We start from the raw sequence: 55,996 nt of genomic DNA, 5'->3' as shown, positions 1-55,996 counted from the left end.
TGACCGACCATCGAGTCGGACACGAAGACCGGGACGTGCTTGCGACCGTCGTGCACCGCGATGGTGTGACCGATCATCTCGGGCACGATCATCGAGCGGCGCGACCAGGTCTTGATCACGTTGTGGGTGCCCTTCTCGTTCTCGGCGTCCACCTTCTTCTGAAGGTGGTCGTCGACGAAGGGGCCCTTCTTCAGGCTGCGAGGCATTGCTTACTTCCTACCCTTCCCGCTCTTACGGCGGCGGATGATCTGCGCGTCAGAGGCCTTGCGCTTGCGCGTACGGCCCTCGGGCTTACCCCAGGGGCTGACCGGGTGACGGCCACCGGAGGTCTTACCCTCACCACCACCGTGCGGGTGGTCGACCGGGTTCATGACGACACCGCGGACGGTCGGGCGAACGCCCTTCCACCGCATACGGCCGGCCTTACCCCAGTTGATGTTGGACTGCTCGGCGTTGCCGACCTCGCCGACGGTGGCGCGGCAGCGCACGTCGACGAAACGCATCTCACCCGAAGGCATACGCAGCGTGGCCTTGGAGCCCTCGCGAGCGACCAGCTGGGCGCTCATGCCCGCGGAGCGGGCGATCTTCGCGCCGCCACCCGGACGCAGCTCAACATTGTGGATGGTGGTACCAACCGGGATGTTGCGCAGCGGCAGGTTGTTGCCGGGCTTGATGTCAGCGGTGGGACCGGACTCCACGACGGTGCCCTGGCTCACGCCGACGGGAGCGAGGATGTAGCGCTTCTCGCCGTCGAAGTAGTGCAGCAGGGCGATACGGGCGGTGCGGTTCGGGTCGTACTCGATGTGAGCGACCTTGGCCGGCACGCCGTCCTTGTCGTAGCGACGGAAGTCGATGATCCGGTACGCACGCTTGTGACCGCCACCCTGGTGACGCGTGGTCACGCGACCCTGGTTGTTGCGGCCGCCCTTCTTGGGGAGGGGCTTGGTCAGCGACTTCTCGGGCGTGGTCCGAGTGATCTCGGCGAAGTCGGCCACCGACGAGCCACGACGGCCCGGGGTGGTCGGCTTGTACTTACGAATAGCCATGTTCAGTCAGTCCTTCTCACGCGCCGAAGATGTCGATGCGGTCGCCCTCAGCCAGGGAGACGATCGCGCGCTTGGTGTCGGGGCGCTTGCCCAGGCCGTAACGCGTACGACGGGCCTTGCCCTTGCGGTTGATCGTGTTGACCGAGGTCACCTTGACGTCGAACACCTTCTCGACCGCGATCTTGATCTCGGTCTTGTTCGCGTCGGGGCGAACGATGAAGGTGTACTTGTTCTGGTCGAGGAGGCCGTAGCTCTTCTCGGAGACCACCGGCGCGATCAGGATGTCGCGGGGGTCGTAGTGCAGCGTGCTCACTTGTCAGCCTCCTCAGCCTTCTTCTTGCCGGCCTCGACGAAGCCTGCGGCGATGGCGTCCTCGGCGGACTTGAAGTAGAACTCCGCCTTGGTGGACTCGTACCAACGGCCGCCCGGAGCGTGGAACTTCTTGTCCTTGCCCTTGACGTTGCCCTTGATGTCGAAGCCCTCAGGAGCGGAGCCGTCCTCGAGCGGCGCGACAGCACCCTCGGGAAGGTCGGCATCCTTGGCCGGCTCGGCGGCGGGCTTCTTGGCCGCGTCCTTCTCGACCTCACCGATGGTGACGGTCTCCTTGGCAGCGACGACCGGCTTGCCCGAGACGAAGATCTCGTAGGCCGGCTTGGAGAAGACCACGTCGTCGGAGACGAGGACGTCGTAGGTGTTGAGCTGGTCGGCCCAGAGCAGGTGCACCTCGGGCGCGTTGCGCAGGCTCAGCGCGGCGACGGACTCGGAACGGTCCAGCACCACGAGGAAGCGCTTCGCGTCGGAGATCGCCTTGAGGGCGGTCAGCGCGGTCTTGGTCGAGGGCGCCTCGAGGGCGAACTCGGCCACGTGGATCTGGCCGGCGCGAGCCCGGTCGGAGAGGGCACCGCGGAGGGCGGCGGCCTTCATCTTCTTGGGGGTGCGCTGGCTGTAGTCACGCGGCTGCGGGCCGTGGACGGTGCCACCACCGGCGAACTGCGGCGCGCGGGTCGAACCCTGGCGGGCGCGACCGGTGCCCTTCTGCTTGTAGGGCTTGCGGCCACCGCCGCGGACCTCGCCGCGGGTCTTGGTGGCGTGCGTGCCCTGGCGCGCAGCGGCCTGCTGCGCGACGACGACCTGGTGGATCAGCGGGATGTTGAGCTCAACATCGAAGATCTCAGCCGGGAAGTCGACCTTGACGGTCTTGATAGCCATGATCAGGCCTCCAGCTTCTTAGCAGCCGAGCGCAGGACCACGAGGCCACCCTTGGGGCCAGGGATCGCGCCCTTGACCAGGATGAGGCCCTTCTCGGTGTCGACGGCGTGCACGGTCAGGTTCTGGGTGGTGACGGTGTCAGTACCCATGTGACCGGCCATGCGGACGCCCTTGAACACGCGACCCGGGGTGGCGCAGGCGCCGATCGATCCCGGCTTGCGGTGGTTGCGGTGCGCACCGTGCGAAGCGCTGACGCCGGCAAAGCCGTGGCGCTTCATGGTGCCCGCGAAACCCTTACCCTTCGAGGTGCCCGTCACGTCGATCTCCTCGCCCACGGCGAAGGTGTCGACGGGGAGCTCCTGGCCGGCGGAGTACGACGCGGCGTCGGCGGTGCGGATCTCGGCCAGGTGGCGGCGCGGCGTGACACCGGCCTTCTCGAACTGGCCGGCGCCCGGCTTGTTCACCTTGCGGCCGTCGATCTCGCCGTAGCCGATCTGCACGGCGTTGTAGCCGTCGGCCTCGGGGGTGCGGACCTGGGTCACGACGTTGGTGTTCGCCGCGATGACGGTCACGGGGACGACGACGTTGTTCTCGTCCCAGAGCTGGGTCATGCCGAGCTTGGTGCCCAGGAGACCCTTCACGTTGCGTTCGATCGTCATGTCGTCAACCTCAGAGCTTGATCTCGATGTCGACACCAGCAGGCAGGTCGAGCCGCATGAGGGAGTCAACAGTCTTCGGGGTCGGGTCGATGATGTCGATGAGGCGCTTGTGGGTGCGCATCTCGAAGTGCTCGCGCGAGTCCTTGTACTTGTGGGGCGAGCGGATGACGCAGTACACGTTCTTCTCGGTCGGCAGCGGCACCGGGCCGGCGACCTTGGCACCCGTACGGGTGACCGTGTCCACGATCTTTCGCGCCGAGGTGTCGATCACCTCGTGGTCATAGGCCTTGAGCCTGATGCGGATCTTCTGTCCCGCCATCTGTCTCTCTCGTCCTTCTTGGTCAGCGTGCCGCGTGCTACAGGCTTCCTCCGGCTGAGTCGGCCCGGTTGCTCACCTCTGGCTCCGACCCCCGCGGTCGGGCGTGTCGCTTATTTTTCACAAGCGAACGCCGACTTCTCGACGGGACTTTCACCATCAGCTTCACTGGAACCACGCCTTCGGGATGGGCACACGACGACCACAGACCACATCCGGACAGGCTGATCAGCCTGCTCAGGTGACGCGATTCAGTAGTCAAGGTGTGCACACCCCAGCGCACATTCACTGGAGCAACCAGAGAATCTTGTCACGCGTACGCAGGTGGCTCCAAATCAACGATGTCGTCTGGATCGCTCTGAGAGGATGCCCCCAACCGAGCGAGTTCGCCGGCCTTCGCGACGAGGAGCATCAGGATGTCAGGAGCGTGGCCACCCCCACCGGGTGAGCAACCTCAACAGGGGACAGCGGCACCGTACAGCCCTCCTCCGGCGCCCCAGCCGGCCCAACCGGCCCCACCGACCTGGACCCAGCCGTTGCCACCGGCCCACAAACCCGGGGCGATCCCGCTGCGGCCGCTGGGTCTCGGCGACATGCTCGACGGCGCCTTCCGGCTCGTACGCTTCAACCCCGGCGCCACCGTCGGCGCCTCGGTCCTGGTCGCGGCCGTCGCGATGGCGATCCCGCTGGGCGTGACCACGGCGATGACCGTCACCGGCGACAGCCTGGAGTGGTTCGGCGCCACCCTTGAGGATCCCGACTACGCGCCGGGCAGCTCCGAGATCATCAGCATGGTGATCGCCTTCGGCTCCTTCGTCATCGGCTCGGTCCTGCAGGGCATCGGCGCGATCCTGGTCGCCGGGATGATGTCCCACGTCGCCCACGCCGCGGCGATCGGCCGCAAGCTCACCCTCGGTCAGGCGTGGGCGGCGACCCACGGCAACCGCTGGCGGCTGATCGGGCTGGCCCTGCTGGTCACCGTGGTCTACATCCTCGTCATGGTGGTCGCGGCGGCGCCCGTCGTGGTGCTCGCGATCGTCGTCGACAGTCCCATCCCGGCGATCCTGGTCGGCCTGCTGATGATCCTGCTGCTGATCGTGGCCTCGGTCTTCCTGGCGGTTCGGCTCTACCTGCTCGCGGTGCCAGCGCTGATGCTGGAGCGCACCGGCGTCTTCGGGGCCTTCCGGCGGGCCTGGCAGCTGTCGGCGAGACAGTTCTGGCGGCTATTCGGGATCTGGCTGCTCGCCGCCCTCATCGCCGGCTTCGCCTCCCAGATCATCTCGTTCCCGATCAGCCTGGTCGCCAGCTTCGTCGGCATCGCGCAGCCCGACCTCTACCTCTTCACCACCCTCGTGGGCAGCGCCGTCTCGACGGTGGTCTCCGCCGCGATCGTGACGCCGTTCAGCGGTGCGGTGACCAACCTGCAGTATCTCGACCAGCGCATCCGCAAGGAGTCCTACGAGGTCGAGCTGATGGAGCAGGCCGGGCTGCTGAGCCGATGATCCTCCTCCAACCGACCCCTCCTCTGGCGCCGACGCCCGAGGAGGGTCGCTCCTGGCTCCGGCGCGAGCTGGCCGACCCGGACTACCACGACCTGGACCTCATCGAGCGGATCCTGCGCTGGATCGAGCGCACCCTCTCCGACGGTCTCCCGTCGGCGGATGAGGTGCCCTGGGCCCAGACGGTCGCCGCGATGGTCGTCTTCGCGCTGATCCTGGTCGGCCTCGGCCTGCTGGTCTCGCGCGCCCGGCGCAGCCCTCGGGCCGCCCGCGACCGCGACGGGGACGTCCTCACCGACGAGGCGCTCTCGGCGGCCGCGCTGCGGGCACGGGCCGAGGCTGCGTACGCGTCGGGGGATCACGGCGCCGCAGTGGTCGACGGGTTCCGGGCGCTGGCCAGGCGCCAGGTCGAGCGCGGCCGGCTGGCCGAGGACCCCGGCCTGACGGCCGCCGAGGTCGCGGCGAGCCTGGAGCGGGAGATGTCGCTGGAGGGGCGGGCAGGTCGGGCCGCGGAGCTGTTCAACGAGGTCCTCTACGGCGACCACCCGGCCACCCGTGAGCAGGCCGAGGGCGTGCTCACGCTCGAGCAGGAGCTGGCGGTGGCGCGATGACGACGCAGGTCGCCGAGGGTCCGGCCACGGAGAGACCTGGCTGGTTCCGGCGCTTCCGGCCCTTGATGATCGTCGCGCTGGCCTTCGTGATCGCGGTGGTGCTGGCGTACCTCGCGACGCCGAAGGGTGGGGAGTCCTATGGCCCCTACGACCCCGAGAGCCCGGATCCCGACGGCAGCCGGGCGCTGGTCCGGGTGCTCGAGGACCACGGGGTCGAGGTCGACGTCGTCCGTTCCTCGAAGGCCCTCGACGACACCGAGATCGGGACGGACACGACGGTCTTCGTGACCGGCACCGATGCGCTCGGGGAGGACACCGCCTCCCGGCTGCGCGCGCGCACCGACGATGCCGCCGACCTGATCCTGGCCGAGCCGGCGCCCTATGTCTCGGCGATGCTCGGGATCCCCTACGCGGTCTCCCAGACGTCCGAGACGGTCGAGGCGGAGTGCGACGACCCACGCTGGGACGGGCTCCGCATCCATGCCGATGCGGTCACTGCGTACGACTCCGGTGACTGCTTCCCGCACGAGGGCGGTGCGGTGCTCGCGCCGGCGGAGGGGCTCACCATCTGGGGTGCGCCGCAGGTGCTGACCAACGACCAGATCCTGCGCGCGGACAACGCGGCGGTGGCGCTGCGGCTGCTGGGCGGGAGCGACCACCTGGTCTGGTACATCCCGTCCTTCGAGGATCTCGCCCCCGACGAGGCCCACTCCCCCGCGTCGTTGCTGCCGCGCTGGATCGAGCCGGCGCTGTGGCTCGCGCTGCTCGCCGTCGTCGCCTTCGCCGTCGCCCGCGGGCGGCGGCTGGGTCCGCTCGCGGTCGAGCCGCTGCCGGTCCATGTGCGCGCCGGTGAGACGACCCGCAGCCTGGGCCGGCTCTACCGCCGCTCCGGCGACCGCACCCATGCCGCGACCACGCTGCGGCAGGCCGCCAGCACCCGCCTCGCGCGGCGGCTGCGGCTGGGGCGCGATGCCCCGATCGAGGCCGTCGTACGCGCCGTCGTCCAGCGCACCGGGAGGCCCGATCTCGAGGTCTCCGCGCTGCTCACCGATGCCCCGATCGAGAACGACCATGACCTGATCACGCTGGCAGGAGCGCTGGCGGCCCTTGAGGAAGAGGTACGACACCCATGACCCAATCCGAGACCATCCCCTCCGTGTCGCCCGACGGCGCCCGGGAGCGGCTCACCGCGGTCCGGGCCGAGGTCGCCAAGGCGGTCGTCGGGCAGGACGCCGCGGTCTCCGGGCTGCTGGTCGCGCTGGTGTGCGGCGGCCACGTACTCATGGAAGGCGTGCCCGGCACCGCCAAGACCCTGCTGGTGCGGTCGCTGTCCGCCGCGCTGTCGGTCGAGACCCGCCGGGTGCAGTTCACCCCCGACCTGATGCCCGGCGACATCACCGGCTCGATGGTCGTCGAGTCGTCCCACGGCTCGCTGACGTTCCGCGAGGGACCGGTCTTCACCAACCTGCTCCTCGCCGACGAGATCAACCGCACCCCGCCGAAGACCCAGTCCGCGCTGCTCGAGGCGATGGAGGAGGGCCGGGTCTCGGTCGACGGGGTCACCCGCGACCTGCCACGCCCGTTCCTGGTGGCCGCGACCCAGAACCCGATCGAGTACGAGGGTGTCTACCCGCTCCCCGAGGCGCAGCTGGACCGGTTCCTGCTGAAAGTGGTCCTGCCGGTGCCCGAGCGCGCCGACGAGGTGCAGATCCTCAGCCGGCATGCCGCCGGTTTCGACCCGCGCGACGTCGCGGGCGCGGGGGTCACGGCGGTCGCCTCCGGTGCCGACATCGAGGCTGCCCGGCAGCACGTCGGCTCCGTCCAGGTGTCCCCGGAGGTCACCGGCTACATCGTCGACATCGCCCGCGCGACCCGCGAGTCCCCGTCGCTCTCGGCCGGTGTCTCCCCGCGTGGTGCCACCGCGCTGCTTCGCTCCGCGCGAGCCTGGGCCTGGCTCGCCGGCCGTGACTTCGTGACGCCCGACGACGTGAAGTCCCTCGCCCACGCGACGTTGGCGCACCGCCTGGCGCTGCGTCCCGAGGCCGAGCTCGAGGGTGTCCAGGTTTCCCAGGTCCTCGCCTCCGCCATCGGCGCCGTCCCCGTCCCCCGATGACCATCACCTGGCGGGTCCCGCTGCTGGTGCTGGCCGGCATCGTGCCGGTGGTGCTGCGGCCGACCCTCGGCACGGCCGCGGCCTGGTTCCTGCTCGTGGTGGTGCTGGTCATCGTCGACGTGCTGTCGGCACCGAAGCCGGCGAAGCTCGAGATCACCCGGCTCCGGCTCGGCGGGATCCGGCTGGGCGAGTCGACGACCTCGGAGCTGATGGTCCGCTCCCCCGCCCGCCGCGTCCGGGCGCTGGTACGGGATGCCTGGCAGCCGACCGCCGGTGCTGGAACAACCGCCTCGGGCTCCGCTTCGGCCACCGGCAACCGGCACCGGATCCGGCTCGATCGCGGCGACAGCACCCGGTTGCGTACGCCGCTGCGGCCGCGCCGCCGCGGAGACCTGCGGGCGCTCGGCGTCACCGTGCGGGCCTTCGGACCCCTCGGTCTCGGCGCCCGGCAGCGCACGATCCCGGTGCCGGGATCCGTACGAGTGCTGCCTGCGTTCGAGTCGCGGAAGCATCTCCCCTCGCGGCTGCAGCGGCTGCGCGAGCTCGACGGCCGGGCCGCGGTCCGGGTCCGCGGACAGGGGACCGAGTTCGACTCGCTGCGGGAGTACGTCCGCGGCGACGACGTACGCTCCATCGACTGGCGCACCACCGCTCGCTCCCGCACCGTCGTGGTCCGCACCTGGCAGCCCGAACGGGACCGCCGCGTCGTGCTGGTGCTCGACACCTCCCGCACCTCGGCGGGCCGCGTCGAGGGCGCCGGCGGCGGGGTGCCGCGGCTCGACTCGGCCATGGACGCCGGCCTCCTGCTCGCCGCGATCGCCTCCCGCGCCGGCGACCGGATCGACTTCATCGCCGGCGACCTCCGCGTACGCTCCCGGGTCCGCCTCGCCGGCCAGCGCGACGTCACCCAGCGGCTGCAGGAGGCGATGGCCGACCTCGAGCCGGTCATCGCCGAGGCCGACTGGTCCGACCTCGCCGGCGCGGTCGCGGGCCTCGGCCGCCACCGCGCGCTCGTCGTCCTGCTGACACCCCTGGACCCGCACGCGATCGAGGAGTCGCTCCTGCCCGTCCTCCCGGTCCTGACCCAGCACCACCGCGTCGTCCTCGCCTCCGTCCGCGACCCCGAGCTCGAGGCCACCGCCGCCTCCCGCGACACCCTCGACGACGTCTACGCCGCGGCTGCCGCCGAGCAGACCCTCCGCCGCCGCGACCACACCGCCGCCATGCTCCGCATCCTCGGTGTCGACGTCGTCGACGCCGACGCCGAGTCCCTCCCGCCCGCTCTCGCCGACCACTACCTGCAGCTCAAGGCCACCAGTCAGCTCTAGAACCTAGGCCTGGGTGGCGACGCGGTCCTCGAGCAGGCGGTCGTCGATGTCGCCGGTCTCGCCGTGGGAGGCGGCGGCGCGGCCGACGATGAAGACGTACGCGAAGAAGGCGAGCTCGGCGAGGATGCCGATGCCGACGCGGGCCCAGGTGGGCAGGGGCGAGGGGGTGACGAAGGCTTCGATGATGCCGGAGATCAGCAGCACGACGATGAGGCCGAGGGCGATGCCTCCGGCGGTGCGGCCCTCCCGGGCCATCGACTGGCCGCGGGTCAGCGATCCGGGGTCGACCCAGGACCAGAAGAGGCGCAGGCCCACGGCGCCGGCCACGAAGACGGCGGTCAGCTCCAGCAGTCCGTGGGGAAGGATCAGGCCCCAGAAGAGGCCGCCGCGGTCGTGGCGGTGCATCAGGGTGCCGATGATCGCCAGGTTCGAGATGTTCTGGAACATCGCGTAGATCACCGGCAGCCCGAGCACCCCGAGGGCGATGCAGGTGAACGAGACCCAGACGTTGTTGACCCAGACCTGGGTGGCGAACGACGAGGCCGCGTGCTCGCTGTAGTAGCCCTCGATGTCGTGCTCGACCAGCTGTTTGATCTGGTCCGGCCCGAGCAGCGACTGCTCGACCTCGGGGTGGCGCAGCAGCCACCAGATCATCACCGCGGTGACGATCACGTTGGCCGCCATCATCCCCAGCCACCACCAGCGCAGCCGGTAGAGCGCGGCCGGGAACCGGTGGGTGAAGAACCGCAGGAAGCCGGACCAGGTGCTCGTCCGGGTGCCGGTGGTGCGGTTGCGGGCCCCGGCGAGCAGCACCGAGAGATGCTGGACGACCGTCGGGTCGGGGGCGTTGCTGCGTACGACCGAGAGCTGGGTGCTCACCCGCTGGTAGAGCTCGACCAGCTCGTCGGCCTGGGCGCCGCTCAGCCGGCGCTCGCCCAGCAGCTGCTCGAGCCTGGTCCGGTCGGCGGCGGTAGCGGCCAGATACGCGTCGAGATCCACGCCCGCAGCGTACGCTGACCGCCATGACCTCCGCGCCGCAAATGCCCGAGCGACGCCCCCTCGAACGTGCCCCTGAACGTGCGCTGCTCACCGACGACGACCTGGTCACCGGGGACGCGGTCGCGCTCGACCTGCCGGCCGCCGGGCTGGGGATGCGGCTGCTGTCGGGGCTCATCGACATGATCGTGGTGACGGCGCTGCTCATCGTGACGCTGTTCGTCTTCCTCACCGCCGCCCCCGCGACCGACGAGGCGCTGGCCTGGGCCGCCTACATCGCGGCCATCGCCTCGGTCATGCTCGTCTTCCCGACGCTCCTCGAGACGCTCACCCGCGGCCGTTCGCTCGGCAAGCTCGCGCTCGGGCTGCGCACGGTGCGCGACGACGGCGGGGCGATCAGCTTCCACCACGCATTCGTACGCGCCCTGGTCGGTGTCATCGAGATCTACGGCACCAGCGGCGCCGCCGCGTTCCTCACCGCGATGATCCACCCGCGCGGTAAGCGGCTCGGCGACATCGCGGCCGGGACGTACGTCATCCGGGTGCGGGTGCCGCTGCGGCCGCCGGCGCCGATCCTGATGCCCCCGGGGCTCGCCGCCTGGGCCTCCCGCGCCGACGTCGCGACCATCCCGGTCGGCCTGTCCCTGGCGGTGCGGCGGTTCCTCTCCGGCGAGGTCGGCACCTACACCGACCCGGTCCGCCGCCATGCGCTCGCCGAGCGCCTGGCGACCCACATGCAGGCGTACGTCGCCCCCGGCCCGCCCCCGGGCACCCCGCCCGAGGCCTACCTGGCCGCCGTGCTCGCCACCCGCCGCGACCGGGACGCGGCCCGGCTGGCCCGCGACAGCGAGCTCCGGGCCCGGCTCACCGCGCGCTGACAGGGCGCCGCCGGGGTAGTCCGGTAGCGAACTGCCTATTACTCGCCAGTAAATGGGCAGTTCGCTCCCGGACTACCCCTTCGCTACCCCTTCAGCCCAACCGACCTCAGCTCCAGCTCCGCGAGCTTCCCCAGGACGGCAGCGTCCCCGTCGCGCCAGGCCTGCGCCGGGTTGTCGCTGATCTTGACGAGCTTGTGCAGGGGCTGGGTCGAGATCGCCCTCAGGGCGAGCAGGTCGGCGCCGGTGCCCGCCTCCAGGAACCGCTGGGTCGAGGTCGCGGTGCGGATGAACCGCCACCGCAGTGGGACGTAGACCATCAGCCACATCAGCACCGGGACGACCACGACCCCGACGGCCAGCCAGATCGCGATGGTGGAGACGGCCTCGACCTGGGCCTCCCCCGCCGCGCGGAGCTGGTCGGCTGCCTTCGCGGCGCCCTCGAACGGGGCCGCGATGCCGTCCTTGACCAGCGGCAGATCGTCGACCTTGCCGGCGGCCTCGAGCAGCTTGGCGGAGAGCGAGGTGCCGGCGTCGTCCATCTTCTCGCCGGGCACGGCGAGTGCCGAGACGATCTCGTGGACGAACTTCCCGACGAAGATCCATCCGGCGACCCAGGCCACCGTCAGCAGGTCGGCGAAGAGCTGGGCAACCCGGCGCGCGGGGATGTCGGCGTACAGCTTCATGCGGATGATCCTCCCGGTCGGTGACGAACAGAACGGTGACGACTCGCGAAGGAGGCCGCAACTGCGAAGCCCGACCGCCGCACCCGGCTGTCATGATGGTCCGGTGAGCCAGATCGCGCGGGCCCCCGGTGACACCCTCGTTCACCTGCGGGCGGCCCGTGACCACATCGACCGCTCCTACGGCGACCCGCTCACCCTGGAGCAGCTCGCGGCGGTGGCGAGCCTGAGCCGGTTCCACTTCCAGCGTCTCTTCAAGGCGACCTATGGGCGTACGCCGGCCGCCTATCTGTGCGAGCGGCGCATCGAGCGGGCCCAAGATCTCCTGCGTGCCACCAATCTGACGGTGACCGAGGTCTGCCACGCGGTCGGTTTCTCCAGCCTGGGCTCGTTCTCCAGCCGCTTCCGCGAGATCGTCGGCGAGACGCCGACCGACTTCCAGGCACGTTATGCCGACGGAGCGCCACGGATCCCCGGCTGCTGGGTCTTCATGCTCGGGCTCACCGAACGTCGCTGACGCTGCGCGCTCCGCAACTCAGGAGAAGCGGCCGGGGTGCACCCCGGCCTAGCGTTGCTCCCATGATCACCAACGTCTCCCTCGTCAGCGTCTGGGTCAAGGACCTCGACGACTCCCTCGCGTTCTACACCGAGGTTCTCGGTTTCTCGGTCGGCGACGACGTACGCCTCGGTGACGACTTCCGCTGGCTGACCGTCTTCCACCCCTCCCAGCCGGAGCTTCACCTGCACCTGACCACGCCCGGCAAGCCGCTCTCGGACGACCTGATCGCCGCGATGAGACGCGCCCAGGACGAGGGTGGCCTGCCCGGCGTCGGCCTCCACGTCGACGACTGCCGCAAGACCTACGAGGACCTCGTCGCGAAGGGCGTCGAGTTCATCCAGGAGCCGGCAGAGCGACCGTACGGCGTCGAGGCGCTCATGCGCGACAACTCCGGCAACTGGCTGGTGCTGGTCGAGCCCCGCGACTTCAAGCCGGAGGACATGGAAGGGTTCGAGTACGAGTGACGCCGGGCGCCGCGGTCAGACCCGGCGGTAGAGCAGGTCGGTGATGACCCGGTCCTTGGCCAGACCCTTGCGCTCGAACTTGGTCACCGGGCGCTCGTCCCAGCGGTCGACCACCCCGCCGCTCAGCAGCGGCTCGGCGTCGAGGACCTCGACCATCTGCTCGGCGTACGCGACCCAGTCGGTCGCCAACCGCCAGGTCCCGCCGGGGGCGAGCCGCTCCGCGATCATCCGTGCGTTGGTCGTGGTGACCAGGCGCCGCTTGTGGTGGCGGGTCTTGTGCCACGGGTCGGGGAAGAACGTCCAGATCTCGCTGACCGACTCCGGCGCGACGATGTTCTCGAGCATCCAGAGGGCGTCCACGCTGCAGAAGCGCACGTTCGTCGCACCCGCGGTGCCCACCCGGCCGAGGCTCTCGGCGACACCGGGCCGCCACACCTCCAGCGCCAGGATGTTCGCGTCGGGACGGTTGGCCGCCAGCACCGCGGTCGCCTCTCCCACGCCGCCGCCGATGTCGACGATCAGCGGACCCTTGCGACCGAACCAGCTCTCCAGCGAGAAGCCCGGCTCGTCGACCGCCTCGTCCGGGATCACCCACTCGGCGGCGTACGCGTCCCAGGCCTTCTGCTGCTTGGTGTCCAGGCGGCTGCCTCGACGGGTGTAGGTGAGGACCTCTCTCACCGTGCGGCCGTCATCGAGCAGCTTCTGGTGGGGTCTTGCGGGGCGGACTGGGTGGTTTGGCTCTGTCATCTCTTCTTGCCTTGATCTGGTGCCCGCGCCGACGCGGCGCAATCCGGTCCTCGCTTCGCTCCGGTCCGTTTGCGCCGAGTCAGCGCTCGTTCGATCGCTTGACCACAGCAAAGGACCCCCTTCGCCTTGCGGCTCCGGGGGCCCTTCACTGTGGATCAGACGATCACTTGATGATCTTGGTGACGCGACCCGCGCCGACGGTGCGACCGCCCTCACGGATAGCGAACTTCAGACCCTCGTCCATCGCGATGGGCTGGATGAGCTCGACCGACATCTCGGTGTTGTCACCCGGCATGACCATCTCGGTGCCCTCCGGGAGGGTCACAACGCCGGTCACGTCCGTGGTCCGGAAGTAGAACTGCGGACGGTAGTTGTTGAAGAACGGGGTGTGACGGCCACCCTCCTCCTTCGAGAGGATGTAGACAGAGCCCTCGAAGTTGGTGTGCGGGGTGGTGGTGCCCGGCTTGATGACAACCATGCCGCGCTCGACGTCCTCGCGCTTGGTGCCACGGAGGAGCAGACCGACGTTCTCACCGGCCTGGCCCTCGTCGAGCAGCTTGCGGAACATCTCGACACCGGTGACGGTGGTCTTCTGAGAGGTCTCGCGGATGCCGACGATCTCGACCTCCTCGCCGACCTTGACGACGCCGCGCTCGATACGACCGGTGATGACGGTGCCACGACCGGTGATCGTGAAGACGTCCTCAACGGGCATCAGGAACGGCTTGTCGGTCTCACGAGCCGGGGTCGGGATGTAGTCGTCGACGGCCTGCATGAGCTCGGCAACCGAGTCCATCCACTTCTGCTCGCCCTGGAGGGCGGGGAAAGCGGCAACGCGCACGACCGGGATGTCGTCACCCGGGAACTCGTACTCGCTGAGGAGCTCGCGCACCTCCATCTCGACGAGCTCGATGAGCTCCTCGTCGTCGACCATGTCGCACTTGTTGAGCGCGACGACGATCGACGGCACGCCGACCTGGCGGGCCAGGAGCACGTGCTCCTTGGTCTGCGGCATCGGGCCGTCGGTGGCGGCGACCACGAGGATCGCGCCGTCCATCTGCGCGGCACCGGTGATCATGTTCTTGATGTAGTCCGCGTGACCCGGGCAGTCGACGTGGGCGTAGTGACGCGACTCGGTCTGGTACTCGATGTGCGCGATCGAGATCGTGATCCCGCGCTGGCGCTCCTCGGGAGCCTTGTCGATGTCCTCGAACGCGAACTCCGGGTTCAGGTCCGGGTACTTCGCGTGCAGCACCTTCGAGATCGCCGCGGTAAGAGTGGTCTTACCGTGGTCGATGTGACCGATGGTACCGATGTTGACGTGCGGCTTGGTCCGCTCGAACTTCGCCTTAGCCACTGTGGGCTCCTCCTGGTGTGATTTTCTTACTGACTCGTACTGAGTGGTGTTGCTGCCGAAGTCCCTGGACGGGTGACCCGAAGGTCACTCGCCACGGGCCTTCTTGATGATCTCGTCGGCGACGTTCGTGGGAACCTCGGCGTACGAGTCGAACTCCATCGAGTACGACGCCTGACCACTGGTCTTGGACCGGAGGTCACCGACGTACCCGAACATCTCGGACAGCGGGACGAGAGCCTGGACGACCATGTCGCCGTGACGCTCCTCCTGCGAAGACACCTGGCCGCGACGGGAGTTGATGTCACCGATAACGGTGCCGAGGAACGACTCGGGGGTCGTGACCTCGACGGCGAACATCGGCTCCAGCAGGACGGCCTTCGCCATGCGGGCGGCCTCCTTGAAGGCCTGGTTGCCGGCGATCTTGAAGGCGAGCTCGGAGGAGTCGACGTCGTGGTAGGCGCCGTCCTCGAGCGAGACCTTCACATCGACCATGGGGAAGCCGGCGAGAATACCGAACTCCATGGCGTCCTGAGCACCCTGGTCGACCGAAGGGATGTATTCCTTCGGGACGCGACCACCGGTGACGTTGTTGACGAACTCGTAGCCAGCGCCCTGGCCGGTCTCCTCGTCGATGTTGGGCTCGACGGAGATGACGACCTTCGCGAACTGACCCGAACCACCGGTCTGCTTCTTGTGGGTGTAGCTGTGGTTCTCGACCTTCTTGCGAAGCGTCTCGCGGTAGGCGACCTGCGGCTTGCCGACGGTGGCCTCGACCTTGAACTCGCGCTTCATCCGGTCGACGAAGACCTCGAGGTGGAGCTCGCCCATACCAGCGATGATGGTCTGGCCGGTCTGCTCGTCGGTCTTGACCGTGAAGGTCGGGTCCTCCTCGGTGAGGCGCTGAATCGCCGTACCGAGCTTCTGCTGGTCACCCTTGGTCTTCGGCTCGATGGCGACCTCGATCACGGGGGCCGGGAAGCTCATCGACTCGAGGACGACCGGGTTGGCCGGGTCGCACAGGGTGTGACCGGTCTTGGTGTCCTTCAGACCCATGACGGCCACGATCTGGCCGGCGCCCACCGAGTTGATCTCCTCACGCTTGTTCGCGTGCATCTGGTAGATCTTGCCAATGCGCTCCTTGCGGCCGTTGATCGGGTTGACCACGGTCGCACCCGCCTCGACCTTGCCGGAGTAGACGCGCAGGTAGAACAGCTTGCCCAGGTGCGGGTCGGAGGCGATCTTGAAGACCAGACCGGAGAACGGCTCGTCCTCGGAAGGCTTGCGGGAGACCTCGACCTCCTCGTCCTTGACGTCGTGGCCGATGATCGACTCGACATCGATGGGCGAGGGCAGGTAGTCGACGATCGCGTCGAGCAGGGGCTGGACGCCCTTGTTCTTGAACGCGGTGCCGGTGAGGATCGGGTTGAGCTTGTCGGCGAGGGTCGCGCGACGGATGGCGGCCTTCAGGGTGGGAACGTCGAAGACGTCGCCCTCCTCGAGGTAGACCTCCATGATGTCGTCGTCGGCCTCGGCGAGGGTCTCGACGAGCTTCTCGCGCCACTCGGCGGCCTTGTCGGCCATGTCAGCGGGGATGGACTCGATGACGTAGTCCTCGCCCTGCTGGGTCTCGCCGCGCCAGACCTTGGCGTTCATCTCGATCAGGTCGACGACGCCGATGAAGTCGGACTCGGCACCGATCGGCAGCTGCAGCACCAGCGGGGTGGCGTGGAGCTTGTCGACGATCGAGTCGACGACCATGTAGAAGTCGGCACCGGTGCGGTCGAGCTTGTTGACGAAGCACATCCGCGGGACGGAGTACTTGTTCGCCTGACGCCACACGGTCTGCGACTGCGGCTCGACACCGGCGACACCGTCGAAGACGGCGACAGCACCGTCCAGGACGCGCAGCGAGCGCTCCACCTCGACGGTGAAGTCGACGTGCCCCGGGGTGTCGATGATGTTGATCTGGTGGTCCTTCCACCAGCAGGTCGTCGCGGCAGACGTGATCGTGATGCCGCGCTCCTGCTCCTGCTCCATCCAGTCCATCGTGGCTGCGCCCTCGTGGACCTCACCGATCTTGTAGGAGATACCGGTGTAGAACAGGATGCGCTCGGTGGTGGTGGTCTTACCGGCATCGATGTGCGCCATGATGCCGATGTTGCGGACCACATTGAGGTCCGTGGTGATGTCGACGGCCACTGTCTTCAGCGTTCCTTAAAGAGATTGTCTTCGGTCTGGACGGGCGGGGTGCCCGCCTTGATGTGCAGGCACCCCGCCGTACGTCACCAGCGGTAGTGCGCGAAGGCCTTGTTGGACTCGGCCATCTTGTGGGTGTCCTCGCGCTTCTTCACAGCGGCGCCGAGGCCGTTGCTCGCGTCGAGGATCTCGTTCATCAGGCGCTCGGCCATCGTCTTCTCACGACGGTCCTGGGCGTAGCCGACGAGCCAGCGCAGCGCGAGCGTGGTGCCACGCGTGCCCTTGACCTCGACCGGAACCTGGTAGGTCGCGCCACCGACGCGGCGGGACTTGACCTCGATGGCCGGCTTCACGTTGTCCATGGCGCGCTTGAGCGTCACCACGGGGTCGGTGCCGGTCTTCTCGCGGCAACCCTCGAGGGCGGTGTAGACGATGCGCTGCGCGACCTGCTTCTTGCCGTCCTGGAGGACCTTGCTGACGAGCTGGGTTACGAGCTGCGAGCCGTAGACGGGGTCGACGACGAGCGGACGCTTGGGAGCGGGACCCTTACGAGGCATCTCACTTCTCCTTCTTGGCGCCGTAGCGGCTCCGGGCCTGCTTGCGGTTCTTCACGCCCTGGGTGTCGAGCGAGCCGCGAATGATCTTGTAACGAACACCGGGGAGGTCCTTCACACGACCGCCGCGGACGAGCACGATGGAGTGCTCCTGAAGGTTGTGGCCCACACCCGGGATGTAAGCGGTGACCTCGACGCCGGAGGAGAGGCGCACACGGGCGACCTTCCGGAGGGCGGAGTTCGGCTTCTTCGGGGTGGTGGTGTAGACGCGCGTGCAGACGCCACGGCGCTGCGGCGATCCCTTGAGGGCAGGCGTCTTCGACTTCGTCGCCTTGTCCTCGCGGCCCTTGCGGACCAGCTGGTTGATGGTGGGCACCTCGGTGGTTCCCCTTCTTTTCTGCTCTCACAACACGGCGCTCTGCCGCGAAGGATCCAATGTTGTGCGTCCAGGTGGTGCGATACCAACTGGTCCCGCCTCGCCCCCGAGGTCGGGCGTGTCGCCCTTACCTCAACGCACACGTTGCGGATCTTTCGAACCGAATCCCCGTACTGAGGGCGCCGAACCCGGGTCCGAGACCCTTTTCTCGAACTTGTTCCGGGCACGCGCGACGGCCTGGTTGTCCCAGACACGCTTCAGAGGCTACCCGGCGGCTTGAGAGGGGGTCAAAACGGCCCGGATACCACCTCGGAGCGCTGCTAGGAGCAGCACCCCCGCAAGCGTACCGAAGAGGACAAGAGCGCCACACGCGTACAGGGTCGTGCGGGCGCCGAAGTGCTCGCCGATGAGGCCGATGAGCGGGGCGCCCAGCGGGGTGCCGCCCATCAGGACGGTCATGTAGATCGCCATCACCCGGCCCCGGAACTCCGGAGCCGCCTCGGTCTGCATGGTGGCGTTGCACGTGTTCAGCGTGGTGATCGTGAAGAAGCCGAGGATCGGGCAGACCAGGGCGAAGAGAGCGTACGTCGGCATCAGCCCGGACACGATGATGGACAGCCCGAACCCGGTCGCCGCCACCACGATCAGCCTGAGCGGGATCCGGGTGCGGCGGGCGCCGAGCAGGGCGCCGGAGAGCGAGCCGATCGCGAGGACGGTGCCGAGCAGGCCGTACTCGCTGGCGCCCTTGCCGAACTCCTCGGTCGCCATCAGCGCCGAGGTGATCGGGAAGTTCGCACCGAACGTGCCGACGAAGAAGACGATGACGAGGACCATCAGCATCTTGGGCTGCGTACGGATGTAGCCGATGCCCTCACGCAGCATCCCGCGCCGCCGGGCGGCCGGCTCCGGCGAGTGCAGCTCGGCGGTGTTCATCCGCTGCAGCTGACCGATCACGGCGAGGTAGGAGACCGCGTTGACGAGGATGACCCACCCGGTCGCCTCGGGGCCGCTGCCCAGCCAGCCGATGAGGACACCGGCCAGCGCCGGGCCGACCAGGCGGGCGAGGTTGAAGGAGGCGGAGTTGAGACCGACGGCGTTGGTCAGGTCGTCGGGGTGGACCATCTCCGAGACGAACGACTGGCGGCCGGGCCCGTCGAAGGCTGCGCCCGTGCCGAAGAGGAAGGCGATCACGTAGACCATCCAGACCTCGGCGTGGCCGCTGACCGCGAGCACGCCGAGGAGCAGCGACATCAGGGCCATCCAGCCCTGGGCCGCCTGCAGCAGGCGGCGCTTCGGGAAGCGGTCGGCGATGACGCCGGCGTAGGGGCTGAGCAGGAGGATGGGCAGGAACTGCAGGCCGGTGGTGACACCGAGTGCCGCTCCCCCGCCGCCCAGGCTCAGGACCAGCCAGTCCTGGGCGATGCGTTGCATCCAGGTGCCGACGTTGGAGACGACACTGCCGGCTAGGTAGAGGCGGTAGTTGTGGCTGCGAAGGGAACGGAACGTGGGACTCAACTGGTGGCTATTCTCTCCATGATCGAAGCGGCTGTGCGGAGGGCGGCGAGCTCGTCCGCATCGAGGTCGACGAGCTGCTGGGCCAGCCAGGCATCCCGGCTGAGCCGGTCCTTGCGTACGGTCCGGCGGCCCTTGTCGGTGATCGAGACCAGCACCTGGCGGCGGTCGGTCTCGCCCTGGCGGCGGACGACGTAGCCACCCTCCTCGAGGAAGTTGACCATCCTGGTCATGCTCGGCGGCTGGACGCGCTCGCGTCCGGCGAGGGCGCCGAGGGTCATCTCGTCGCATGCGTACAACGCCCCGAGCACCGCCATCGACCCCAGGGAGAGGTCGTTGTCGGGGTGGCGCTCGTTGGCCAGGCGGCGGCGCATCCGCATGACAGAGGTGCGCAGCAACGAGGCGACCTCGGGGATGTCGGAGGCCGCGTCGGGCGCGGATACGGGCTGTGCGGTAGGCATGTCGGTAAGCATAACTGCTTACCGGCGCTAACTATTCCGGAAAGAGGCGGCGCCCCGTCGAGGGCGCCGTCACGCAGGTCAGGACATCGCCGCGAGCATCAGGATGTCGTCGCGGCTGTAGGTGCGACCGGGGTGAGCCTCGGCGAGGTGCTCTTGCACCTGCTCGACCAGCTCGTCGTCGGTCTCGGTGCGGAAGTTGGTGCCGCAGGGGCAGCGGAGCGAAGCCATCAGGACCTCCAGGTCGTCGAGTCGTACGCAGGGGCTCAGCGTCTCCAGACTAGCCCCCGATAGATTGGGGGCCATGAGTGACCAGTACCGGGATGACGACTACTCCGGCAGCTACCCGGAGCAGCAGTACGACGGGTACGAGGGTGACTACTACCCCGCGGACGGCGGCTACACGCAGGACTACGGCTATGACGAGCCGCCCGTCGAGGAGCCGCCCGTGGCCCGCCCCGAGCCGAAGATCGAGCTCGTCGACGAGGACGGCATCCGCGCCTTCGAGCTCAGCACCCTCGGCTGGCTGGTCGGGTTCGTGGCCCTGCTCCCCTTCTGGGGCCTGCTCAACGACCGAGGCTGGACGTGGTGGATCTGGACCTGCTTGGCCGCCTTCGGCATCGGCGCCATCGGGATCGAGCTGACCCGCCGCCGCAAGGCCCGCCGGCTCCACGCCGAGGGCCTCGACTAGCTGGTGCCAGCGCGGTCGGTCAGAAGGTCTCGGCGTCGTCGCTGAGCGTGTCGAAGACCGGCTCCGGCAGCGGCTGCGGCTCGTGCTTCTTCGCCAGCCGGACCTCGGAGTGCGCACCGCACCCGTGGTTGAGACTGACCACCTTGCCGTCGTCGTTGGCGTCGCCGTTGGCGCAGACACCGAAGCTCGAGGCCAGGTGACCGGTCAGCCGGACCAGGAAGCCGCAGCTGTGGCACTGGTCGGGGGCGGCCTGCGCGAGCGGCGCGTCGGGGCCGCCGTCACCGGCGTACCAACGCTCGGCGGCGGCGTCGAAGCCGGTGGTGGACAGGGTCCGGACACGGCCGAGGCCGAGATCCTTGGCGACCTCGCGCACCTGCGCCTTCTCGTCGGCGTCGAGCGGGTCGTCACCGAAGGCGTACGTCGGGACCAGGCGTTCGTCGTCGTCCTCGACCGGGAGCAGGTCACCGGGTGAGAGGTCGCCGGGCTTGATCCGGTCGCGGTAGGGCACCCAGGCGGGCGCGACGATCGCCGCGTCGCCGGGAACGAGGACGACCTCGTTGACGGTCACCGGGGCATCCACACCGAAACCGGGTCCGTCGAGCGTGGGCACGGTGACGAGCGTGACCGACCAGTGCCACCCGACGTAGCCCTTGCGGGTGCAGGCGAACAGGTGGGTCACGACGCCCGGACCGGCACTCTTCTCGACCACATGGCCGAGGTGTTCTCCGACGTCAGCGGCTGGCACGTCGGACAGGAGCGCGGCGCGGGCCTCGTCGACGGCAGCGACGGCCGTCGCATCGGCGTACGGGGTCGTGATCACGGACCACATCTTCGCCCACAGGCGCCTCAGGTGCCACTTCGGGGTCACCTTGCGCCACCACAACCTGAACTTCAGCACAACGCGTGATCCTCCCAGACGTACGCCTCTACTGCACAGTCACGGCACCCCTTGAAACGCTGACACCCGCCGGAGCTCGGCTCCGGCGGGTGTCGGCGTCTGCACGGCTACTGGAGCGCGCGCGTGGAAACCATGGAGAGGACGTACTCGACGAGCGAGATCAGCGTCGCCTTGGTCGACTGGCGGTCCCGGGCGTCACAGGTGACGATCGGGATGTCCGGGCGCAGAGCCAGGGCCTCGCGGATCTGCTCCGGCTTGTAGGCCTGGTTGGCGCCGAAGACGTTGTGAGCCACGACGAACGGCACGTTGCGGGACTCGAAGTAGTCGATCGCACCGAAGGAGTCGGCGAGACGACGGGTGTCGATGAGCACCACAGCGCCGATGGCACCCTGGGTCAGGTCGTCCCACATGAACCAGAAGCGGTTCTGACCCGGCGTCCCGAACAGGTAGAGGATCAGGTCGGAGTCGAGGGAGACTCGACCGAAGTCCATCGCGACCGTGGTCGTCTTCTTGTTGGGGACTGCGGAGAGGTCGTCGACGCCGGCGGTCGCCTGCGTCATCACGGCCTCGGTCGTCAGGGGGACGATCTCCGAGACGGAGCCCACGAAGGTCGTCTTACCAACGCCGAACCCGCCGGCGATGACGATCTTCGCAGACATCGTCGCCTGCTTGGAGTCGGTGGTCACTGCATTACTCCTGTCAAAGCTTCCTCAGGCCGGACAGCACGCGCTCGAGGAGAGCGGTGTCCGGGGCGTCCGGGACCTTGCTGGCGTGCACCTGCACCACGCCGCGCTCCGCAAGGTCACCGATCAGGACTCGGGCAACACCCAGGGGCACCCGGATGAGCGCCGCAACCTCGGCGACGGAGCGGCTCTCGCGGCAGAGCTCCGCGATCGTCCGCTCCTCTGGCGACCGGACGTAGCCGTCGATCACGTAGCGGTCGGTGATCACCAGGGCTTCCATCGGGAAGACGCGCTTGGGTTGCGTGCGGCCACGAGTCAGGGCGTACGGCCTGACAAGCGGCGGCGGTTCGGAGGCGTGGTTGCTCACGATCTCGGTCCTAAGCTCGGGCGCGCATCAGGCGCCGGTTCTGGTATCGGGGGTGAGGGCGGTGGCAACACGCGAGATCAACAGCTGCATCTGGTAGCCAACCTGTCCCAGATCGCAGTCGGGGCGGCGAGGGCAGCGAGGCTGGAGCCCTCACCAACCGCCATGAGGACCAGATAGCCACCGTCCATCTCGATGACCATCTGCTGGACATTACCCGCGGCGAAGCACCGAGCGGCTCCCTGGGTAAGACTGGTGAGACCGGAGGCGATCGCCGAGAGCTGGTCGGCCCGGTCCGGGGGGAAGTCGACGGAGCTGGCCATCGGCATGCCATCAGCCGACACCAAGATCGCGTGAGCGATGTCAGGGGTGCGCTGGGTCAGGCTGTCGACGAGCCAGTCCAGTCCTGCGGGGGCCGTTGTCACTGCTGCTCCTCACCTTCGGGGTTGCTTTCCGCCTCAGCGGGATTGTTGCGGGCGCGGCTGACGCCCTTCTGGAAGCTGGACATGCCACGGGTGCGGCGCGCGTCCATGTTACGCGGACCTGATGACGGTGGTGTGACCGATGGGGCAGCTCCTGGGATCAGGTTCTGACCCGGGACGCGAACAGGGAGTCCACCCTGGGTGACCGTCGCGGGCTCCATCTCCTGCAGCTGCTCCAGCTCCTGCGCCCGGCGCCAGCCCTCATCACCCGGCGAGGACCAGCTCACCGGCATCGGCTCGTCTTCCCGGGCGGCCGACTCGTCGGCGGAGTCGCCCGCGGGGGCGGACGCCGCGCCGGCGCTGCCGGGCTGGGGCGCCGCACCGGTCTTGGCGGCCGGACCGGCGATCGGGTCGCTGAGCGGGTCACCCTTGGCCTCCATCGCCCGGCGAGCACCGAGCGGGCGACGACGGGTGAACCACTCCGACTGGAGATCGTCGAAGATCGAGCTGCCCTCGTCATCGAGGATCGGGACCTCGGTGGTCGAGTCGAGCGGGTTCGGCGAGTTGGTCGGCTCCGGAGCCAGCGGGCCCATCGCGCCCGGCGCGATCGCGTCACCAGCGGGACCGAACGGGTCGTCGTCGGGGCCGAAGCCCGGCGGAGGCGTACGCGGCGTGGTGCGCTCGGCGGGGCGCTCGAAGGTGCGGAAGGTGCCGGTGTCGGTGCCGAACGGGCTGCCGCCCTGGGCACCCGGATCGCGACGCGGCAGGTCACCGGCGTCGGTGCTCGGGTCGAAGCGACCGTCCGGGAACCGCGCGGCCAGGTCCTCGGCCTTGCGAACCGGCAGCATGTTGGACAGGAAGCTCTGCTGCTGGCCGCTGGGGCTCTGCGGAGCGGGCGGCTGGTTGGCGCCGTAAGGATCACCGAACGGGTCGCCACCGAACTGGGGCTGGCTGCCGCTGAACTGCTGCGGCTGCGCCGGGAAGCTGCCCGTGCGCGCGGTCGGCTCCTCGAAGCCCGGGTCACCCGGCATCGGCGGAACGCCACCGTAGGCGGGCTGCTGGCCCGTCTGCGGCCCGGTCTGACCGAAGCCGTTGTGCTGGCCCGACTGACCGTTGGCACCCTGCTGCGGGAAGACCGACGAACCGTTGTTGGACAGGTTGGGGTGGTTGGAGGCACCGGGCGTACGGCTCGGCAGCGCCGGGGGTGCCGCGGCGGAAGCCGCGGGTGCCTCGGGGGCCGGCAGGGCACCGACCGGCACGTCGTAGGGGTTGCCACCGGCGTACGGCTGGGCGTCGTAGGCGGGCATCCCGTACTGCATCTCGTAGGGGAGCTCGCCGGTGACCGGGTAGGCGCCGGTCTGCTGGCCGTAGCCACCCTGCTGGAAGGCGTAGGCGTCGAAGCCCTGCTGCTGGCCGGACGGGGTCTCGGCGTGAGCGCCCACGATCGTGGTCACCGGCATCTCGACGCGCGCGACCACACCGCGGGGGCGGTTGGGAACGAGCTCGATGTAGAGACCGTGACGCGCCGCCAGGCGCGCGACCACGACCAGACCCATCATCCGGGCGACGTCGGCGTCGAGGCCGGTCGCACGGCGCAGCTTCATGTTGGCCGCGTCGAGCTCCTCCGGCGTCATGCCGATACCGAGGTCCTCGATCTCGACCAGCAGCGGCGCGGCGGGGCCGGCGCGGAAGGTGCGGATCGTGACCGCGGTGTCCGGCGGGGAGAAGTTGGTGGCGTTCTCGATCAGCTCCGCGAGCAGGTGCACGAGGTCACCCGCGATCGCGCCCTCGAACTCGGCGTTCTCCTCGGAGTCGATGTCGACCCGGGCGAACTGCTCGATCTCGGAGGCCGCGGCACGGAGCACGTCGAGGACCGGCACCGGGCCACGGGCCGCGTGGCCGATCTCGCCGCCGGCGAGAACCAGCAGCGACTCGTCGTTGCGGCGCATTCGGGTGGCGAGGTGGTCCAGGCGGAACAGGTTCGCGAGGTCGTCCGGGTCCTGCTCGTTGGCCTCGAGCTGGTCGATGAGCTGGAGCTGACGCTCGACCAGGCTCTGCGAACGGCGGGAGAGGTTCATGAACATCTTGTCGACGTTCGTACGCAGCTCGGCCTGCTCGCCGGCCAGTCGGATCGCCTCGACGTGAACCGCGTCGAACGCGTCCGCGACGTCACCGATCTCGTCACGGCGCGCGATGTCCAGAGGCTCCACGTGCGTATCGACCGGGCCCTCGGCCTGGTTCATGTAGGCGACTCGCTCGGGCAGGTCGTGGTTGGCCAGGTTGTAGGCCAGACGACGCAGCTGGCTCAGCGGCGACAGGATCGAGCGGGCCGCGACCAGACCGACCGCGAGGGCGAAGATCAGGACGCCCAGGACGAGGAGGCCGATGATGATGGCGTCGCGGGTCGCGTCGTCCTTGATCTGCTCGACGTCGTCGCTGATCTCCTGTGCGGTCGCGACGATCATCTTCTGCAGGCCACGGATGAACTCCGTGCTGGCGCCGGTGTACTGGTCCGGGGTCATCTTGATCCGGTCCATGCTGCCGCTGGAGATGACCTGGTTGACGACCCGGTGGGCGGGAGCCCCGATCGAGCCGTCGGTGGTGGTCTCGTTGGTCAGCTCGTCGAGCATCTGGCGGATCTCGTCGGACGTCTTGAGGTAGTAGTCCGAGGTGGACAGGCGCCACTTGGCCTCGGCGCGAGCGAGCTCGGCGAACTGCTCGTCGGTGAGGACGTCGGGGTTGACCTCGCCCTTCTTCTCGGCCGCCGCCTTCTTGCTCAGCGCCTCCATCATGATCACGCGCTCGGTGCCCATGGCCTCCGAGGCGGGACGCACGTTGCTGATCGCGGCGATCTTGGAGAAGACCTCGTCGTTCTCCAGGGTCGGCATCTGCGCCGAGATCCCGAAGAGGTTGTTCATCACGGTCGTGTAGGCCAGCTGGGCCTCGACCTGGGTGTCCCGCTCCTGGATCTGCGCACGCAGGTCGTCGATGCCGTTCAGCGCCTGCTGGATCTCGACGATGCTGTTCTCGAGGTCCTTGTCGTCGCCGGCGTCGATCTCCTTCGCCTTGGCACTCCAGGCCTCGATCGACTCGTCGGTCGTCTGCTGCAGCGGCCGCATGACGACCTCGGGCACGCCCGCGAGCGCACCGTCACGCTCGAACAGGATGTTGATCGCGAGGTTGTAGGTGTCAGGCAGCGCCTGGGCGACGGTCTCGGCCTGGCGTGCTTCCGCCTGGGCTGAGAGGGCGCGCGAAATGCTCAACCCGCCGAACACCATCGCCGCGATGGTCGGGATGAGCAGCACGAAGATGAGGCGCGCTCGAATTCCCTGCCAGGGCTTACGTTCCGGACGGTGGGTTGTGCTTGCGTATGGCTCGGCCATTACTCCCTCTCGTGGCCATGTCACATCATTCCCGAGAGGCGTGCACCGTCTGTGGCACACACCCCAGTCCCCCGCCGCGAAGTCTGCTGGCACCCGGGCGTACCTGTCTGCAGTCTTTGGCGACGCAAACTTACGTCATAAGTGGTCTCGATTACCAATGGTGTACGAAATCATTTGCAAATCTATGGAGGGGTAGGCGGGAGTATATGCCCCACCCGCAGGAGGCACGAGGCGCCGAGCCGACCGTGGACGTCGGTCGGGGTCTGCCGGAGCCCGACGATGCCCGGGGAGGGGAATACCTCACGCATCGCTCGGCGCTGAGGACTAGGCTCTCCGGAGTCGGCCGTCACAGTCGCCGGACGACGTACGTTTGAAGCGCTGATGCGCGAGGAAGGGGCAAGCTGCCGTGCCTACTGGCAAGGTCAAGTGGTTCGACGCCACCAAGGGCTTCGGATTTCTGTCGCAGGACGACGGTCCGGACGTGTACGTCCACGCCGACGCGCTCCCCGAGGGCGCTGCCAAGACCTTGAAGGCCGGCACCCGGGTGGAGTTCGGGATCGCCCAGGGGCGCCGCGGCGAGCAGGCGCTCTCGGTGACCGTCCTCGAGCGCTCCCCCTCCGTCTCCGGGCGCCAGCGCGCCGCCAAGCGCCGCAAGCCCGAGGAGATGGAGCTGATCGTCGAGAACGTGATCAAGCTCCTCGACGACATCCGTGACGGCTACGCCCAGGGCCGCCCGCCCACGCGCGAGCTGGCCAAGAAGGTCTCCCCCGCGCTGCGCCAGATCGCCGACGAGTTCGAGCTCTAGATCCTCTAGATCCAGCTGAGGTCGGGGATCAGGGTCTGCACGCCGACCACCAGGCCGGCGACGTTGACGGCCAGCAGCACGAGGATCCAGAGCACCGACGGGATGCCGGTCAGACCGGCGAGCTGGTCGGGGTCGGAGCCGCGGCGGCCGCGCTCGCCGCGGCCGAGCAGCTCCAGGAGCGGCCGCGGTGAGGCGAGCAGGAGCAGCCAGGTCACCAGGGTGGCCGCGGTGGTCTGGATGCGGTCGTCGGCGTACCAGCTGATCGCACCCAGCGCCGCGCCGAGCACCAGCAGGACGACGAGACCGTAGCCGTTGCGTACCCACACCAGCAGCACCAGCATCGCCGCCACCAGGAGCCACAGCAGCCCCAGGGCGTGCCCGGCGGCGAGCATCGTCGCGCTGAGCAGTCCGAGGAGAGCCGGGGCGAGATAGCCGGCGGCGAGCATCGCCACCATCCCCGGCCCGGACGGCTTGCCGCGGGAGAGGGTGACGCCCGAGGTGTCGGAGTGGAGCTTGATCCCGGACAGGCGCCTTCCCACCAGGACCGCGACGACCGCGTGCCCGGCCTCGTGGACGACGGTCACGCCGAGACGTACGGTGCGCCAGGACGTACGCCACACCACGAGCGCGAGGGCGACGAATCCGGCGCCGATCAGCCACGGTGCGTCAGGGACGGTCTGGGTCGCGGTGATCGTGTCCCAGAACTCCCTCACCTCGCGGCCTTCGGGACCTGGTTCATCGATCCGGAGCGGAAGCCCCGTGGGTCGATCTCCGCGGCGGGGAATCCTGCGTCTGTCACGGTCCTGAGCACCTCGTCAGCCTGATGGGGGTCGAGAGGCAGGAGGGTAGCGGACAGCTCCACGGTGGCCTTCTCCCCGTGGTCGCGCACGCGCAGATCCACCCGGGCCGCGTCGTGGCCGCGCGCGGCCAGGACGCGGCGTACGCCTTGCTCTGCACGCTCCACGCGCGCGAGCCGGCGCGGAGTGACCTCGAGGCCGTAGGCGATCCGGCTGGAGAGACAGGCCGCGGCCGGCTTGTCCCAGGTCGGCAGGCCCCAGCGGCGCGAGGCCTCGCGGATCTGGGCCTTGGTCAGGCCGGCGTCCTTGAGCGGGGTGATCGCGCCACGCTCGGCGGCCGCGCGGATGCCGGGCCGAAGGCCGTTGAGCCCCTCGATCGCGTCGTCGGCGTTGGTGCCGGTGGCCACATGGGCCAAGCCGAGCTCGCGGGCCAGCGGGGTGAGGGTGTCGAGCAGCTCCGCCTTGCAGAAGAAGCACCGGTCGGTGCCGTTGGCCCGGTAGCCCTCCCGCTCCATCTCGTGGGTCTGCGGGGTGATGAGGCGTACGCCCAGGCTCCTGGCGAAGTCGGCGGCCGGGTCCCTCTCGGCGATCGGGAGGCTGTGTGAGTAGCCGGTCGCGGCGGCGACGTTGTCGCTGGTCAGAGCCTTGGTCGCGGCCGCCAGGAGGAAGGCGCTGTCGGCGCCGCCGGAGAAGGCGACCAGCACGCTCCCCCGAGTCCTGAGATCCGCTTCGAGAGCGTTGAGCCGTTGGTCGAGGTCGGACACGCCACGACCCTATCCGCGCGCTCCACGCGCGGCGGCCGATCGGCGAAGGATCACCAGGACGACCGCGAGGACGACGATGAGCAGCGCGAGGACACCCAGCACGGCGAACGTGAGGACGAAACCGACCAGCGCGGCGCGTACGGCGTCATCACGGGCGGCGCGCTGGTCCTCCAGGATGTCCTGGGCGGAGGCGACGAGCACCTCCTGCAGGCCGCGCATGAAGTCGGTGCTGGAGGCGGTGTAGGACTCCAGGGTCGCCGCGCTACGGCCGGCGATGACGTCGTTGACCGCCTGATGGGCGGTCACGCCGGTCGCGCCCTTCGTCGCCGTGCCGTTGGTGAGGCTGTCGAGCGCCTGACGCTGGTCCGAGGCGGACTTCTCGTAGAAGGCGGCCAGCGAGCGCCGCCAGCGGGCCTCGGCCTCGGTGAGCGCGGCTCTCTCCTCGTCGCTGATCGGCTTGGTGCCGGACGACGGCGAGTGGGTCAGCGCCGCGATCATGATCGTGCGCTCCTGCCCCAGCGACTCCCACGCCTCGGGCATGTGACCGATCGCCTCGATCGAGGCCGCCGTCCGGCCGTCGCCCGCGTTCGGCAGGTCGTCGGCGATGCCGAACAGGTCGTTCGTCAGGGTCGTGTAGTGCTTCGAGCCCGTGGCGGGATCGTCCTGTGCCTGCGTACGCAGCTCGTCGATGTCGCCGAGACGCTGGGTGATCCGGGTGAGCGTCGCGTCGAGATCCTTGTCGCTGTGGCCCATCTCCTGAGCTCGGGTCCGCCAGGCCCGCGCCGACTCGTCCGTGGCCTGCTGCAGCGGCCGGAGCACGACCGGAGGTACGCCGGCGACCACCGCATCGCGTTCGACGGAAAGGTTGACCGCGAGGTTGACGGTGTCCGGTAGGGCCTCGGCGAATGCTTCGGCCTGCCGGGCGCTCTCCGCCTCGGCCGACGCCCGAAAGACGCCGAGCCCGCCGACGACACAGACCACGACCGCGGCGATCACGGCCAGGATCAGGGTGATCACGATCGCCCGGGGGCTCTTCGCGCCAGGTCGCTGCGTCGGGGTTGTCAGTGCGGTGGTCATGGCACCTCCGGAGCCGGCTGAGTGACGAAACGTTAAGGCAGGAGCGACGCCGCGCGCCCCCGAATTCTGGATAGCGCCGGACCTCGGCCGTCGTCTGGATAGGGTCGGGGCATGGGGGCAGAGGTGGACGCGTCGGCGCGGTCTGGCCGGCGGCCGAAGGGGTTTCTGGGGTCGCTCGTCGAGATCGTGATCATCGCGGTGACAGCGATCCTGCTCGCGGTCGTGATCAAGACATTTCTGGCCCAGGCGTTCTACATCCCCTCCGAGTCGATGCGGCCCGGGCTGGAGGTCAACGACCGGGTGCTGGTGGAGAAGCCGTCCTACTGGATGGGCGGTACGCCCGAGCGCGGTGACGTCGTCGTCTTCGCCGATCCCGGCGACTGGCTCTCCGCCGACGAGGTCCCTCCGGCGCCCACCGGCTTCAGGGCCGTGCTCGCCAAGGTCGGGCTCTACCCGACCGGCGACCACCTGGTGAAGCGGGTCATCGGCGTCGCCGGCGACACCGTGGAGTGCTGCGAGTCGGGTCATGTCGTCGTCAACGGCACCCCGTTGGACGAGTCCGCCTTCATCGCCTCCAGCGATACCTGCGACGGCCCGATGACGCAGGACAACGGCTCCTATGTCGAGGGCGGGTGCCGGGGCTGGAAGGCCGTCGTCCCCGAGGGCCGGATCTTCGTGATGGGCGACAACCGCGCCAACTCGGCCGACTCGTCGTTCCACCTGTGCAGCCCCGAGCGTCAGGAGTCGGGCGACAAGGCCTGCTCGAGCGCCTTCGTACCCGTCTCCGACGTCGTCGGCCGCGTCGCCGTCGTCTTCTGGCCCACCGACCGCTTCGGCTTCGAGCACCGACCCGAGACCTTCGAGGCCATCGACTGACCCGCTCGCCGAGGCGTCACGCGCGTCGGGCGAGCCGTCACGTACGTCGGCCGAGATGGCACTGCTGTGCCACCTCGGCCGACCGGGCTGACGCCTCGGCGGTCAGGCCTCGCGGACCACATCCATGGTGCGGTCGCCGAACTTGACCTTGTCGCCGTCGATGAGAGCCGCGGGGCGGCGGGCACCGAGGGCTCGGGCGGCGCCCTGACGGATCAAGGTGGTGCCGTTGGTGGAGCCGCGGTCCATGACCACGAGAGTGCCGTCGGCAGCGACCTGGAACTGGGCGTGGGTCTTGGACAGGGACATGTCGCTCGAGGAGAGCGCCACCCGGTGCGAGACCTCCTCGCCCGGACGCGGCTCGGGGCCGCGACCGACGATGGCGAGACCCTCGACCACGAAGCTCTGACCGGTGTCGAAGGTGACCCGCCAACGAGCCGTTGCCGCGGGCTGCGGCGCGGGCACCGGAGGTACCGGCGGGGCGGGCTGAGCCGTCGGCGGCACGGCCGGAGGGGCCGGGGGCACCGGAGGAGCCGGCGGAGCGGGAGTCGGCGGAGCCTGACGAGCGACCGGCACACCGACCTGGGTCGCGGCTGCCTGAGCCTCTGCCACGGCCTGAGCCGCGGCCGCCTGGGCAGCAGGGCTCTGGGTCGGGGCAGCGGGAGTCTGCGGCCGCTCGGCGCGCTCCGGCGTCGCCTCGGCCTGCTTCAGGCGCATCGTGGTCAGGTTGACGATGCGGCGCGGCGCCGGCGCCTCTTCCTCGGCCTCGACGACCGCCGGAGGACGTACGTCGACCACGACCGAGCCGGCACGCCGGTCATGCCATCCCTGGCGACGGCCACGGCCGTCCATGGCGGCGACCCAGGCGAAGGTGGCGGCGCCGATGCCGAGCGTCGGGATCGTGCAGAGACCGAGGAGGGCCTGGCGTACGAACGCCTTGCCGACGCCGATGGGGCGGCCCGCGGATCCGGAGTCATCGCTGACCACGCGGAGCCCGAGGGCCATCTTCCCCGGGGTCTTGCCACCGGAGCCGGTGAGAATGGTGCCGACCAGCCAGACCACCAGCACCACACCGGCGACCAGACCGATCCCGGGCAGCGGGTTTCCGTTGCGGAAGAAGATCAGCCAGGCGGCGAATCCCGCCACGGCGAAGATCGCCCAGGCGATCACCCGGTCGATGGCGAACGCGTAGAACCGGCGGTCCGGCTCCGCGATCGCAGCCTCGACGGCTGGCGCCTGGAGGCCGGCCACGCTCATGCCGCCGCCTCCGTAGGAAGAAGCAAAGAATACGGAGGCGACGACCTGAGGCCCATTGCCGCTCGCTGGCGCTCGCTCATGCCGCCGCCTCCGAGGAGAGCGGCGACATGAGCGAAAGCCGTTCGGTCACGGGTTGGTCACCCGGATCGTCAGACTGTCACCGAGGTCGATGACGGCGCCGGGCATCAGCTGGACCGGTACGCCAGGACGCAGGTCCTCCGGGCCGAGCCCGGGCTGGACCAGCACGGTGCCGTTGGTCGAGCCGAGGTCGGTGACCACCGCAGCGCCGTGGTCGACACCGGCACCGGGACGGATCTCGCAGTGGGTCGAGGAGATCTCCTGGTGAGGGCTCGGCACGGTCACCAGCATCGGCTGCTCGGTGGGCGTGAACCGGCTGGCCTCGGGGGCACGGCCGACGAGGACGACCCGGTCGACCTCGACGCGGTCGCCGCTGGAGAACTCCAGCCGCGCGACCGGGTAGGCGGTCACCTTGGGTGCCTCGGGCTGGCCGGGGATCCCGGCGAGACCGGCGTTCAGGTCCTCGCCCACGCCGATGCGGGTCAGACCGTCGTGGTCGTCCTCATCGGGGTTGGGCTCCTCCCAGACCGGGCCGTCGTGAGCCTCGGGGATCGGCGCCACGGGCGGGGCCGGCGGCGCGGGCGGGGCCGGGAACGCCGGAGGTGCCGGAGGTGCCGGAGGTGCGGGCGGGATCTCGGTCACCGGCGCGTCGGCCGGCGGGCCGTCGATCGGCGCGGCATCGATCAGGCCCTCGGCCGGCGCGTCCCCGTAGGGAGCCGGCGGAGCGTCCACCGGGGGCGGCGGAGGCGTCGTCAGCGGCGGCGGGGGCGGCATCGACGGCGGGCCGAAGTCGGGCGCCTGGGCGGACTCGGGCTCCTCGAAGGACTCGGGACCGTCGAAGGGCTCCCGCTCCTCGTAGGACTGCTCGTCGACGGCCGGGAGGACCTCGGTCTCGGCGTCGGAGGCGACGTCGGGGTCGACGGGCTCCGGGGAGACCGCGGACGGCCCGAAGGACGAGGCCACGGCAGCGGCGTGCTCGTCGCTGGCGTAGTCGTCCTCATAGCCGCCGGGGCCGGTCGGCTCGGGGAGGCCCTGCTCGTCAGCGACGTCCTCGGACGCGGCCGGCGTCTCCAACGCCTCGGCCTGCTCGGCCTCGGCCGGCTCGGTCAGGTCGTCGTGGCGCGGCGCCGACGCCTCGCCGGACTCCTCGCCACGGTTGACCGAGATCGGCTCGTCCGGCTCGGAGCCGGCGTCGTAGTCGGAGTCCTGACCGAAGTCCGCCTCCGGCTCGGCGTCGGACTCCGCCCCGAGACCCGGGAGGTCACCCGAGACCGGGATCGGCGGCACGACCGAGAGCGAGGGCGGAGCCGCAGCCGGCTCGTCCTCGTCGAGACCCGGCTCCTCGGCGGAGCCGAGGTCGTCGGCGGAGTCGGCGTAGCTCTCCTCGGGAAGAGGATCGGTGAGCGGGTCGGCCGGTGCGGGCTCGTCGACGCTGTCGTCGGAACCCTCCTCGACCGCCACCGGGGCGGGTACGAAACCGGCGCGGCTCTCCGGCGAGTCGTCGTGGGCGGACTCCGGGGCCGGCGGTGGGACCTCGAGTCCCGAGACCCGCAGCAGGCCACCGAGCGCGGTCAGCGGCTCACCGGTCGCGCCCTCCTCGCCGAGCGAGACGGACATCCGGGTGACGCCCTCGAGGGTGCGCTCGACCCAGGTCTTCGACGACGAGCCGTCGACCTCGACGGCACCCTCGCCGGCCTCGAACGAGACCACGGAAGGACCGCGCACGACCGTGCGTACGCTGCCGCCGTCAGGCGTCACGTCCCCGGCGATGAGGACGAAGCCCGGCAACGAGCTCAGCCCGGTCGCGACGAGCGCGTCGAGCACCTCGTCGAACCCGGCGCCGTCGTCGACGAGCGCCCACAGGGCGCCCGCGCGGCTCTTCTCCGAGGGCGGGAGCAGCACCGTGGCGCTCTCACCGATGATGCCGAACCACGTGCCCGGCGTGTAGGACGTGCTTGCGATGGTTGCTGACTCACTCATGGCAGCACTCCTAGCTTCTGCTCCATACTCACCCTTTGTTGCTCCGAGTCATACGGGTTTTCCTCGGTCAATCCCATCACATCCACCACGATCGCGGTGGCGTTGTCCCGGCCACCCGCTTCGACCGCGGCGGCGACGAGCTTCTCGGCCGTGTCCCGCGCGTCGGTCTCCTCCGCGGCGAGGATGTCGGCGATCTCAGCATCCGAGATCATTCCGCTCACGCCGTCCGAGCAGAGCATCAGCCGGGCGCCGACCGGCAGCGTCACCTGGAAGATGTCAGGGACGGCGGGGGCCATGCCGCCCAGCGCCCTGGTCACCACGTTGCGCTCCGGGTGGTGCTCGGCCTGCTCGGGCGTGATCTGCCCGGAGTCGACCAGCTCCTGGACCAGGCTGTGGTCGCGGCTGAGCTGGCTCAACGTACCGTCGAAGTATCGGTAGATGCGCGAGTCGCCGACGTTGAGCAGGATCCACAACGGGCTGCTTCCGCCGTCGGCGATCAGAGCCGCGGCGCAGGTCGTGCCGGACTGGTAGTCCGAGGCCCCGCGCGAGCGCTGCTCGAGCGCGAAGGCCACGATCCGGTCCTGGGCCGCCTGGAGCGCCTCGACCATCGCCTGGCTGCCGGACTCGGACACGTAATGGGTGCCGCCGAGCTTGGCGAACTCCTGGATCACCATCTCGCTGGCGATGTCACCACCGTCGTGGCCGCCCATGCCGTCGGCTACGACGAAGACCGGTGGCTCGGCCACATGGGAGTCCTCGTTGACCTTCCGCACCTGGCCGACATCGGTCGCGGCCCCGTGCGCGATCACTACTTTCCTGGACATCTCGCTCCTAGGCCTGCCGGGATAGCGTGATGCCGATGGACACAGGCTTCCGCTCTCTTGCAGACCAGTTGCGCTCTTGGCCTACAGAGCGCATCACACGCCTGCTTCTTGCACGTCCTGATCTCGCCACGCCGTCCCCTCATGACTCCGGCCAACTCGCCGCCCGAGCAGCCACTCGCACATCCTTGCACTATGCGTTGGATGACCTTAACCATCTCGAGCTGATCGTGCTCGATGCCGTTGTCCTCGCGAATCAAACCACCAAAGCCCACTTATCTTCCATGGTGAACGCCGATGTGGCCGCCGCGACACGGGCACTTTCTCATCTGGAGGACACCGGCCTGGTCTGGCACTCCCTCGGCGGCCTGCGGGCCGTGACCGGGGTCGCAGCCCTGCTGCGGGGTTCCCCGGGCACCTCCGGGCTGCAGCCTTTCGCCGCTGACCAGGAAGAAGCCGTACGCCGCCTGGCCGCTGTCTCCGCCGAGGCCCGCGCGATGCTGGAGGCCGTCGACGCCGGCGGCGGGCAGGCATCTTCATCCCGCGCGCGCACGCGCGTCACGGTGGACGAGGCCGCCGGACCGGCGGAGGAGCTGATCGCCCACGGGCTGCTGGTCTCCTCGGAGGACGGCATGCTGATCCTGCCCGGCGAGGTCGGGCTCGCGCTGCGCGGCGGGCGGACCACGCCGGCCCCGGTGGACGTCCCGCCGCCCCTGCCGACCTCGTCGCGGGCCTCGTCGCTGGTCGACCGGGCGGCCGCGGGCGCCGCCTTCGAGCTCGTACGCAACCTCGAGCTGCTCCTCGACGCCTGGAGCGCCACGCCGCCGAGGTCGCTGCGCGGCGGCACGGGCCTGACCGTGCGCGACCTGAAGGCGACCGCCGAGCGGCTCCACGTCGCCGAGCCCACCGCGGCGCTGCTGATCGAGGTCGCCTGGACCTCGGGGCTGCTGGCGCTCGGCACCGACGAGGAGGGTGACCCGTCGTGGATGCCGACCGAGCTCTTCGACCAGTGGCTGCAGCAGCCTCTGGCCGCCCGCTGGTCGCACGTGGCCGGTGCCTGGCTCGCCTCCCCGCGCCTCCCCGGGCTGGTCGGTCAGCGCGACCCGGCCGGGAAGACGTGGAACGCGCTGGCGCCCGATCTGGCCGGCGCCTCGGCCGTGGAGACGCGCCGGCTGACGCTGGGTCTGCTGGCGGAGATGCCGGACGGTGAGGTCCTCGCCGCCGGCACCGGTCCCGCCGCGGTCGTCGCCCGGCTCGCCTGGGAGCGGCCGCGCCGGCCGCGCACTCGCACCGAGTCCCGCGAGTCGCTGGTGGCCTGGACACTCACCGAGGCGGAAACCCTCGGGCTGACTGCGTTCGGGGGGCTGGCGGCGTACGGGCGGGCGTTGGTGGCGGGCGAGGACCCGGTCCCGGTCCTGGCCGGGCTGCTGCCGGAGCCGGTCGACCACGTGCTGCTGCAGGGCGATCTGACCGCGGTCGCTCCGGGGCCGCTGGAGCCCGCGCTGGCGCGCACCCTGGCGGTCGTGGCGACCGTGGAGTCCCACGGCGGGGCGACGGTCTACCGGTTCACCAAGGAGTCCGTGCGACGGGCGATGGACCGCGGCTGGACCGCCACCGAGATCCACACCTTCCTCGCCGCCGCCTCCCGCACCCCGGTCCCGCAGGCGCTGACCTATCTTGTCGACGACACCGCGCGTACCTTCGGGACCATCCGGGTCGGGTTCGCCGCGGCCTACCTGCGCAGCGACGACGAGGCGGCACTGGCTGAGCTGCTGGCCCATCCGGCGGCCGAGTCGCTCGGGCTGCGGCGGCTGGCCCCGACCGTGGTCGTCAGCACCGTCGCCCTCGACTCGCTCCTTCCCCGGCTGCGCGAGCTCGGCCTGGCCCCGGTCGTCGAGGCGCCCGACGGGTCGGTCCACGTCGCGCGACCCGACGCCAAGCGCGCCAAGGCCCGCAACGCGCAGCGTCCGGCGGGCGCCCAGGAGGCCCATCTCACCGTGCGCGCGACCGCGGTAGCGGCGCGCATCAAGGCCGGCGACGAGACCGCCGCCTCGCGCCCGTCCCCGCCCGAGCCGGCCTCCACGATGGCGATCCTCCACGAGGCCATCGATGCCGGGGAGCAGGTGGTGCTCTCCTACGTCGACGGCCGCGGGGTCGCCGGTGAGGCCCGTGTCGAGCCCGTGGGCATCGACGGCGGCTCCCTCGCGGCCCGGGTCGAGGACGACGTACGTTCCTTCGCGCTGTCCCGGATCAGGAGCGTCCGGCCGGGGTCGTGAAGCTGAGAGTGGTCTCTGGGTCACTCTCGGCTTCACGACCCCAGCGAGGGTCCGCCCGTAGGCTGGTCCGGTGAACGACGGCCCCCTGATCGTCCAGTCGGACAAGACGCTGCTGCTCGAGGTCGACCATGCCCGGGCAGGTGAGTGCCGCAAGGCGATCGCGCCGTTCGCCGAGCTGGAGCGGTCGCCGGAGCACATCCACACCTACCGGCTGACCCCGTTGGGGCTGTGGAACGCGCGGGCGGCCGGCCACGACGCCGAGCAGGTGGTGGACACGCTGCTGGAGTACTCCCGCTATCCCGTCCCCCACTCCCTGCTGGTCGATGTCGCCGAGACGATGGCCCGCTACGGCCGCCTCCGGCTCGAGAAGAACCCGGTCAACGGGCTGGTGCTGGCCTCCTCCGACCGTGCGGTGCTCGAGGAGGTGATCCGGGCGAAGAAGGTCGCCGGGATGCTGGGCGAGCGGGTCGACGAGGACACCGTCGTCGTCCATCCCTCCGAGCGCGGCAACCTCAAGCAGGCGCTGCTCAAGCTCGGCTGGCCGGCCGAGGACTACGCGGGGTACGTCGACGGCGAGGCGCACCCGATCGCGCTGGACACCGCCGACTGGTCGTTGCGCCCCTACCAGTCGGAGGCGGCCGAGTCGTTCTGGCACGGCGGCTCCGGGGTCGTCGTGCTGCCCTGCGGCGCGGGCAAGACGCTGGTCGGCGCCGCGGCCATGGCGCACGCCCAGGCGACCACGCTGATCCTCGTCACCAACACCGTCTCCGCACGGCAGTGGAAGGACGAGCTCGTACGCCGCACCTCACTGACCCCGGACGAGATCGGCGAGTACTCCGGGTCGGTCAAGGAGATCCGGCCGGTCACGATCGCCACCTACCAGGTGCTGACCACGCGCCGCAAGGGCGCCTACCCGCACCTGGAGCTCCTCGACGCCCGCGACTGGGGCCTGGTCGTCTACGACGAGGTCCACCTCCTGCCCGCCCCGATCTTCCGGATGACCGCCGACCTGCAGGCGCGCCGCCGCCTCGGCCTGACCGCGACGCTGGTGCGGGAGGACGGGCGCGAGGGCGACGTGTTCTCGCTGATCGGCCCCAAGCGCTACGACGCTCCCTGGAAGGACATCGAGGCGCAGGGCTGGATCGCCCCGGCGGACTGCGTCGAGGTGCGGGTGACCCTGCCCGCAGACGAACGGCTCGTCTACGCCACCGCCGAGCCCGACGAGCGCTACCGGATCGCCTCGTGCACCCACCACAAGATCGACGTGGTCAAGGAGATCGTCGCCTCCCACGCCGGCAAGCCGACGCTGGTGATCGGCCAGTATCTCGAGCAGCTCGACGAGATCGCCGCCTCGCTCGATGCCCCGGTGATCGAGGGCAAGACGTCGGTCAAGGAACGTCAGCGGCTCTTCGACGCCTTCCGGTCCGGCGAGATCGACCTGCTGGTCGTCTCCAAGGTCGCCAACTTCTCCATCGATCTGCCCTCGGCCGAGGTCGCGATCCAGGTCTCCGGCGCCTACGGCTCCCGCCAGGAGGAGGCCCAGCGCCTCGGCCGCCTGCTGCGCCCCGGCGACGGCCACAAGACCGCGCACTTCTACACGATCGTCTCTCGCGACACCATCGACGCCGACTTCGCCCAGAACCGCCAGCGATTCCTGGCCGAGCAGGGCTATGCGTACCGGATCGTCGACGCCGACTCGCTCGGCGACCTCACGCCCTGACCCGTGGATTGAATCGTTGGCCGTGGCCGGATGCGGTCATATCGCTGCGTTCGGATGTGACGAGCGCCATACTCACTGAAGCGTTTCAATTCCTCGACTTCAGGAGTTCCGCGTGCGTCATCACATCGCCGGACTGATCACGGCCACCCTCGCCGTAGCCCTCTCCCCCGCGCTTTCCCCAATCGCAGCCGGCGCCGCTGGCGCCGTCGCACCGACGGCGCTCGCCACGGGCGGCTCCGTCCCGGTGGTCGACGAGCTGCGGACCAACGCGCTCGTCGATCCCCTCGGCATCGCGACGACCGCCCCCGCCCTGGGCTGGCAGCTCGACTCCGACCGCCGCGGAGTGACCCAGAAGGCGTACCAGATCCGGGTCGCCACGTCGGAGCGGCGGCTCTCCGCGCCCGACGTGTGGGACAGCCGGAAGGTGAGGTCCGGGCAGTCCGTCGACGTCCGCTACGCCGGGCCCGCGCTGAAGCCGCGCACGGACTACGTGTGGTCGGTGCGGGTCTGGGACGACGAGGACGTCGCGTCCGCGTGGAGCGAACCGGCGACGTTCGCCACCGGACTCGGGAAGGAGGCGTGGTCGGCGGACTGGATCGGGGCGGAGACCCCCGAGCTGGGCGCGGAGTGGACCGATTACACGATCGAGTTCACCGCCTCCGACATCGGCGGAGCCCTCGGCGTCTACTTCCGCGGCAAGGACACCGAGAACGCCTACATGTGGCAGTTCAGCGAGTCCGACGACGCGCTCCGTCCGCACGTGAAGCGCAACGGCGGCTACTCCGTGCTGCCTGCCGAGCCGGTGCCGAGCGGCTTCGACTTCGCCGCGGAGCACGACTACGCGATCACCGTCGCGGGTGACACGATCACGACCACGATCGACGGCCAGCAGCTCGACCGGCGCACCGACGCCACCTTCGCCGGACCGGGGATCATGGGCTTCCGCACCAACGGCGCCGAGCACGGACTGGTCCATGACGTGACCGTCACCAGCGCCGATGGCACCGCTCTCGTGGACACGGACTTTCCGACCGGCGACCGCACCTTCACCGCCGGCACCGTCACCCCCGACGGGCTCCGGGTCGACAACGCCGGCGGCGAGGCCTGGCTGAGGGGCGACGACGCGGTGCCGCTGCTGCGCAAGGAGGTCGACCTGGGATCGAAGGAGATCAAGCGTGCCCGGGTCTACGCCTCGGCACGCGGCGTCTACGAGCTGCGCCTCAACGGCAAGCGGGTCGGGGACGCCGAGCTCGCGCCCGGCTGGACGGCCTACGACAAGCGGATCGACTACCAGACCTACGACGTGACCGATCTGGTGAGCTCGGGCTCGAACGTGCTCGGGGCCGAGGTCGCTCCCGGCTGGTACTCCGGCAAGGTCGCGATGTTCGGCACCGACGTCTACGGCACCGCCAACTCGGTGATCGCCGAGCTCGTCATCGACTACGCCGACGGCACCAGCCGCGTCGTCCGCACCGACGACACCTGGCGCACGACCGGCGGGCCGACCCGCGAGGCGGACCTGCTCGACGGTGAGTGGTACGACGCCCGCCGCGCGGCCCAGGTCGACGGCTGGGACGAGCCCGGCTTCGACGCCACCGACTGGGACGCCGTCGCCGTCCGGGACGAGCCGACCGACGTGCTCGAGCCGCAGACAGCCGTTGACGTACGCGTCACCGAGGAGCTCGAGACCGCGAAGCGGATCGATTCGCCGACCGACGGTGTCTACCTCTACGACCTCGGGCAGAACATGGTCGGCCACGTCCGCCTCACCCTGCAGGGCGAGAAGGGCCAGACGGTCACGATCCGCCACGGCGAGGTGCTCAACCCCGACGGCACCCTCTACACGGCCAACCTGCGCTCGGCCAAGGCCACCGACACCTACACGATCGGCTCCGACGAGCCCGAGACCTACGAGCCGTCGTTCACCTTCCACGGCTTCCGCTACGTCGAGATCTCCGGGCTGGGCGAGGCACCCGATGCCGCCGACCTCGTGGGCGTCGTGGTCGGCACCGACGGCGACCTGACCAGCACCCTGGACACCAGCTCGCCCCTGGTCGACCAGCTGCAGAGCAACATCGTGTGGGGCATGCGGGGCAACTTCCTCTCCATCCCGACCGACACCCCGGCTCGCGACGAGCGGATGGGCTGGACCGGCGACATCAACGTCTTCTCCAGGACGGCGGTCTACAACATGGACGCCGAGTCGTTCCTGACCAAGTGGCTGCAGGACCTGCGCGACACCCAGCGCGAGAACGGGTCGCTGCCCGGCGTCGCCCCGGTCGTCCCCGGCCGCTTCGACGGCGGCTACGAGTCGGCCGGCTGGATGGACGCAGGGGTCCACGTCCCCTGGACGCTGTGGCAGGCCTATGGCGACACCGGCGTCATCGCCGACAACTACGCCATGATGAAGAGGTACGTCGACTTCCTCGACGCCGACTCGACCGGTCACATCCGCTCCGCCGGCGGCTACCTGGACTGGCTCAACCTCGACGACCCGACGCCCGCCGACGTCCTGGACACGGCCTTCGTCGCGAAGAGCACCCGCGAGTTCGCGCAGATGGCGAAGGCCATCGGCAAGGACGCCGATGCGGCGGCCTACCAGGCCCGCTACCAGGCCATCCGGGCCGCGTACCAGCAGGCGTTCATCGCCGCCGACGGCACCGTCAAGGGCGACAGCCAGACGGCGTACATCCTCACCCTGACCAACGATCTGGAGCCGGAGGACCGTCGCGACGCCGTCTACGACCAGTTCGTGCAGACGCTCGAGCGGCGTGACTACCACCTCTCCACCGGGTTCCTGGGTGTCGACGGGTTGCTGCCCGCCCTCACGAAGGCCGGACGCACCGACATCGCCTACCGGCTGCTGCAGCACGAGGACTACCCGTCCTGGGGATACGAGATCGGCAAGGGCGCGACCACGATCTGGGAGCGCTGGAACTCCATCAACCCGGACGGCACGTTCAACGACGTCGGCATGAACTCCTTCAACCACTACGCCTACGGCGCCGTCGGCGAGTGGATGTACCGCACGATGGCCGGTGTCTCCGCGGCCGAGCCCGGCTATCGCAAGGTGCTGATCGCGCCGGAGCCGGGCGAGGGCGTCGATCACGTCGACTACCGTCTCCAGACCCCGTACGGAGCCGTACGCAGCGCCTGGGCGACCGACGACGGCCCGATGACCCTGGACGTCACCGTGCCGGCGAACACGACCGCCGAGGTGCGCATCCCGGCCGCGTACCGGTGGGCGGTGACCGAGGGCGGAGCGCCGATCGAGGACTCGGAGGACGTCGAGCTCGTCCGCCAGGACGACGGTGTCGTCGTGCTGGAGGTCGGCTCCGGCAGCTACCGGTTCGCGGTCGCACCGACGCTCGGGGACCTCGGGGCCGCCCGGTCCGGGGCCGCCGAGACGGCCACCGCGGTCTCCGCGCTGCCGCTCGACGGCAGCGCCGGCAAGGCCGCCAAGCGTGACCTCGCGAACCGGACCGCGACCTTGCGCGAGGAGATCGGCGAGGCCTGGGACCTCGCCGCCCGGGACGCCGACGAGGAGCGGGTCGCCGAGTCGGTCCACCACGCCCTCGCAGCCGGTGCGAGCCTGCGCCAGGTCATCGCGATGTACGCCGACAACGGCGTGCTCGCGGACGCAAACGCTGCCGATCTTCGCGATCACGTGGCGGCGATCGCGAAGAGTCTCTCGCGCGCATCGGCCCGGCTGGTCGGCGCCGTCGCCACCCTGCGGGTGCCCACCGACGAGGTCCTTCCTGGCGACGTCGTCGACGTCTCGGTGAGCATCGACAACAGCGGCAAGCAGCCGCTGAGCGAGGTGAGCTCCTCACTCGACCTGCCCGACGGATGGACCGCCCAGCCGGTCGGCGAGCCCGCAGGCACCGTTCCCGCCGGCGGACAGGTCCAGCACACCTACGAGGTCACCGTGCCCGACGACGCCGCGGTCGGGCCGATCGAGCTGACCGGCGAGCTGACGTACAGCCGCTCGGGTGGCGCCGCCACCCTCCCGGTCGGCAGCACGCTGATGGTCGGGGCGGGCGTGCAGATCACCGCAACGTCGAGCGCTCCGACGTCGGTCGATGGCGGCCAGACGGCAACCGTCACCACCAGGCTCCACAATCGCAGCGACGTCACCCAACGCGGTGAGCTGTCCCTGACCGGTCCGACGGGTTGGTCGGCCGATCCGGAGAGCTTCGAGATCCCGGCAGGACAGGACGCCGAGGTCGAGATCGAGGTCGTCGTGCCACAGACCGTCGTCGCGGGCCCGGTGTCCTTGACCGTCGCGACCGGAGCGACCCCGACCGAGCAGGCGGCGGCGACCGTGATCGTCGGACTCGCGACGCCACCCTCGGAGTCGACCGACCATGTGGACCTCGGGGAGGCGAGCTCGGAGACGGCACACGGACTGACCGCCTCGGAACACTCAGGGACCAACCAGGAGGCCGGGCTGACCCGCCGCTACACGCACTCCTCCTACCCCGGCGGCTGGTTCGAGCTCGACGCCGCGGTGCCGACGGACCGGGCGTTCGTGGTCCGCGTCGTGGAGACGTTCGACGGTGCCCGCCGCAAGACCTATGACGTCGAGCTCGACGGTCAGGTCGCGCACAGCGTCGACCTGACCCGCACCAGCGGCGGGCAGGGCACGATGACCCACCAGTTCCTGGTGGAGCCCTCGGCGCTGACCGCGGACGGCTCGGTGCGGATCCGGTTCCAGGACACCGGCGCCGACTACGACCCGTCGGTCGCCGACGTCTGGGTGGTGCCGGTGGCATGACCTCAACCCAGCGCCACGACGCGCAGCCGATGGGGTGGTGGACAGTTCTGCACCCACAGGTCTCGGCATTCCCGGCACAGCAGGTAGGTGTGGGTGCAGCGGTCGTCCGGGCAGAGCACCGTCACTGCGTACGCCGCCACCTCGCCACAAGGCTCCGCGTCGCTGTCCGGGCTGCCGCAGCTGCACTCACAGGCGGGCCGCTCGCCAAGCTCCTCCTCGAGCCGCTCGATCTCCTCTTCGATGGTCGTGCTGATGGTCATGACATCTCCTCCGTCTGGATCGGATGTCGTCCTCACCCATCACTCAAGCAGAGGGCACCGACATTTCTGCCTCGTGGATCGTGGTCTCGAACCCGAGATCGGGCCGGGAGCCGCCGACCGGGCTCAGCTGCACGACTACTCCGGTCGCCACGTCCAGCGCGATGTCGTACGCCTCGGGGTAGACCGTGCCCGTCGGCGGCTCCCACCCCGGGGCGCCGTCGCCGTACTCGAACCAGTCGCTGACCCGCGACCACAGCAGCGGACAGCAGCCGCACCGCGGCTCGTACCCCTCACCGGGCACCGCCCGCGCCCACCAGGTCTCCCGGCCGGCTCGTGGCTCCGAACGGAGGTCGCTCAGCGCCACGTCGGCCGAGAGCTCCTCGGGGTCCAGCATCGAGACGAAGACGTAGTTCTGCCACATCGGGTCGCCGATCTCGTGGGTGCAGGCCCGCGGCCGGCTCGCCACGAGACCGTCGGCGCGCAGCACCGGCTCCGGGAGCGCGGTCGTCTCGTCGTCGACGACGCGCTCGCCCGCGGCATCCCGTACCCGCAGCCGGCCCGGCCGGCGCAGCCAGCACTCGACGTCACCGTCCGCCCCCGTCCGCCAGGTGAAGTGCAGCGCGGAGAAGCGCCACGGCGACGAGCGGGCGAGCGCACGGAAGGTGTCCTCGGTCAGCGGCAGCTCAGCTCCCATCGGGCCCACCCTCGTCCAGCCAACGGCCGTTCCGCATCAGGTGGCGGCCCTCGAGCTCGTTCTCCTCGCGCCACGCCTGGACCTTGGTCGGCCGGATCCGGATCAGGCTGTCGGCCCAGCTGCTCGGGTCCCCGCCCTGCTTGGCCGCATAGATCTCGAGCACCTCCTTCGGCGTACGCTCCATCGGCTCGACCTCGGCGCGACCGTCGACGATGACGACGTCGCGCAGCTCGCCGAGCGCCAGGCGGACGGCCGGGGAGGCGGAGAGGTTCCGCTGCGTACGCGCCCCGCCCATGCTCGCGATCCAGATCTCGCCCTGCCACCACACGAACGAGATCGGCACCAGCCATGGCTGGGCGTCGTGCGCCGAGGCGATCCACAGGTCGACGTCGTTCTCCAGACGGGCGCGGGTGTCGGCGAGTCTCTGGTCGAGGGAGCGAGGGTCAGCCATGGCGGCACCCTAGTCGCCGACCGCGCGGGCGACCTACGGCTTTCTGGAGGAGGATGGGCGCATGGAGACCTGGGAGTTCGAGGCGGAGCTGTGGCCTTGGAAGGACGCGACCGACGCCTGGATCTTCGTGACCGCGCCCCCAGAGGTCACCGAGGAGATCCGAGAGGCATCGATCGCGACCGGCCCGCCGCGCGGTTTCGGGTCGGTGAGGGTGGAGGCCAGGATCGGCACGACCACCTGGAGGACGTCGGTCTTCCCAGGTCAGGAAGGCTATGCGCTGCCGATCAAGAAGGACGTACGCCGCCGCGAGGACCTCCAGGTCGGCGACCGGGCGCTCGTCTCGATCACCCTCGTCTGAGACCCACGAAAATCATGCGCGCCGCCGGGCGCGGACATGGTTGGCTCGACCGTGATGAACGCCCCGATGCACGACGACGAGCTGACGATCGACGAGGACCTGGTGAGGTCGCTGCTGAGGCGCGACGTCACCGCGTACGCCGATCTTGCGCTTCGTCCGCTGGAGTCGACCGGGTCGACCAACCGGCTCTTCCGGTTGGGCGATGAGCATCTCGTCCGCCTCCCCTGCCAGCCCGGCGGATCAGCCACGATCACGCAGGAGGCCCTCCGGCTGCCCTCGTTCGCGGCGAACCTCGCGGTCGCGGTGCCGGAGGTGGCGGCGGTCGGCGAACCGGGGTTCGGCTACCCCGAGCGCTGGAGCGTGGTGCGCTGGCTCGACGGCGAGAAGCCAGGCCCCGGTGCGGGTGACGTCACCGCCGCCGACCTGGCCGGCGTCGTCACCGGGCTGAGCCGCACCGAGGTGCCCCCGGAGGCGCTCGACGACCCCGACCTGCGGTGGTACCGCGGCAGCCCGATCGCCGGCTTCGACGCCGACGTCCGATCTCGGCTGAAGGAGTGCCGCGACCTCGCCGAGCTCGACCTGGACCTGGACGCGGTCGAGACCGTCTGGGACGAGGTGATGGCCTTGCCCCCTGTGGAGACCGCACCGCACTGGGTCCACGGCGACCTGCTCGCCGAGAACCTGCTGTCCCGCGACGGCCGCCTCACCGCCGTACTCGACTTCGGCGCCCTCTCCGTCGGCGACCCCACCGTCGACCTGATCTGCGCCTGGGAGCTCCTCGACGCCTCTGGCCGCGACGAGTTCCGCCGGCTCCTCGACCTCGACGACGCCACCTGGCTCCGCAGCCGCGGCTGGGCCCTCTTCATCGCCCTGATGACCTTCCCCTACTACCGGCACACCATGCCCGTACGCTGCGCCGACCGCCTCGTGATGGCCCGCGCCGCGTTGGCCGGCTGAGACGGGCCGGCGCTAGCCGCGACCCTTGAGCCGCGAGCGGAGCACGAGCCGGGCCGCCGGCCCGAGATCCTCGATGACCTCGACGAGCGCGCCGAGCTGCTCGAGGGACGCGAAGGCCGCGTCGGCGCCGGGGCGGTCGACACCGTCGTACATGAGCAGGCCGACGAACGCCGAGCTGATCGCGCGCGACAGGCCAGGAGCGTCCACGACACTCTCGACCGGGCTCCCCTCCAGCGCACGAGCGACCGCGGCCTCGATCTCCTCGTTCCACCGGCCCATCGCGTAGCGACCCGTCTCGGCCAGCGTCTTGTCCCGCTGCGCACCGGCCAGCAGCTGGGCCATCACCGTGATGTTGCCCGCGGCCCGCTCACGCTCGTGAAGCACCCGCCCGAGCGCCAGCAGCTCGCTCAGCGACGTGACCTCGGCGAGCTCGTCCCGGTAGGACGCCGCCGCCTCGTCCGTCGCCGCCCGGCACGCCTGGTCGACCAGGTCCATGACGGTTCCGAAGTGGTAGAAGACCAGCGCCTGGTTGACCCCCGCCCGGTCGGCGACCGCCCGCGCCGAGAGACCGGCGATCCCGTCCTCCTTGAGCAGGTCGGTGACCGCCGACATCAGCTTGGCCTTGGTGGGGTTCATTCTGCGGCGGGCTCCTTGGTGATGAGCAGGTTGTAGACGATGAGCACGGAGCCGAGTATGCCTCCGCACGCGAGCCCCAACAGCATGATCACGGCGACGACACCCGGTTCGGACGCCCCGGCGTCGGACAGACCCACCACCGCGGGCGCGATGCTGCAGACCAGGCCGAGCGCGGCGGCTCCGATCACCAGGTGCGGGAGCGGAATCCGTACGCCGCGTGTCACGGCTTCTCCGAACCAGGCCGCCACCGCACCGGAGAGGCCGGCGATGACGAGCACGGCGCCGATGTTCCCACCCGCAACGCCCGCCCCCTCATTCTCGGCGAACATCGCGAACCCCAGCGCGAAGGTCATCCCGAACCCCACGAGGCCGGGCCAGAACCGGTCGAAGACCGGCGAGGGCGGCAACAGCACGGTCGGCGCGACCAGTGCTGACGCGACCAGTCCGACGATGGCACCGACGATGCCGCCGTACCACGCTCCGAAGAGCGTCCCGACGATCGGCACCAGCGCGCTCCCCACGCCACCACCGACGACGACACCGAGCACGACTCCGAAGAACCACCACCGGCACAACGCCCAGAACACAGACCACATCCGATCAGCCACGTACGCCTCCTCAAGCGATTTGAGCGATTGCTCAAATCTAAGGTAGCGCAAGTCTTGAGCGATCGCTCAAATAGGTTCTAGGGTCGCTCCCATGAAGATCGTGATCCCCGGTGGAACCGGCCAGGTCGAAGGCATCCTGCGGCGTGCTTGGAGCACACGCGGACATGAGGTCGTGGTGCTCTCCCGCCACCCCGAACAGCTGGAGGAAGGCGTACGTCATCAGGTCTGGGACGGCCGGACGATCGGTCCGTGGGCCGAGGAGATCGACGGCGCGGACGTCGTGGTCAACCTCGCCGGCCGGAGCGTCAGCTGCCGCTACACCGATGCCAACCTGAGGCAGATGATGGACTCGCGGGTCGAGTCGACCCGGGTCGTCGGCGAGGCGATCGCGAGGGCGACCGACCCACCGAAGACGTGGCTGCAGATGAGCACCGCGACGATCTACGCCCACCGCTTCGACGCGCCCAACGACGAGGCGACCGGCATCATCGGCGGCAGCGAACCCGACACCCCCGCCTACTGGGAGTTCTCCACCAGGATCGCGAAGAGCTGGGAGGCCGAGCAGACCGCGGCGGCGACACCGCACACCCGCAAGGTGGCACTCCGCTCGGCGATGGTGATGAGCCCCGACCGGGGCGGTGTCCTCGACGTACTCCTCACCATGGCCCGTCTCGGCCTCGGCGGCCCGGTCGCCGGCGGCGAGCAGTTTGTCTCGTGGATCCACGAGCGGGACTTCGTACGCGCCTGCGATCTGCTCATCGAGCGCGCCGACATCTCGGGGCCGGTGAACATGGCGGCCCCCGGGGCGCTGCCCCAGCGCGACCTGATGCGCGCGCTGCGCACCGAGGCGGGGATGCCGATCGGGCTGCCCGCCACCGCCTGGATGGCCGAGATCGGCGCCTGGGTGATGCGTACGGACACCGAGCTCCTCCTCAAGAGCCGCCGCGTCGCCCCGGGACGGCTGCTCGAGGCGGGCTTCGAGTTCGCGCTCCCCGAGTGGAAGGCGGCCGCCCGCGACCTCGTCGCCCGGACACGGCGACGGAGAAACCAATCGCATCGCGCGCGTCCGGCGCGCACGATGGAAGGGTGACCCGCGCGACCTGGCAGCCCCGACCCGACGACGCCGAGACCTTGAGACGGTTCTTCGGCAAGGACGGGCGGCTGCTCACGATCCCGTCGAAGCACGTCAAGAAGCTGGTGGTGCTCAACCAGCTCGCGCAGTCCTTCGAGCCCGGGAAGGTCTATCCCGAGCGCGAGGTCAACGAGATCCTCCGCCGGTTCCACGAGGACGTCGCGGCGCTCCGCCGCTACCTCTACGAGGAGGGCTTCATGATGCGCGAGGGCGGCTACTACTGGCGCGACGGCGGGAGCGTCGACGTCTGAGCCCCGATAACCCGTTGTGACGGGCGTACGTCTGCGACTAGGACTGCCCCATGACCTCAGCGATCCATGCGATCACCTTCGACTGTCGCGACCAGGAAAGGATCGGCCAGTTCTGGGCCGATGCGATGGGGCTCGTGGACGACCCCAGCGACCCCAACACCCCCGGTGACCCGCTGTGGCATCTGATGACGCCCGACGGCTCGACCCATCTGCTCTTCATCCCGGTACCGGAGTCCAAGGCGGTCAAGAACCGCGTGCATCTCGACCTGTGGCCGACCGACTGCACCCGGGACGAGGAGGTCGAGCGCCTGCTGGGCCTCGGGGCGACGATCGTGGCCGACCACCGCAAGCCTGACGGGACCGGGTTCGTCCACATGAACGACATCGAGGGCAACGACTTCTGCGTCGTACGCAGCAAGGCCGAGCGCTCCTGAGCGCAGTTCGCGGGGCGGGTCGTGCATGATTCGCCCCATGACGATGCCGGAACAAAGCCAGCCAGTGCCCGGACAGCCGCCCGTGGGGTGGATCGACCTGACCATCCAGGGCAGCCACATGACCTCGAACCTGATCGTGCCGACGGTGCTGCTCAACGGTCACCAGATGCCGACGCAGTACGGGCGCAACGTCTTCCCGGTGCCGCCGGGCCACTGGAACGTCGAGATGTACACGCAGTGGACCTGGCGGTTCGGCAAGGCGTCGCTGAGCTTCGACGTCGCCGAGGGCCAGACCGTCCCGGTCTTCTACGCCGCGCCGGCCACGACGTTCCAGAAGGGCGCGATCGGGCACGTCAAGCAGAAGAAGCCCGGCGTGCTCGCGCTGGTCGCGGTTCTGGTGGTGCTGCTGCTCGTCATCGTCGGCATCGTGGCACTGACGATCTGACGGGCGCGTACGGTGTGTCTCGACCCGCTTCGCGGGTTCGCAGGCTCACCCGCTGCGCTCGCTCGACCTTCTCGCGTTGCGCCCCCGCTCCTTCGTCGCGGGGACGCAGGCTCGAATGTCGGTGCTCACCGATAGCGTCAGCACCGTGACCACCACCGAATCACGCGGCCGAAATGACGCCCGGGGCAGCCGACGGGGCTATGCGGTCCTCGACGTCGAGACGACCGGGCTCGACCCCTACCGCGACCGCGTGATCCAGGTGGCGATCCGTCAGATCTCCGCCGACGGCGCCGCGGAGTCGGAGTGGGAGACGCTGGTCAACCCCGGTGCCGGCGTCGACCCGGGACCGGTCGAGGTCCACGGCCTGACCAGTGCCGACCTCGCCGGCGCCCCACCCTTCCGGGACGTCGCCGCGGCGATCGCCGAGCGCCTGGCCGGCCGGGTGTTCGTGGCCCACAACGCCGCGTTCGACTGGACGTTCGTGGCGGTGGAGTCCGACCGCGCCGGGGTGCGGCTGGAGGTCCTGGACTGGTTGTGCACGATGCGGTTCGCGAAGGCGCTGGCCCTCGACGTGCCCGACAAGTCGCTGGCCACGATCGCCGCCTACTACACGGTCGAGCAGCTGAAGGCGCACGACGCCGGCGACGACACCCGAGTGGCTGCGGAGATCCTGCTGCGTGAGCTGGCCGACGCCGACCGGGCCGGCCTCACGCTGCCGCTGGTCGCCTGCAACAGCGCGCGACACCGGCTGAAACGGACCGTGCGCCGCTGGTTCAGCCGCCTCGCGCGACCATCTCGCTGAGATCGTCCCACCAGCCGGGACACCTCCCGCAGAAATGCAACCGGAGGACCCCGTTCGGGCATCAGTATGTCGTCGGCCCGACTCAACCTGAAGGGCCCTGGTCTTGAGCGAGGCGATGAAGATGGTCAAGCGGGGAATGATCGCGGGGGCGCTCGCCGCCCTGCTGGTAACCACGTTCGCGGCGTGCGCCGCCGAGCCGGCCGCCGCTCCCGAGGCCAGCGCCTCAACCGCCCCCTCCTCCTCAGCGGCGAGCCCGTCGACGAGCGCCACGCCGACACCGACGCCCAGCGCCAAGCCGAAGCCCACGCCGAAGCCGTCCCCCACCTCGGGCCCGCGACTCTTCGGCAAGGGAGACAGCGGCGACGACGTACGTGACCTGCAGGCGCGCCTGAAGCAGATCGGCTGGTTCAACGCGGGCGTGACCGGGTTCTACGGCAACGTCACCACCGAGGCCGTCTCCGGGTTCCAGGCCAAGCGCGGTATCGCGGTCACCGGCTTCGTCGACCAGACCACCCTCGACCGGCTCCACGCGATGACCCGCGAGCCGACCGAGGCCGAGCTGACCAACGCCCCGCCCCCGATCCCGGCGGGCAAGCTGGACCCGCGCTGCCTGACCGGCCGGGTGATGTGCATCGACAAGAGCACCTCGGTGCTGCGCTGGGTCATCGACGGCACGGTGCGGATGAGCGTCGAGGTGCGGTTCGGCTCGCAGGAGCTGCCCACCCGCGAGGGCCAGTTCTCGGTCTTCTCCAAGAGCCGTGACCACGTCTCGACGATCTACCACACCTCGATGCCGTTCGCGATGTTCTTCTCCGGCGGCCAGGCGGTCCACTACTCCCCCGACTTCGCCGCCAACGGCTACAACGGCGCCTCCCACGGCTGTGTCAACGTGCGCGACTACGCCGCCATCACCTCGCTCTACGACCAGGTCAACATCGGCGACGGAGTCGTCATCTACTGGTCCTGAAGACCGTCCGGTGGCGTCCGCCGGCCGTTGAGGAGCAGGTTGAGTGCGATCGCGGTGATCGCACCGGCCGAGATGCCCGAGTGGAAGATGGTCTGGAACCAGTCGGGGAAGCGCGCGTAGAGGTCGAGGACGACGTTGGTCCCGTCGGCCGCGTAGGAGATCTTGGCCTCGGTGAGCATCGCGACGCCGAGCGAGATCGCCACGACGAGGACGTTCGCGTTGTCGAGCCGCACCTTCGACAGCGTCCGGATGCCGCTCGCCGCGACCATGCCGAACAACGCGATCCCGGCGCCGCCGAGCACGGGCTGAGGTACACCCTCGACAACCGCCGCGAGCTTCGGCACCAGGCCGAGGCCGACGAGGATCACCCCGGCACAGGTGGCGACGTGACGGGAGCGGACGCCGGTCATCGCGACGAGCCCCACGTTCTGCGCGAAGGCGGTGTAGGGGAAGGTGTTCATGATCCCGCCCAGGAGCGTGCCGGCGCCGTCGGCGCGGAGGCCGTCGGCGAGGCCGCGCGGAGTCACCGGCCGGTCCACGATCTCGCCGACCGCGATCATGTCGCCGGTGGTCTCGGTCATCACCACGACGGCGACGATGATCATCGCGATCACCGAGGAGATCTCGAAGGTGGGCATCCCGAACTGGAACGGCGTGACCACGCCGACCCATTCGGCCTCGCCGACACCGGACCAGTCGGCCATCCCGAGCGGGATCGCGACCAGGGTGCCGAGGACCAGCGCGCACAGCACCGAGATCCGCCGGATCGCCGGCGGCGCGAACCGCTCCAGCAGCACCACGATCAGCAACGTCCCGAACGCCAGCGCGATCGCCCTGGGTGCGCCGAAGCCCGGCCCGAGCGCGGTGCCGCCGCCGAACCAGCCGGCCGCGACCCGCATCAGCGAGACCCCGATGATGAGGATGATCGTGCCGGTCACCAGCGGCGGGAAGAACCCGATCAGCCGCCCGAAGAAGGGCGCCGCCAGGATCATGAAGACGCCGGAGGCGATCACCGAGCCGTAGATCGCGGTGATGCCGTGCGCGGTCCCGATCGAGATCATCGGCCCCACCGCGGCGAAGGTCACGCCCTGCATCAGCGGGAGACGTACGCCGAAGGGGCCCAGACCCACGGCCTGCAGGATCGTCGCGATGCCGGCGACCAGGAGGTCGGCCATGATCAGGTGCACGATGTCGCCCCGCTCGAGCTGGCCGGCACCGACCATCGCGCCACCGACGATCAGCGGCACGGCCACCGCACCGGCGTACATCGCCAGCACGTGCTGGAGGCCGAGCGGCACCAGCTGTGCCAGCGGCGGTACGTCGTCGACCGGATGCCCGCCCTTCCTGCCGGCCCGGAACGTGTCGATGAGGGACATGCCGCCTCCTTGCGCTGCCGGCACCCGTCACCGGCTCGTGGGGACGATCAGGATGCCTGCCATCGATTTCGAGTTCCCGTCGACCGGATTGCACAGATGTTTCAAGGCTGGAACAGACGTTTCATTGCTCGTTGTCCGGACTGCGGCGGCGATTCCGAGCAGGCCCGGCCACGGCCTACCCTTGAGCCATGAAGGCGCTGCTCCTGGAGAACATCCATCCCGTCGCTGTCGAGAACCTCGAGAAGGCCGGCTTCGAGGTCGAGCTGCGGAGCAAGTCCCTCTCCGAGGACGAGCTGGTCGAGGCCCTGCCGGGGGTGACGCTGCTCGGCATCCGCTCCAACACCCACATCACCCCGCGGGTGCTGGACGCCGCACCCGACCTCAAGGCGATCGGGTGCTTCTGCATCGGCACCAACCAGGTCGACCTGGTCGCCGCCGCCGAGCGCGGCGTCGCCGTCTTCAACGCCCCCTACTCCAACACCCGCTCGGTCGTCGAGCTGGTCATCGGCTACATCATCTCCCTGGCGCGACGGCTGCCGGAGAAGACCGAGAAGATGCACGCCGGCATCTGGGACAAGTCCGCGAAGGGCTCCCACGAGGTCCGCGGCCGCACGCTCGGCATCATCGGCTACGGCAATATCGGCACCCAGCTGTCCAACGTCGCCGAGGCCCTGGGCTTCTACGTCATCTTCTACGACATCGCCGACCGGCTGGCCCACGGCAACGCGCGCCGGATGAAGTCCCTCGACGCGCTCCTGGAGGAGGCCGACGTGGTCTCCATCCACATCGACGGGCGCCCGGGCAACCTGGGCATGTTCGGCGAGGAGCAGTTCGCGAAGATGAAGCCGCGCTCGCTGTTCATCAACGCCGCGCGCGGCTTCCTGGTCGACAACGACGCGCTGCGCAAGCACATCGAGTCGGGCCACATCGCCGGCGCCGCGCTCGACGTCTTCCCGATCGAGCCCAAGGCCCAGGGCGACGCCTTCGAGAGCCCGCTGCAGGGTCTCGACAACGTCATCCTGACCCCGCACGTCGGCGGTTCGACGCAGGAGGCGCAGGAGGAGATCGGCTGGTTCGTCTCCGGCAAGCTGCGCGACTTCATCCAGGCCGGGTCGACCGCGCTGAGCGTCAACCTGCCCGCCGTCCAGCCGCCGCCGCTGGGTGAGGGCGCGCGCCTCGCGCTGCTCCACGACAGCGTCCCGGGCGTGCTCGCCGAGCTCAACAACCTGCTCGCCTCCGAGGGCGTCAACGTGACCGGTCAATACCTGGCCACCGCCGGCGAGACCGGCTTCGTGGTCACGGACGCGACCAGCGTGCCGCCGACGACCTTGGAGAAGATCGCGGGCAACCCGCACACCCGGTGGGTGCGCGTCTACCACGCCTGACGCTAGCGTTCTGGTCCATGGACCTCCCCCGACATTGGCCGCTGCCCGACGCGACCGACCTTCTCGGTGACGTTCTGGCAGCGTACGACGAGCCGACCCGCCGCTACCACGACCGCCGGCACCTCACCGAGGTGCTGGAGCGGATCGAGGAGCTGCGGGAGGAGGGGGAGCGCTTCGACGCGCTGACGGTCGTCCTGGCGGCCTTCTTCCACGACTCCGTCTACGACGGGGAGCGCGACGCCGAGGAGCGTTCTGCCGCGTGGGCCGAGGACGCGTTGAGCGCCCACCTGGACGCCGACGTGGTGGCCGAGGTCGCCCGCCTGGTGCGGCTGACCGAGACCCACGACCCAGCCCCCGACGACCACGGCGGCCGGGTGCTCTCCGACGCCGACCTGGCGATCCTGGCGGCGCCGGCGGAGCGGTACGCGGAGTACGTCGCGACCGTCCGCGAGGAGTACCAGCACCTCTCCGACGAGGAGTTCCGCGCCGGCCGCGCCCAGGTCCTGGAGCGGCTGCTGGAGAAGGAGTCGCTCTTCTCCACCCCCTTCGCGAGGATCAGCTGGGAGGCCGCCGCGCGGGCCAACATCTCGGCCGAGATGGAGACCCTGAACACATACCTGTCACCTGACCGATAACAATTCGTAACAGACGGCTCACCGGTGACAGAATCTGGCGGTGAGCTTCCAGACGTACGCCGACCTGTGGCGGATTCCTGACGTTCGCCGCATCCTCGTGCTGGGTCTGTTCCTGCGGATCCCGATGCCGGCGTCCTCTGTCATCGTGACCCTGCACGTGGTCGGCCCGCTGGACCGCTCCTACGCCGAGGCCGGCCTGGTCTCGACCGTCCTCGCGATCGCGATGGCGATCTCCGGGCCCTGGCTCGGCCGGCTCCTCGACCGCCTCGGCCTGCGGCGTACGCTCCTGCTGCCGCTGGCCGTCCTCCCGATCACCTGGTCGATCGCGCCCTGGGTCGGCTACCTTCCGCTGATCGGGCTGATCGCCGTCGCCGGTCTGTTCACCGTGCCGTCCTGGTCGATCGTGCGCCAGGTCGTGCTCCGTTCGGTCGAGCCCACGCAACGCACCGCGGCGCTGAGCGCCGACGCGATCATGACCGAGCTGGCCTTCATGGCCGGGCCGGTGGTCGGCGTGCTCAGCGCCAGCTACCTCGGCACCTCCTGGGCGATGCTGGTGATCCAGTGGCTCGGGATCGCGGCAGCCATCACCCTCTGGCTCCTCAACCCGATGATCACCGAGGGAGAGCCGACCGTACCGAGCGACGCGGTCCCCAGTGACTCCGGTGCTCCGAGGCGTCGGTTCGCACTTCCGTCGTGGGTGAACCCGGGCGTCGTACTCCTCCTGGCCGGCACCTTCACCGCCTCGCTCATCCTGATCGCCGAGGACCTCGGCACCGTGGCCGCGATGCGCGACTTCGACCGCACCGCCCTCCTCGGGCTCGTGATGGCGATCTGGGCGCTCGGCTCCCTGCTGGGCGCGCTCGTCTACGGCGCCCTCAACCGCCATCCCCCAGCCGCGGTCATGCTGGTGCTGCTGGGCGCGACGACTGTCCTCACCGCGTTCGCCTGGGGCCCGATCTCGTTCGCCGCCCTGCTCCTGCTCAGCGGCTTCTTCTGCGCCCCGACCCTCACCGCCGCACTCGAGGCGATCACCAGCCGGGTCCCCTCGACCGTACGCGGCGAGGTGATGGGCTGGCACGGCTCCGCCATCACCCTGGGCAGTGCCCTCGGCGCCCCGACCGCCGGGTTCGCCATCGACCTGATCGGCTGGGAGGGCGGCTTCGTCCTCGGCGGCGGCCTCGGCCTGCTCATCGCGGCGGCCATCTGGCTCGCCGTCCGGCGGATGTCCACCCCCGCCGAGGCGTCGCTCCCGCCGGGCGAGAGGTCGCCGGCGTCGGCCGAGTAGTCACCGCGGTGCCACCTCCGCGCTTCGCGCGGTTACTCCCTCGCTCGGCGCGAGCGGACGAGCAAGCTCGCCGCTCGACCTCGCTCCGGTCGTCTC

Annotated in this window: 58 protein-coding genes (1 of these 58 cut by a window edge); 25 read left to right on the top strand and 33 right to left on the bottom strand. The window is 69.9% G+C overall.

Annotated features, from left to right (window positions below; genetic code table 11):
* The 6 genes in view from rpsS to rpsJ are tightly spaced (at most 16 nt apart) and all read right to left on the bottom strand, a layout consistent with a single transcriptional unit that may run on beyond the window.
* Positions 1–206, bottom strand: the 5' portion of a protein-coding gene (gene rpsS / locus UG56_RS20720; RefSeq protein WP_045550116.1) for a 30S ribosomal protein S19. 76 nt of this gene lie to the left of the window's left edge; only the first 206 of its 282 coding nucleotides appear in the window; the start codon lies at positions 204–206; its stop codon lies off the left edge, out of view.
* 3 nt (positions 207–209) lie between these two features.
* Complete coding sequence (rplB, locus tag UG56_RS20715) at positions 210–1,046, bottom strand: 50S ribosomal protein L2 (protein WP_045550117.1); 837 nt, start codon at positions 1,044–1,046, stop codon at positions 210–212.
* 16 nt (positions 1,047–1,062) lie between these two features.
* On the bottom strand, positions 1,063–1,359 hold the full coding sequence (gene rplW, locus UG56_RS20710; protein WP_008360999.1) for a 50S ribosomal protein L23: 297 nt from the start codon (positions 1,357–1,359) through the stop codon (positions 1,063–1,065).
* Complete coding sequence (rplD, locus tag UG56_RS20705; RefSeq protein WP_045550118.1) at positions 1,356–2,255, bottom strand: 50S ribosomal protein L4, sunset domain variant; 900 nt, start codon at positions 2,253–2,255, stop codon at positions 1,356–1,358. Before rplD ends, rplW begins: the two co-directional genes overlap by 4 nt.
* Positions 2,256–2,257: 2 nt before the next feature.
* Complete coding sequence (gene rplC / locus UG56_RS20700) at positions 2,258–2,914, bottom strand: 50S ribosomal protein L3 (protein WP_045550119.1); 657 nt, start codon at positions 2,912–2,914, stop codon at positions 2,258–2,260.
* Positions 2,915–2,924: 10 nt separating this feature from the next.
* The gene (rpsJ, locus tag UG56_RS20695; protein ID WP_008360994.1) at positions 2,925–3,233 is read right to left on the bottom strand and encodes a 30S ribosomal protein S10; all 309 of its coding nucleotides are present in this window, start codon (positions 3,231–3,233) and stop codon (positions 2,925–2,927) included.
* Positions 3,234–3,766: 533 nt separating this feature from the next.
* On the opposite strand from rpsJ, the gene UG56_RS20690 reads away from it, so the two are divergent.
* From UG56_RS20690 to UG56_RS20670, 5 genes are read left to right on the top strand one after another with little or no spacing between them, the layout of a single operon-like run.
* Positions 3,767–4,732, top strand: coding sequence for a DUF7544 domain-containing protein (locus UG56_RS20690; RefSeq protein ID WP_045550120.1), 966 nt, complete (start codon positions 3,767–3,769; stop codon positions 4,730–4,732).
* Positions 4,729–5,340 (top strand): DUF4129 domain-containing protein, encoded by a 612-nt coding sequence (locus tag UG56_RS20685; protein ID WP_084101367.1) that lies wholly within the window; start codon positions 4,729–4,731, stop codon positions 5,338–5,340. The genes UG56_RS20690 and UG56_RS20685 overlap by 4 nt, the downstream gene beginning before the upstream one ends.
* Positions 5,337–6,473, top strand: coding sequence for a DUF4350 domain-containing protein (locus tag UG56_RS20680; protein WP_071327230.1), 1,137 nt, complete (start codon positions 5,337–5,339; stop codon positions 6,471–6,473). Before UG56_RS20685 ends, UG56_RS20680 begins: the two co-directional genes overlap by 4 nt.
* Complete coding sequence (locus UG56_RS20675; RefSeq protein ID WP_045552129.1) at positions 6,470–7,453, top strand: AAA family ATPase; 984 nt, start codon at positions 6,470–6,472, stop codon at positions 7,451–7,453. The genes UG56_RS20680 and UG56_RS20675 overlap by 4 nt, the downstream gene beginning before the upstream one ends.
* Complete coding sequence (locus UG56_RS20670; RefSeq protein ID WP_071327229.1) at positions 7,450–8,781, top strand: DUF58 domain-containing protein; 1,332 nt, start codon at positions 7,450–7,452, stop codon at positions 8,779–8,781. The genes UG56_RS20675 and UG56_RS20670 overlap by 4 nt, the downstream gene beginning before the upstream one ends.
* A 3-nt stretch (positions 8,782–8,784) precedes the next feature.
* Here UG56_RS20670 and UG56_RS20665 read toward each other — a convergent pair whose 3' ends face one another.
* On the bottom strand, positions 8,785–9,780 hold the full coding sequence (locus UG56_RS20665) for a stage II sporulation protein M (protein ID WP_045552094.1): 996 nt from the start codon (positions 9,778–9,780) through the stop codon (positions 8,785–8,787).
* Positions 9,781–9,803: 23 nt separating this feature from the next.
* On the opposite strand from UG56_RS20665, the gene UG56_RS20660 reads away from it, so the two are divergent.
* Entirely contained in the window at positions 9,804–10,655 is an 852-nt protein-coding gene (locus tag UG56_RS20660; protein WP_071327228.1) for an RDD family protein, read from the top strand.
* A gap of 83 nt (positions 10,656–10,738) precedes the next feature.
* Here UG56_RS20660 and UG56_RS20655 read toward each other — a convergent pair whose 3' ends face one another.
* Positions 10,739–11,338 carry a hypothetical protein gene (locus UG56_RS20655; protein ID WP_045550894.1) on the bottom strand — a complete coding sequence of 200 codons (600 nt, stop codon included), beginning with the start codon at positions 11,336–11,338 and terminating at the stop codon, positions 10,739–10,741.
* Between the two features lie 103 nt (positions 11,339–11,441).
* Here UG56_RS20655 and UG56_RS20650 point away from each other — a divergent pair, with 103 nt between their 5' ends.
* Together UG56_RS20650 and UG56_RS20645 are read left to right on the top strand one after the other, a co-directional pair.
* Complete coding sequence (locus UG56_RS20650) at positions 11,442–11,852, top strand: helix-turn-helix transcriptional regulator (RefSeq protein ID WP_045550895.1); 411 nt, start codon at positions 11,442–11,444, stop codon at positions 11,850–11,852.
* A gap of 62 nt (positions 11,853–11,914) precedes the next feature.
* Positions 11,915–12,358: a VOC family protein gene (locus UG56_RS20645; protein WP_045550896.1), complete on the top strand. Its 444-nt coding sequence runs from the start codon at positions 11,915–11,917 to the stop codon at positions 12,356–12,358.
* Positions 12,359–12,373: 15 nt separating this feature from the next.
* On the opposite strand, the gene trmB is transcribed toward UG56_RS20645, so the two are convergent.
* The 8 genes from trmB to UG56_RS20605 form a co-directional block, all read right to left on the bottom strand.
* Positions 12,374–13,105: a tRNA (guanosine(46)-N7)-methyltransferase TrmB gene (gene trmB / locus UG56_RS20640; RefSeq protein WP_052694014.1), complete on the bottom strand. Its 732-nt coding sequence runs from the start codon at positions 13,103–13,105 to the stop codon at positions 12,374–12,376.
* A 163-nt stretch (positions 13,106–13,268) separates the two neighbouring features.
* Positions 13,269–14,462, bottom strand: coding sequence for an elongation factor Tu (gene tuf, locus UG56_RS20635; RefSeq protein ID WP_045550897.1), 1,194 nt, complete (start codon positions 14,460–14,462; stop codon positions 13,269–13,271).
* An 84-nt stretch (positions 14,463–14,546) separates the two neighbouring features.
* The gene (gene fusA, locus UG56_RS20630; protein WP_045550898.1) at positions 14,547–16,661 is read right to left on the bottom strand and encodes an elongation factor G; all 2,115 of its coding nucleotides are present in this window, start codon (positions 16,659–16,661) and stop codon (positions 14,547–14,549) included.
* Positions 16,662–16,744: 83 nt separating this feature from the next.
* The gene (gene rpsG / locus UG56_RS20625) at positions 16,745–17,215 is read right to left on the bottom strand and encodes a 30S ribosomal protein S7 (RefSeq protein ID WP_008360967.1); all 471 of its coding nucleotides are present in this window, start codon (positions 17,213–17,215) and stop codon (positions 16,745–16,747) included.
* A gap of 1 nt (position 17,216) precedes the next feature.
* Positions 17,217–17,588, bottom strand: coding sequence for a 30S ribosomal protein S12 (gene rpsL / locus UG56_RS20620; RefSeq protein WP_008360965.1), 372 nt, complete (start codon positions 17,586–17,588; stop codon positions 17,217–17,219).
* Between the two features lie 264 nt (positions 17,589–17,852).
* Entirely contained in the window at positions 17,853–19,103 is a 1,251-nt protein-coding gene (locus UG56_RS20615) for an MFS transporter (protein WP_045550899.1), read from the bottom strand.
* Positions 19,100–19,561: a MarR family winged helix-turn-helix transcriptional regulator gene (locus UG56_RS20610; protein ID WP_256206799.1), complete on the bottom strand. Its 462-nt coding sequence runs from the start codon at positions 19,559–19,561 to the stop codon at positions 19,100–19,102. Before UG56_RS20610 ends, UG56_RS20615 begins: the two co-directional genes overlap by 4 nt.
* 78 nt (positions 19,562–19,639) lie before the next feature.
* A complete protein-coding gene (locus UG56_RS20605) occupies positions 19,640–19,789 on the bottom strand; it encodes a DUF1059 domain-containing protein (RefSeq protein ID WP_008360959.1) in 150 nt (49 codons plus the stop codon).
* A 73-nt stretch (positions 19,790–19,862) separates the two neighbouring features.
* Between UG56_RS20605 and UG56_RS27630 the strand changes: the two genes are divergently transcribed.
* Positions 19,863–20,249: a DUF2530 domain-containing protein gene (locus UG56_RS27630; protein ID WP_084101365.1), complete on the top strand. Its 387-nt coding sequence runs from the start codon at positions 19,863–19,865 to the stop codon at positions 20,247–20,249.
* A 19-nt stretch (positions 20,250–20,268) separates the two neighbouring features.
* Here the strand turns inward: UG56_RS27630 and UG56_RS20595 are convergent, their stop codons facing one another.
* From UG56_RS20595 to UG56_RS20575, 5 genes are all read right to left on the bottom strand, one after another.
* Positions 20,269–21,078: a DUF3027 domain-containing protein gene (locus tag UG56_RS20595; RefSeq protein ID WP_045550903.1), complete on the bottom strand. Its 810-nt coding sequence runs from the start codon at positions 21,076–21,078 to the stop codon at positions 20,269–20,271.
* A 176-nt stretch (positions 21,079–21,254) separates the two neighbouring features.
* Positions 21,255–21,833: a GTP-binding protein gene (locus UG56_RS20590; protein ID WP_008360949.1), complete on the bottom strand. Its 579-nt coding sequence runs from the start codon at positions 21,831–21,833 to the stop codon at positions 21,255–21,257.
* Between the two features lie 13 nt (positions 21,834–21,846).
* On the bottom strand, positions 21,847–22,197 hold the full coding sequence (locus UG56_RS20585) for a DUF742 domain-containing protein (RefSeq protein WP_008360948.1): 351 nt from the start codon (positions 22,195–22,197) through the stop codon (positions 21,847–21,849).
* A 77-nt stretch (positions 22,198–22,274) separates the two neighbouring features.
* Positions 22,275–22,619 carry a roadblock/LC7 domain-containing protein gene (locus UG56_RS20580; RefSeq protein ID WP_256206798.1) on the bottom strand — a complete coding sequence of 115 codons (345 nt, stop codon included), beginning with the start codon at positions 22,617–22,619 and terminating at the stop codon, positions 22,275–22,277.
* A complete protein-coding gene (locus UG56_RS20575) occupies positions 22,616–25,921 on the bottom strand; it encodes a HAMP domain-containing sensor histidine kinase (RefSeq protein WP_071327227.1) in 3,306 nt (1,101 codons plus the stop codon). The genes UG56_RS20580 and UG56_RS20575 overlap by 4 nt, the downstream gene beginning before the upstream one ends.
* 484 nt (positions 25,922–26,405) lie before the next feature.
* Here UG56_RS20575 and UG56_RS20570 point away from each other — a divergent pair, with 484 nt between their 5' ends.
* The gene (locus UG56_RS20570) at positions 26,406–26,804 is read left to right on the top strand and encodes a cold-shock protein (protein WP_008360941.1); all 399 of its coding nucleotides are present in this window, start codon (positions 26,406–26,408) and stop codon (positions 26,802–26,804) included.
* A 5-nt stretch (positions 26,805–26,809) separates the two neighbouring features.
* Here UG56_RS20570 and UG56_RS20565 read toward each other — a convergent pair whose 3' ends face one another.
* From UG56_RS20565 to UG56_RS20555, 3 genes are read right to left on the bottom strand one after another with little or no spacing between them, the layout of a single operon-like run.
* Entirely contained in the window at positions 26,810–27,517 is a 708-nt protein-coding gene (locus UG56_RS20565; RefSeq protein ID WP_045551352.1) for a M50 family metallopeptidase, read from the bottom strand.
* Positions 27,514–28,365, bottom strand: a complete 852-nt coding sequence (locus UG56_RS20560; protein ID WP_045551353.1) for an ExsB family transcriptional regulator — start codon at positions 28,363–28,365, stop codon at positions 27,514–27,516. The genes UG56_RS20565 and UG56_RS20560 overlap by 4 nt, the downstream gene beginning before the upstream one ends.
* Positions 28,366–28,374: 9 nt before the next feature.
* Complete coding sequence (locus tag UG56_RS20555) at positions 28,375–29,442, bottom strand: nitrate- and nitrite sensing domain-containing protein (RefSeq protein WP_045551354.1); 1,068 nt, start codon at positions 29,440–29,442, stop codon at positions 28,375–28,377.
* 111 nt (positions 29,443–29,553) lie between these two features.
* Between UG56_RS20555 and lepB the strand changes: the two genes are divergently transcribed.
* Entirely contained in the window at positions 29,554–30,318 is a 765-nt protein-coding gene (gene lepB / locus UG56_RS20550) for a signal peptidase I (protein WP_045551355.1), read from the top strand.
* Between the two features lie 102 nt (positions 30,319–30,420).
* Here the strand turns inward: lepB and UG56_RS29055 are convergent, their stop codons facing one another.
* From UG56_RS29055 to UG56_RS20535, 3 genes are all read right to left on the bottom strand, one after another.
* On the bottom strand, positions 30,421–31,572 hold the full coding sequence (locus tag UG56_RS29055) for an RDD family protein (protein WP_045551356.1): 1,152 nt from the start codon (positions 31,570–31,572) through the stop codon (positions 30,421–30,423).
* Between the two features lie 126 nt (positions 31,573–31,698).
* A complete protein-coding gene (locus UG56_RS20540; RefSeq protein WP_071327226.1) occupies positions 31,699–33,630 on the bottom strand; it encodes an FHA domain-containing protein in 1,932 nt (643 codons plus the stop codon).
* Positions 33,627–34,454: a PP2C family protein-serine/threonine phosphatase gene (locus tag UG56_RS20535; RefSeq protein WP_045552035.1), complete on the bottom strand. Its 828-nt coding sequence runs from the start codon at positions 34,452–34,454 to the stop codon at positions 33,627–33,629. Before UG56_RS20535 ends, UG56_RS20540 begins: the two co-directional genes overlap by 4 nt.
* Positions 34,455–34,735: 281 nt before the next feature.
* Here UG56_RS20535 and UG56_RS20530 point away from each other — a divergent pair, with 281 nt between their 5' ends.
* The 3 genes from UG56_RS20530 to UG56_RS20520 all read left to right on the top strand — a co-directional run bounded on the left by UG56_RS20530 (position 34,736) and on the right by UG56_RS20520 (position 43,224).
* Positions 34,736–36,727, top strand: coding sequence for a helicase-associated domain-containing protein (locus UG56_RS20530; protein ID WP_256206796.1), 1,992 nt, complete (start codon positions 34,736–34,738; stop codon positions 36,725–36,727).
* 70 nt (positions 36,728–36,797) lie between these two features.
* A complete protein-coding gene (locus UG56_RS20525; RefSeq protein WP_045547849.1) occupies positions 36,798–38,447 on the top strand; it encodes a DNA repair helicase XPB in 1,650 nt (549 codons plus the stop codon).
* Positions 38,448–38,559: 112 nt separating this feature from the next.
* A complete protein-coding gene (locus tag UG56_RS20520; protein WP_256206795.1) occupies positions 38,560–43,224 on the top strand; it encodes a family 78 glycoside hydrolase catalytic domain in 4,665 nt (1,554 codons plus the stop codon).
* A gap of 2 nt (positions 43,225–43,226) precedes the next feature.
* On the opposite strand, the gene UG56_RS20515 is transcribed toward UG56_RS20520, so the two are convergent.
* The 3 genes from UG56_RS20515 to UG56_RS20505 are packed head-to-tail and all read right to left on the bottom strand — an operon-like array spanning position 43,227 to position 44,629.
* The gene (locus tag UG56_RS20515; protein WP_045547848.1) at positions 43,227–43,484 is read right to left on the bottom strand and encodes a hypothetical protein; all 258 of its coding nucleotides are present in this window, start codon (positions 43,482–43,484) and stop codon (positions 43,227–43,229) included.
* A gap of 43 nt (positions 43,485–43,527) precedes the next feature.
* Entirely contained in the window at positions 43,528–44,178 is a 651-nt protein-coding gene (locus UG56_RS20510; protein WP_052693327.1) for a hypothetical protein, read from the bottom strand.
* Positions 44,168–44,629 (bottom strand): pyridoxamine 5'-phosphate oxidase family protein, encoded by a 462-nt coding sequence (locus UG56_RS20505; protein ID WP_045547847.1) that lies wholly within the window; start codon positions 44,627–44,629, stop codon positions 44,168–44,170. The genes UG56_RS20510 and UG56_RS20505 overlap by 11 nt, the downstream gene beginning before the upstream one ends.
* Positions 44,630–44,690: 61 nt before the next feature.
* Here UG56_RS20505 and UG56_RS20500 point away from each other — a divergent pair, with 61 nt between their 5' ends.
* Positions 44,691–44,987, top strand: a complete 297-nt coding sequence (locus UG56_RS20500; RefSeq protein ID WP_045547846.1) for a DUF1905 domain-containing protein — start codon at positions 44,691–44,693, stop codon at positions 44,985–44,987.
* Positions 44,988–45,023: 36 nt separating this feature from the next.
* Positions 45,024–45,944, top strand: coding sequence for a phosphotransferase (locus UG56_RS20495; protein ID WP_052693325.1), 921 nt, complete (start codon positions 45,024–45,026; stop codon positions 45,942–45,944).
* 12 nt (positions 45,945–45,956) lie between these two features.
* Here UG56_RS20495 and UG56_RS20490 read toward each other — a convergent pair whose 3' ends face one another.
* Positions 45,957–46,580, bottom strand: a complete 624-nt coding sequence (locus UG56_RS20490; RefSeq protein ID WP_045547845.1) for a TetR/AcrR family transcriptional regulator — start codon at positions 46,578–46,580, stop codon at positions 45,957–45,959.
* Positions 46,577–47,188, bottom strand: coding sequence for a hypothetical protein (locus tag UG56_RS20485; RefSeq protein WP_143055131.1), 612 nt, complete (start codon positions 47,186–47,188; stop codon positions 46,577–46,579). Before UG56_RS20485 ends, UG56_RS20490 begins: the two co-directional genes overlap by 4 nt.
* Before the next feature lie 91 nt (positions 47,189–47,279).
* Between UG56_RS20485 and UG56_RS20480 the strand changes: the two genes are divergently transcribed.
* The 6 genes from UG56_RS20480 to UG56_RS28025 all read left to right on the top strand — a co-directional run bounded on the left by UG56_RS20480 (position 47,280) and on the right by UG56_RS28025 (position 51,219).
* Complete coding sequence (locus UG56_RS20480; protein WP_045547843.1) at positions 47,280–48,278, top strand: TIGR01777 family oxidoreductase; 999 nt, start codon at positions 47,280–47,282, stop codon at positions 48,276–48,278.
* The gene (locus UG56_RS20475; RefSeq protein WP_045547842.1) at positions 48,275–48,571 is read left to right on the top strand and encodes a DUF2087 domain-containing protein; all 297 of its coding nucleotides are present in this window, start codon (positions 48,275–48,277) and stop codon (positions 48,569–48,571) included. The genes UG56_RS20480 and UG56_RS20475 overlap by 4 nt, the downstream gene beginning before the upstream one ends.
* 50 nt (positions 48,572–48,621) lie before the next feature.
* The gene (locus UG56_RS20470; protein WP_045547841.1) at positions 48,622–49,005 is read left to right on the top strand and encodes a VOC family protein; all 384 of its coding nucleotides are present in this window, start codon (positions 48,622–48,624) and stop codon (positions 49,003–49,005) included.
* A gap of 82 nt (positions 49,006–49,087) precedes the next feature.
* Positions 49,088–49,450: a hypothetical protein gene (locus UG56_RS20465; protein WP_052693323.1), complete on the top strand. Its 363-nt coding sequence runs from the start codon at positions 49,088–49,090 to the stop codon at positions 49,448–49,450.
* A gap of 145 nt (positions 49,451–49,595) precedes the next feature.
* Positions 49,596–50,252 (top strand): exonuclease domain-containing protein, encoded by a 657-nt coding sequence (locus UG56_RS20460; RefSeq protein ID WP_177191520.1) that lies wholly within the window; start codon positions 49,596–49,598, stop codon positions 50,250–50,252.
* 121 nt (positions 50,253–50,373) lie between these two features.
* On the top strand, positions 50,374–51,219 hold the full coding sequence (locus tag UG56_RS28025; protein WP_045547852.1) for a L,D-transpeptidase family protein: 846 nt from the start codon (positions 50,374–50,376) through the stop codon (positions 51,217–51,219).
* Here the strand turns inward: UG56_RS28025 and UG56_RS20450 are convergent.
* Positions 51,207–52,595 (bottom strand): nucleobase:cation symporter-2 family protein, encoded by a 1,389-nt coding sequence (locus UG56_RS20450; RefSeq protein ID WP_143055129.1) that lies wholly within the window; start codon positions 52,593–52,595, stop codon positions 51,207–51,209. The two genes, UG56_RS28025 and UG56_RS20450, sit on opposite strands and share 13 nt — an antisense overlap.
* A 188-nt stretch (positions 52,596–52,783) precedes the next feature.
* Here UG56_RS20450 and serA point away from each other — a divergent pair, with 188 nt between their 5' ends.
* The 3 genes from serA to UG56_RS20435 are packed head-to-tail and all read left to right on the top strand — an operon-like array spanning position 52,784 to position 55,900.
* On the top strand, positions 52,784–53,980 hold the full coding sequence (gene serA, locus UG56_RS20445; RefSeq protein ID WP_045547840.1) for a phosphoglycerate dehydrogenase: 1,197 nt from the start codon (positions 52,784–52,786) through the stop codon (positions 53,978–53,980).
* 17 nt (positions 53,981–53,997) lie between these two features.
* The gene (locus UG56_RS20440; RefSeq protein ID WP_045547839.1) at positions 53,998–54,615 is read left to right on the top strand and encodes an HD domain-containing protein; all 618 of its coding nucleotides are present in this window, start codon (positions 53,998–54,000) and stop codon (positions 54,613–54,615) included.
* Between the two features lie 40 nt (positions 54,616–54,655).
* The gene (locus UG56_RS20435; RefSeq protein ID WP_045547838.1) at positions 54,656–55,900 is read left to right on the top strand and encodes an MFS transporter; all 1,245 of its coding nucleotides are present in this window, start codon (positions 54,656–54,658) and stop codon (positions 55,898–55,900) included.
* Positions 55,901–55,996: the final 96 nt, after the last annotated feature.

Source organism: Nocardioides luteus (assembly GCF_000960475.2).
In the GTDB taxonomy this organism is placed as follows: Bacteria; Actinomycetota; Actinomycetes; order Propionibacteriales; family Nocardioidaceae; genus Nocardioides; species Nocardioides luteus_A.
Note: the sequence above shows the minus strand (reverse complement) of the source record. Positions and strands in the feature narration are given on the sequence as shown.

Excerpts from the sequence above, each read along its gene's own strand:
- UG56_RS20535 (WP_045552035.1), bottom strand. The coding sequence starts at position 34,454 with ATGTCCAGGAAAGTAGTGATCGCGCACGGGGCCGCGACCGATGTCGGC.
- UG56_RS20540 (WP_071327226.1), bottom strand. The coding sequence starts at position 33,630 with ATGAGTGAGTCAGCAACCATCGCAAGCACGTCCTACACGCCGGGCACG.
- trmB (WP_052694014.1), bottom strand. The coding sequence starts at position 13,105 with ATGACAGAGCCAAACCACCCAGTCCGCCCCGCAAGACCCCACCAGAAG.
- serA (WP_045547840.1), top strand. The coding sequence starts at position 52,784 with ATGAAGGCGCTGCTCCTGGAGAACATCCATCCCGTCGCTGTCGAGAAC.
- UG56_RS20505 (WP_045547847.1), bottom strand. The coding sequence starts at position 44,629 with ATGGCTGACCCTCGCTCCCTCGACCAGAGACTCGCCGACACCCGCGCC.
- UG56_RS20670 (WP_071327229.1), top strand. The coding sequence starts at position 7,450 with ATGACCATCACCTGGCGGGTCCCGCTGCTGGTGCTGGCCGGCATCGTG.
- UG56_RS20440 (WP_045547839.1), top strand. The coding sequence starts at position 53,998 with ATGGACCTCCCCCGACATTGGCCGCTGCCCGACGCGACCGACCTTCTC.
- UG56_RS20645 (WP_045550896.1), top strand. The coding sequence starts at position 11,915 with ATGATCACCAACGTCTCCCTCGTCAGCGTCTGGGTCAAGGACCTCGAC.
- UG56_RS20470 (WP_045547841.1), top strand. The coding sequence starts at position 48,622 with ATGACCTCAGCGATCCATGCGATCACCTTCGACTGTCGCGACCAGGAA.
- UG56_RS20595 (WP_045550903.1), bottom strand. The coding sequence starts at position 21,078 with ATGTGGTCCGTGATCACGACCCCGTACGCCGATGCGACGGCCGTCGCT.
- rplB (WP_045550117.1), bottom strand. The coding sequence starts at position 1,046 with ATGGCTATTCGTAAGTACAAGCCGACCACCCCGGGCCGTCGTGGCTCG.
- UG56_RS27630 (WP_084101365.1), top strand. The coding sequence starts at position 19,863 with ATGAGTGACCAGTACCGGGATGACGACTACTCCGGCAGCTACCCGGAG.
- UG56_RS20515 (WP_045547848.1), bottom strand. The coding sequence starts at position 43,484 with ATGACCATCAGCACGACCATCGAAGAGGAGATCGAGCGGCTCGAGGAG.
- UG56_RS20480 (WP_045547843.1), top strand. The coding sequence starts at position 47,280 with ATGAAGATCGTGATCCCCGGTGGAACCGGCCAGGTCGAAGGCATCCTG.
- UG56_RS29055 (WP_045551356.1), bottom strand. The coding sequence starts at position 31,572 with ATGAGCGTGGCCGGCCTCCAGGCGCCAGCCGTCGAGGCTGCGATCGCG.
- UG56_RS20660 (WP_071327228.1), top strand. The coding sequence starts at position 9,804 with ATGACCTCCGCGCCGCAAATGCCCGAGCGACGCCCCCTCGAACGTGCC.
- UG56_RS20685 (WP_084101367.1), top strand. The coding sequence starts at position 4,729 with ATGATCCTCCTCCAACCGACCCCTCCTCTGGCGCCGACGCCCGAGGAG.
- rpsG (WP_008360967.1), bottom strand. The coding sequence starts at position 17,215 with ATGCCTCGTAAGGGTCCCGCTCCCAAGCGTCCGCTCGTCGTCGACCCC.
- UG56_RS28025 (WP_045547852.1), top strand. The coding sequence starts at position 50,374 with ATGGTCAAGCGGGGAATGATCGCGGGGGCGCTCGCCGCCCTGCTGGTA.
- UG56_RS20675 (WP_045552129.1), top strand. The coding sequence starts at position 6,470 with ATGACCCAATCCGAGACCATCCCCTCCGTGTCGCCCGACGGCGCCCGG.
- UG56_RS20610 (WP_256206799.1), bottom strand. The coding sequence starts at position 19,561 with ATGCCTACCGCACAGCCCGTATCCGCGCCCGACGCGGCCTCCGACATC.
- UG56_RS20510 (WP_052693327.1), bottom strand. The coding sequence starts at position 44,178 with ATGGGAGCTGAGCTGCCGCTGACCGAGGACACCTTCCGTGCGCTCGCC.
- UG56_RS20680 (WP_071327230.1), top strand. The coding sequence starts at position 5,337 with ATGACGACGCAGGTCGCCGAGGGTCCGGCCACGGAGAGACCTGGCTGG.
- rpsJ (WP_008360994.1), bottom strand. The coding sequence starts at position 3,233 with ATGGCGGGACAGAAGATCCGCATCAGGCTCAAGGCCTATGACCACGAG.
- rplC (WP_045550119.1), bottom strand. The coding sequence starts at position 2,914 with ATGACGATCGAACGCAACGTGAAGGGTCTCCTGGGCACCAAGCTCGGC.
- lepB (WP_045551355.1), top strand. The coding sequence starts at position 29,554 with ATGGGGGCAGAGGTGGACGCGTCGGCGCGGTCTGGCCGGCGGCCGAAG.
- UG56_RS20450 (WP_143055129.1), bottom strand. The coding sequence starts at position 52,595 with ATGTCCCTCATCGACACGTTCCGGGCCGGCAGGAAGGGCGGGCATCCG.
- UG56_RS20490 (WP_045547845.1), bottom strand. The coding sequence starts at position 46,580 with ATGAACCCCACCAAGGCCAAGCTGATGTCGGCGGTCACCGACCTGCTC.
- UG56_RS20495 (WP_052693325.1), top strand. The coding sequence starts at position 45,024 with ATGGTTGGCTCGACCGTGATGAACGCCCCGATGCACGACGACGAGCTG.
- UG56_RS20555 (WP_045551354.1), bottom strand. The coding sequence starts at position 29,442 with ATGACCACCGCACTGACAACCCCGACGCAGCGACCTGGCGCGAAGAGC.
- UG56_RS20605 (WP_008360959.1), bottom strand. The coding sequence starts at position 19,789 with ATGGCTTCGCTCCGCTGCCCCTGCGGCACCAACTTCCGCACCGAGACC.
- UG56_RS20530 (WP_256206796.1), top strand. The coding sequence starts at position 34,736 with ATGGTGAACGCCGATGTGGCCGCCGCGACACGGGCACTTTCTCATCTG.
- rplD (WP_045550118.1), bottom strand. The coding sequence starts at position 2,255 with ATGGCTATCAAGACCGTCAAGGTCGACTTCCCGGCTGAGATCTTCGAT.
- UG56_RS20655 (WP_045550894.1), bottom strand. The coding sequence starts at position 11,338 with ATGAAGCTGTACGCCGACATCCCCGCGCGCCGGGTTGCCCAGCTCTTC.
- UG56_RS20500 (WP_045547846.1), top strand. The coding sequence starts at position 44,691 with ATGGAGACCTGGGAGTTCGAGGCGGAGCTGTGGCCTTGGAAGGACGCG.